Source organism: Serratia sp. MF1(2023), assembly GCF_030954545.1.
Taxonomy (GTDB): domain Bacteria; phylum Pseudomonadota; class Gammaproteobacteria; order Enterobacterales; family Enterobacteriaceae; genus Serratia; species Serratia sarumanii.
In genome coordinates this window covers 1-57671 of sequence record NZ_JAVHUX010000004.1, presented here as the reverse complement: position 1 = coordinate 57671, position 57671 = coordinate 1, and the positions used below count along the sequence as shown (strand labels likewise).

The window sequence follows — 57671 nt, the reverse complement described above, 5'->3', positions numbered from 1 at the left end:
CAATTAAAAGTGTTGCTGCTTGCGCCCTGATGACGGCGCCCTATTACACAGCCATTAAACAAGAAGAGGACATTGTGAAAACACGGATTACCCTGACGCTGCTGACCGCCCTGACGCTTGCCGGTTGTTCCACGCCGCCGCCACCGCCGCCGGCGCTCAATAACGACGCCATCGTCAGCAGTGAGGTCAACGGCGTCACGCTAAAGCACCGCGCCGCGGTGAGCGCGCCGCAACAGTTCAAGCCGATCGGTGAGGAGTACCGCAGCCTGTACGCCGCCAGCATCATGAGCAGCCCGAATTATACCGGCACCGCCGTCGGCAGCCTGGACAACGCCGCCGCGTTCTACGCGCTGGGCGAAGTGGAAAACAACTGGCTGGCGATCTCCGCCATCCGGGGCGGCGACCTGATGGGTTACATCCAGGCCAACGCCGGCGTACCGGAAGCGCGCTACAAATCGACGCTGCGCAAAGATCTGCCGCGCCGCGCGCGCTCCGCCAAACAGGACTGCGTCAAAGTCGGCGGCGACAGCAAGGCGTGTAAAAACGCCGGCTCAGCCACCTGGATCCTCCAGTAGTCAGCACGCCTGCGGGCGACGAGATTCCCATGATGACGACCCCTATCGCTTCCCGCTGGTGCGGGATGCTTTTTCTACTGCTGGGCGCACTGGCGCTCGGCGGCTGCATGTCTTCCGCCAAAAGCGTGCCGTCGCGTTACAGCCTGGTGTTCGATGCCGATCGCCAGGTCAACGCCGCCGCCGGCGCGCAACCGGCGCCGATAAAAATTCGCGTGCTGCTGCTGCGTTCGGATGCGGAATTCATGGATGCCGACTTCTTCAGTCTGCAAAACGACGCCAAAAGCGTGCTCGGCAACAGCCTGCTGGACAGCGATCAGTTCTTCCTGACGCCGGGCCAGAGCGGCAAAAAACTCGGTGGGCAAAGCGCGTTGGATGCGCGCTACATCGGCGTGATCGCCGAATATCAAAATCTGGACGGCAAAACCTGGCGCCTTTCACTGCCGCTGCCGGAACCCACCGAAACCAATTTCTACAAGGTATGGCAATTCTCGCCGGATGAGCTGGAAGCGCATATCGTCGCGGGCGTGAGTGGCCTGCGCCCCGTAAAAAAGGTCGACTGACCTACCGCTGCGCTGAAGCGAAGTAACTATAGGTGTGATGATGAAAGATGCTCATAAGGTTGTCTGGACGGAGGGGATGTTTTTGCGCCCCCACCATTTCCAGCAGGCGGAAAACTATCTCGAAGGCTATATGCGCAACTGGGGCCAGGCCCACAGCGGCTGTTTCTGGGGTTTCCTCACCCTGGATCTGGACCAAACGCTGCTGCGCCAGGGCAAGATTGCCCTCAACGCCGCCAGCGGCATCATGCCGGACGGCACGCCGTTTCGCTTCGCCGGCGCCCAGCAGGCGCCCGCGCCGCTGACCATCGCCGAAAACAAGACCGGCGAAAACGTGGTGCTGGCCCTGCCGACCTACCGCGCGGGGCGTGAAGACGTGATCTTTCAGGAAAGCCCGGAGGCGCTGGCGCGCTATCTGGCTTACGAGAATGAAGTCGACGATCTCAACGCCGTCTCGGTGGGCAGCGCGGCGCTGCAGTTTGGCCGCCTGCGCCTGCGGCTGATGCTGGAGAGCGAGCTCAACGCCGAATGGACGGCGCTCGGCGTGACCCGCGTGCTGGAAAAACGCGGCGACAACAGCCTGCGCCTCGATACCGCGCAGATCCCACCGATGCTGAACTGCCAGGGCAACCCGGTACTGAAAACCTTCATCAACGATCTGCAGGGCCTGCTGCAACAGCGCAGCCAGCAGATGAGCCAGCGCCTGCTGCAGCCGGGCCGCGGCGGCAGTTCCGAAATGGTTGATTTCATGCTGCTGCAGCTGATCAACCGCCACCTCGGCCAGGTGAGCCACGCCTACCACCTCGACCATCTGCACCCGGAGCGCCTGTTCGCCGATTGGCTGCAGTTCGCCACCGAGCTCGCCAGCTTCTCGGCGCAGCGCACCCCGGAAGGCCGTCTGCCGGTGTATGACCACGACAACCTGGCGCTGTGCTTCGGCAAGCTGATGCTGTTGCTGCGCCAGGGGCTGTCGGTGGTGCTGGAAGACAACGCTATTCAGCTGACGCTGGTCGAACGCTCCCACGGGCTGAACGTCGCCACCGTGCAGGACGCCAAAATGATGCGCGACTTCGGCTTCGTGCTGGCGGTGCGCGCCGACGTGGCCGCCGAGGTGTTGCTGACCCATTTCCCGGCGCAGATGAAGATCGCCCCGGTCACGCGCATCCGCGATTTGGTGCAGCTGCAGCTGCCGGGCATCGGTTTGCGCACCATGCCCGCCGCGCCGCGCCAGATCCCCTATCACGCCGGCTACACCTACTTCGAGCTGGAAAAAGGCGGCGACCTGTGGAAACAGATGGAAAAATCCAGCGCCTTCGCCCTGCACCTGGCGGGCGAATTCCCGGGGCTGGACATGGAATTTTGGGCGATTCGCAGCCATACGGACCGGTAACCTATGACTCAGGAAAATAGCATGGCGCCGGCGGCCAACCCGCTGGTGGACGCCGCCAACCCGCTGCTGAACGCCATTTCGCAGATCCGCCAGTCGGCCACGCACGCCAACCCGGCGCAGCTGCGCCAACAGCTGATCGACGAAATGCGCCGCTTCGAGATCCGCGGCCAACGCGCCAACCTGCCGTACGAGGTGATCATCGGCGCGCGTTATTGCCTGTGCACCGCGCTGGATGAAGCGGCGGCGCTGACCCCGTGGGGCAGCAACAGCGTGTGGTCCGGCAGCGGGCTGCTGGTGACCTTCCATAACGAAACCTGGGGCGGCGAGAAATTCTTCCAGCTGCTGGCCAAGCTGTCGCAAAGCCCGCGCGAGCACATCAACCTGCTGGAGCTGATCAATTATTGCCTGCTGCTGGGCTTTGAAGGCCGCTATCGGGTGATGGAAAACGGCCGCTCGCAGCTGGAAACCATGAAACAGCGCCTGCTGCAGCTGATCCGGTCGGTGCGCGGCGGCTATGCCCCGCCGCTGTCGCCCCATGCGCTGGATCTGCCGGTACAGCAGAAACTGTGGCGCCCGCTGGTGCCGCTGTGGGCCTGCGTGGCGCTGACCGGCTTCCTGGCTTCGCTGCTGTTCATCGCCCTCAACTGGCGGCTGGGCGACAACACCAGCCCGGTGCTGGCGGCGATTTACCAAACCAATCTGCCGCAGGTGGCGATCGGTAACCCGGCGCCGGCCGCGCCGCCGACGCTGAGCCTGAAAAGCTTCCTGCGCAAAGAGATCGCCGAAGGGCTGGTGGTGGTGCGCGACGAAGCGCAGCAAAGCGTGGTGATCCTCAAAGGCGACGGGCTGTTCGACTCCGCCGCCACCACGGTGCGCGCCAACTATATTCCGGTTATCGACCGCATCGCCGCCGCCATGAACGGCGTCAGCGGCAAAATCCTGGTCACCGGCTACAGCGACAACGTGCCGATCCGCAGCGCCCGTTTCGCCTCCAACTGGGAGCTGTCGCTGGCGCGCGCCGAAGCGGTCAGCGCCCGGTTGCAAAAGCACCTCGCCAACCCGCAGCGGGTCAAGGCCGAGGGCCGCGGCGAAAGCAACCCCGTCGCGCCGAACGATAACAAAGTGAACCGCGCGTTGAACCGCCGGGTAGAAATTACGCTGTTGGTCGCCCCGGAAAATACCCAGGCGGAAATCAACGGCTTGCCGCAAGGAACCGGAAAGTAATGCTCAGTACGTTATTCTCCATCATCACCAGCCGCCTGCTGTGGGGCTTTGTCGGCATCACCGCGCTGGCGTTCATCATCTGGATGATCGGCCCGCTGGTGGCCATCGGCGACTATCGCCCGCTGGAGCCGGAACTCAACCGCCAGATCGCCATCGGCGTTATCTACCTGATCTGGTTCCTGTGCCGCCTGATCCCGCGCCTCTACAGCGCCTGGTTCAACAGCCGCCTGCTGAGCAACCTGCGCGCCGCCGAAGCGGTGCCGGCGGAAGACGGCAAGCCCGAGGTCAAACAAGACGATCAGTTGGCGCAGCGCTTCGACGAAGCGGCGCAGCTGCTGAAAAAGGCGCGCTTCACACCGGGCCAGGGCGACGGCAAACACCGCTGGATGACCCGTTTCAGCCGCCAATACCTGTACCAGCTGCCGTGGTATGTGATCATCGGCGCGCCCGGCGCCGGCAAGACCACCGCGCTGGTCAACTCCGGCCTGCACTTCCCGCTGGCGGATCGCTTCGGCAAATCCGCGCTGCGCGGCGTGGGCGGCACCCGCAACTGCGACTGGTGGTTTACCAACGACGCCGTGCTGCTCGACACCGCCGGCCGCTACACCACGCAGGAAAGCCAGCGCGAAGAAGACGCCGGCGAGTGGCAAAGCTTCGTCGCGCTGCTGAAAAAATACCGCACCCGCCAGCCGATCAACGGCGTGATGGTGACCATCAGCGTCGCCGATCTGCTGAGCGACAGCGCCGAAGCGCGCGCCGCCCAGGCCAGCGCGCTGCGCAAACGCCTGATCGAACTGCACGAACAGCTGGGCATTCACTTCCCGGTCTATGTGCTGGTCACCAAAACCGACCTGCTCAACGGCTTTATGGCCTACTTCGGCAGCTTCGACAAAGCACAGCGCGACCAGATCTGGGGGTTCACCTTCCCTTACGAGCGCTCGCGGCAGCCGGACTTCAACCTGAACGCCGCTTTCGAACAGCAATACGCCCTGCTGCAACAGCGGCTGGACGCGGCGCTGCCTGATACGCTGCTGATGGAGCACGACGCGCGCCAGCGCGCCGAAAGCTACCTGTTCCCGCAGGAGTTCGCCGCGCTGCGCCCGCTGCTCGGCCAATACCTGGAGCAGGTGTTCGCCACCTCCAGTTTTGAAACCCGCTTTACCCCGCGCGGCATCTATTTCACCAGCGGCACGCAGGAAGGCCTGCCGTTCGACCGGGTGATGGGCGAGCTGAACCGCTATCTGCAGCTGCCGACGGCAAACTCAGGGGCGCAGGCCAACGCGGCCTGGGACAGCGTGGGTCAGGAAGCGCCAATCCCGGCGGCCAAGGGCCAAAGCTTCTTCCTGAAAGAGACGCTGGAATCGGTGGTCTTCCAGGAATCCGGGCTGGCGGGCAGCAACCGCTGGTGGGAATACCGCAACCGCGCCCTGCACTGGGCGGGTTACATCGCGCTGGCGGTGATCCTGGCGGTGCTGGCGATGCTCTGGTTCACCAGCTACGGCAACAACAAGGCCTATCTGGCGGAAGTGGCCGCCAAAGTGCCCGGCGTCGAGCGCCAGGGGCAAAACCTGACGCAGTTGGGCAACGGCGACATGTTCTCGCTGCTGCCGTTCCTCAACAGCCTGCTGCACCTGCCGGACAGCCAAAACTTTTCGCTGGACGATCCGCCGTTCACCTACCGCATGGGGCTGTTCCGCGGCGATCAGGTGAGCGACGCCGGCAATGCGCTGTACCAAAAAGCGCTGAAAGAGCTGCTGCTGCCGCAGGTGGCGCAACAGATCGCCACCACGCTGCGCAACGACAACCACGGCGATGCGGACTTCAGCTACGAAGCACTGAAAGCCTACCAGATGCTGTATTTGCCGAAGCAGTACGACGGCAAATTCCTGCGCGCCTGGGTGATGCTCAACCTGCAGCGCAACCTGCCGCAGGGCAGCACCCAGAAACAGCTGCAGCAGATCGAATGGCATCTGGGCCAGCTGCTGGATGCGCAGATCCAGGCCTCGCCTTACGCCAAAGACGACCCGCTGGTGGCGCAGGCGCAGGCCGCCATCAACCGGGCGCCGCTGTCGCAGCGCGTCTACGGCCGCCTCAAGCGCCTGCTGCTGAAGCAGACCGACATCAAGCCGGTCAGCCTGGTCGATTTGGCCGGCCCGCAGACCGAGCTGGCGTTCAGCCGCAAAAGCGGCAAACCGGTGACCGACGGCGTGCCGGGCCTGTTTACCTCGCAGGGGTATTGGAAAGCGTTCAACGACAACATCGATCCGGTGACCGACACCCTGCGCAAGGAAGACGTCTGGGTGTTGAACAGCCAGACGCCGGAGCAGAAGAGCGCTGATTTGACCAAAACCATTCGCCAGCTGTACATGCAGGACTTCATCAGCGCCTGGGATGAGCTGCTGGGGGATATCCAGCTGGCCAACATCGGCAACCTGACCCAGCGCATCAGCAGCGCACGCCTGCTGTCCGGCACCCCGTCGCCGATGCGTAACCTGCTGGTCAACGTCAGCAAAAACGTCACCCTGCGCGACGAGAAAAGCGACGCCGACTCCCGCTCGCTGCTGGCCAAAACCGAAGACAGACTGAATCAAAACGCCAACCGCACGCTGGAAGCGCTGTTCACCAACCGGCCGGCCAACGCCGACGGCGACGTATCCGCCCAGCCGGAACAGCTGGTGATGGCGCACTTCGCGCCGCTGCTGGAGCTGGCGCAAAGCCAGGGCGAAGGCAATAAGGCGATCCCTTTCGACAGCGTGCTCAAGCAGGTCGATGAGCTGTACAGCTATCTGACGGCGGTTCAGGGCGCGGCCAACAGCGGCATGTCGGCGCCACCGAGCGACATCATCCCGCGTCTGCAGGCCGAATCCGGCCGCTTGCCGGTGCCGTTCAAACAGATGCTGCTGTCGCTGGCGATCGGCGCCAGCAGCGACACCCAGCGCAAAGAGATGGAGAACGTGAAAAAGCGCATCAGCTTCGAGGTCGGCAGTTTCTGCCGCCAGGCGATCGCCGGCCGTTATCCGCTGGTGGCCCGGGCGCGCCAGGAAGTGACGCCGGACGATCTGGCGCGCATGTTCGCGCCGAACAGCGGGCTGATGGACAGCTTCTTCCGCGACAACCTGCAGGGCAAGGTCGACACCACCCGCGCCAACTGGCGCTTTACCCCCGGCGTGGACGGCAAGACGCTGCCCGGCGGCGAGGGCATCCTGCGGTCGTTCCAGCAGGCGCAGCGCATCCGCGACGCCTTTTTCGCCAACGGCACCGCGACGCCCTCTTATCGCGTGACCGTGCGGCCGGTGCGGATGGATAACGACATTCTCAACCTGACGCTGGATATCGACGGGCAGCTGTTCAAATACAGCCACGGCCCGCAGGTGCCGCTGGTGGTCAGCTGGCCGGGCACCCGCAATACCAACCAGGTGCATCTGCAGCTGGCGCTGGCCAACGGCACCACCGCCAGCCTGGTGACCAGCGGGCCGTGGGCGCTGAACCGCCTGGTGGATATGGCGCAGTCTTCGGGCACCGGCGGCCTCGGCCGCCAGGCGACCTTCAATCTTGACGGCCACCGCGTCACGCTGGAGTTCACGCCCAACAGCATTCGCAATCCGTTCCAACTGCCGGCCTTCTCGTGCCCGTAGCCCCGAAAGGACATGACCATGAGCACTGATTCAAGCGCCCCGACGAGCATCGGCTGGTACGGCAAACTCCCTTCCGCCGGCGACTTCCTGCAACGCCGCCTGCCCGATCCGGTGGTCAACAACTGGGCCCACTGGTTCCATAACGGGCTGGTGAATTTGCAGCGCGATGCGCAGGGGCCGAACGGCCACCCGTTCAGCAACGCACCGGTGTGGAACTTCGTGATCCCCGCCACGCTCGGCAGCCCGTACGTGCAGATGGGCTGCCTGTTGCCGGCGCGCGATCGCGTCGGGCGACGCTACCCGATCTGCGCGCTGCGCCTGTTCAGCCAACAGGATTGGCGGCCGCAACAGCTGAACATGGCGGCGAGCTGGTACCAACAGCTCGGTTATACCCTGCTGAACGGCGTGCGCAACGGTTTCTCCGCCGAGCAGATCGACCGTACGTTGCAGGCGATCCCGGCGCTGCCCAGCCCGCCGGCGGAAGCGGATTCCGAGATATTGTCGATTATCGGTTTCCAGCATCCGGACGTACCGGGCCTCGGCTGGCAACAGGCCGCCGACTGTTTCGACCCGGCGCAGTACACCAGTTTCTGGTGGACCAATCAGGCCGACGGACACCCGCTCTACACCCACGTGCACAGCGGCAACCTCACCGTGCAGCTGTTTTCACTGCTGTTCGAGCCCAACGGCTGGGCGCGCCCCGGCCGCGGCGGCCAGTACCCGCAAATGTTTGATTAACATCGCTCGTTGAAGGAAATTTTATGGCTATCGACACCGATACCCTGCTGGCACCGGTCGACGCGGACAACCCCTGCGGCGACAACCTGGAATACGACGCCGACTTTCTGGCAATGGAACAAGCCGCCACCGGCAAGGCCGAACAACAGTTCGGCAGCACCATCATCCCGGAAGAAGCGCCGGATTGGGTGCAGGTCGAACGCCTCGCGACCTCGCTGCTGGCGCGCACTAAAGACCTGCGCGTCATGTTGTATCTCACCCGCGCCTGGACCCAGCTGCGCGGGTTGCCGGGCTACGCCGACGGGCTGACGCTGATCCACCAGTCGATGGCCCGTTACTGGGACGCCCTGCAGCCGCCGCTGGAGTTCGACGGCGAGGCCGACCCACTGTTTCGCATCAACGCGCTGGCCGACCTTGGCGACAAAGCCGCGCTGGCCGCCAGCGTGCGCGCCGCGCCGCTGCTGAAAAGCGCCGCCGGTGAAATCTCGCTGCGCGATGCCGGCGCCCTGCTCGACGGCAGCAAGCAGGAGTGCCCCAACTTTCCCGGCGGCCGCGCACGGCTGCAGGATGAGCTGGCGCAACAGGATCGCCCCGAAGGCGCCCTGGTGGCGCGCATCGCCAACACCCTGAGCGCCATTCGCGGCGAAGTGACCCGTCATCTGGGGGAAAGCGCGCTGCCGGAAATGAGCGCGCTCACCAAGGTCTTTTCGCTGGTGGCACTCGCCGGCCAGAGCGAGGCCCCGGCCGCCGCCGAACCCGACGCCCCGCCGGAAGCCGCCGCCGTGCAGCCACCCGCCGCCGTGCAGAGCGCCACCGCCCCGCTCAACTGGCGCAGCGCGCAGATCCAGTCGCGCGACGACGCCCAGCTGATGCTGGACAAGGTGAAAAACTATTTTCGTCTTCATGAGCCGAGCCACCCGGCGCCGCTGATGATCGATCGGGTTCAGCGGTTGATTACGCTGGACTTTATGCAAATCGTCCGCGATTTGGCGCCCGATGGGCTTAACCAACTGGAGACCATTCTCGGTCGCCCCGACAACGAGGAGAACAGCTAGCCGCCGACCTTTGTTCTCTTGACGCATCCGATACCGTCTGCCCCTGCGCAGACCCGAATCAGAACCTGACTCTCCCAGCCGGACGAGGCGCGTTCCCAATCGCCATTAGATGGAGTAAATCATGTCAAACTCGAAATCCCGCAGCGGGCAGAAATTCATCGCCCGCAACCGCGCGCCGCGCGTACAGATTGAATACGATGTCGAAATTTATGGCGCAGAGCGCAAAATCCAGCTGCCGTTCGTGATGGGCGTGATGGCGGATCTGGTGGGGAAAGCGGTCGATCCGCAAGCCAGCGTGGAAGAGCGCAAGTTCATGGAGATCGACGTCGACAACTTCGACGAGCGCATGAAATCGCTGAAGCCACGCGTCGCTTATCAGGTCGACAACACCCTGACCGGCGAAGGCAAGCTGAACATCGATCTGACCTTCGAAAGCATGGAAGACTTCTCCCCCGCCGCCATCGCCCGCAAGGTCGACGCGCTGGACAATCTGCTGGACGCCCGCACCCAGCTTTCCAACCTGCTGTCCTACATGGACGGCAAGAATGGCGCCGAAGAGCTGATCTCCAAGATCCTGCAAAATCCGGCGCTGCTGCAATCCCTGACCGACGCGCCGAAGCCGGCGGTTAACGACGAAAACAACGAGCGTGAGGATTAATCGATGAGCAACTCGCCTCAGCAACAAAATGCGTTGCAGACCACCGAGACTTTTTCCAGCGATGAATTCAGCGCGCTGCTGAACAAAGAGTTCCGGCCGAAGACCGATCAGGCCAAAGAAGCGGTCGAGAACGCGGTGAAAACCCTGGCGCAGCAGGCGCTGGAAAACACCGTCACCGTTTCTTCCGACGCCTACCGCACCATCCAGGCGCTGATCGCGGAAATCGACGAAAAGCTGTCGCAGCAGATCAACCAGATCATTCACCACGACGACTTCCAGAAGCTGGAAGGCGCCTGGCACGGCCTGCATTATCTGGTCAACAACTCCGAAACCGACGAGATGCTGAAGATCCGCTTCATGAGCATTTCCAAGCAGGAGCTGGGCCGCACGCTGAAGCGTTATAAAGGCGTGGGCTGGGACCAGAGCCCGATCTTCAAGAAAGTCTACGAAGAAGAGTATGGCCAGTTCGGCGGCGAACCGTTCGGCTGCCTGGTGGGCGACTACTACTTCGATCACAGCCCGCAGGACGTGGAGCTGCTGGGCGAAATGGCCAAGATCGGCGCCGCCTCGCACTGCCCGTTCATCGCCGGCACCGCGCCAAGCGTGATGCAGATGGAGTCCTGGCAGGAGCTCTCCAACCCGCGCGATCTGACCAAGATTTTCCAGAACACCGAGTACGCCGCCTGGCGCAGCCTGCGCGAGTCGGAAGACGCGCGCTACCTGGGCCTGGTGATGCCGCGCTTCCTGGCGCGCCTGCCGTACGGCATCCGCACCAACCCGGTGGACGAGTTTGACTTCGAAGAAGACACCGACGGCGCGACCCACGGCAACTACACCTGGACCAACGCCGCCTACGCCATGGCCGCCAACATCAACCGTTCGTTCAAAGAGTTCGGCTGGTGCACCGCCATTCGCGGGGTGGAATCCGGCGGCGCGGTGGAAAACCTGCCGTGCCACACCTTCCCGAGCGACGACGGCGGCGTGGACATGAAGTGCCCGACCGAGATCGCCATCAGCGATCGCCGCGAAGCCGAGCTGGCCAAAAACGGCTTTATGCCGCTGGTGCACCGCAAAAACTCCGACTTCGCCGCCTTTATCGGCGCGCAGTCGCTGCAGAAGCCGGCGGAATACTACGATGCCGACGCCTCCGCCAACGCCCAGCTTTCCGCGCGCCTGCCGTACCTGTTCGCCTGCTGCCGCTTCGCGCATTACCTGAAGTGCATCGTGCGCGACAAAATTGGCTCCTTCCGCGAGCGCGACGACATGGAACGCTGGCTGAACGACTGGATCATGAACTACGTGGACGGCGATCCGGCCAACTCCTCGCAGGAAACCAAGTCGCGCAAACCGCTGGCCGCGGCGGAAGTGCAGGTGGAAGAGATCGAAGACAACCCGGGCTATTACAGCGCCAAGTTCTTCCTGCGCCCGCACTACCAGCTGGAAGGCCTGACCGTCTCCCTGCGCCTGGTGTCGAAGCTGCCTTCGCTGAAGCAAAACGACGCGTCCTGATGGGCTGAAGTCAGGCCGCGATAGTGCGGCCTGGCTGATACATCAACCTCATCACAGGGAAAGAAAGATGAAGACAAAACGGTTTTATCTGGCATCGCTGTTGGCGGTCGTCTGCTCGCTCTCCGCCGCGCCGCCAGCTTTCGCAGAGCAGACATCGATAGCACATTTGACGTCCGATGATGTCAATCTGCCGGGCAGTGACTTTTTCCGTTTCTATCGCAGTGCAGATAAACAGGAAAAAGAGAAAGCGCGGATTTATTTGCTGGGCGTGTTGGACGCGACGGAAGGCAAAAGCTGGTGCCAATACAGCCAGCTACAAACCGTCACTCTGCAGGAGTTTGTGTTCGAATTCTTTAATAAACTTCCCGCTGCGCGCCTGCACGAAAGGGCTGCCCCCCTGATTGAAGAGGCTCTTGCAACTCGCTTCCCGTGCAAAGGAGGCAAAGCATGAAACCTTTATATCGTCAGCTAAAAAGCAGCCATTACTCCTCTGATTACTCTAGCTCGGGATATTTGGCCGCAGAAGCCGTTTACGCTGAGATTGGTTATGAGCTTGATGCGCTTCTAAAGCAAAACCCTGGTTATGCCAATACCTGTGCCGTCCGCATGAGCCTGGCGCTGTTGAAAGCCGGCATAAGCTTCAAAGGCCGCCTGCCAATCAAAAAAGGCGCCTATAAGGGTAAAACGATTGAACCCGGAGCCAAACTGCTGGCCGATCAGTTGCATCGCTCCAGTAGTTTTGGCAAAGCCAAAATTTTCTTTAATGCTCCAGATGCAGAGAAGGGTATCGGCAATAAAAAAGGCGTCGTGTTCTTCAATAAAATAACCAACTATGATGGCGGACACATTGATCTGATCGAACCAGAAAACTCGCTATTGACCTGCCATTCCCATTGCTATTTTAACTGCAAAGAAGTCTGGTTTTGGGAATTAAGCTAGTGTTCCATCGGCTTGTCAGTAAATGCATGAGGTTTGGTTTAACTGCATGCTTGCAGATCGAAAAAAAACCAGAACATACATTGAACCCAGACAACGCGAAATAATTAAGCATTGAGCCATTAGCACTTAATAGTGGCTCGGTAACCCGTACCGATAGTTTTCGGTATTTAATAAGGTGCATGGCACAAGGATATAAATTGGTAATGCATTACCACACTTGCAATTCCTGCTGCTATTACCTGAGTTTTTCAACGTAACGTTAATACTACTGTTAACCCTTAATAAAGAGTGAAGAAACTATGGCTATTGATATGTTCCTGAAAGTTGAAGGTGCCAGCGGCGAATCTAAAGATTCGAATCACAAAGGCTGGACCGACATTACTTCTTTCTCCTGGGGCGCTTCTCAACCGGGCAATATGGGCGTTGGCGGCGGCGGTGGCGCCGGTAAAGTGTGCTTCAACGATCTACACGTTAACGCGCTGGTCGACAAGTCAACCCCGGCGCTGCTGAAGCACTGCTCCAGCGGTAAGCACCTGACCAAGGTTGAGTTGTCTGTCTGCAAGGCGGGCGGTACTCAGGTTGAGTACGTTAAAATCACCCTGGACGACGTGCTGGTCACCGCCGTGCAGTACACCGGCGCAGGCGGCGAAGACACCGTGGGCGTCACCTACTCGTTCCAGGCGGCCAAAGTGAAACAGCAATACTGGGAGCAGAGCGACAAAGGCGGCAAAGGCGCCGAAAGCAGCGCAGGTTGGAACATCAAGGAAAACCGCGAAGCTTAATTTGTATGCCCCCCGGTTACGGCCGGGGGTCTAATATAGGGAAATAACAATGAATAATAACCGCCCCATTTTTTCAGCCGCATGGGCTGCAAGCACTAAAATATATAACGCGCAATATTCAGCTCAGAATGTTGCCGAGATTATCGGTGGGCGTGTAGCCATGAATATTGCGCCTAATGGAAAGTGGGAAAACACCTGCGCTGTACGCATGAGCTACATCTTGAATAAATCTGGCTTTCCCATTCCTTATGTAAAAGATCAGACCGTATCAGGTGCCGATCGTCAATGGTATTTTTTTAGAGTTAAAGATCTTATCGCTTATTTGACAAAGATCTGGGGCAAACCCGACCTTCGAGTCAAGTTCCCTCCTCCAGGTGGTGGTGAATTAGCAGGAAAGAAGGGGATCATATTGTTTGAAATTGCAGGTTGGAGCGATGCCGAAGGACATGCTACGCTCTGGAATGGGAACGGCGATTGTTATGATCATTGTTATTTCAATGAACCAGAAGCTCGCTATACAACAAATTACGCTAACTTTTGGGTATTGAGATGAAAAAAATCCTTATCTCCTTTTTTTGTCTATATGCCACTTGTGCTATAGCACAGAAAAATCAAGAAGAACCTATTGAAAAGTGGCCACCGCAGGCAGCATACAGAAACTATTTGCAAAACTATAAAGATATCGCTCTAACCTACTGCATTTCAGTCGCTTATAAGACATCACCAGAAGCCAGCAAAGATGCAATTGCCTCATCGAATGGAATCGATGCGTGGTCATACTATGCAATTCGTGATGAAGAATCCCCTATCATTGCGCTGACAAAGCAGTACTTGCAAAAGAATTACAATGCTAAGGATGGGAAAAGCCGCTTAGACTTAATGAAGTGCATGGATATGTACCATAGTAAAGATCTTGACAAACTTGCGAAAGACTATGTTCAGCGCCCTAATGATAATTGGGTGAAAGACAATCCGGATAGAATAAATGAAAATCCTCCTCGGAAATAATCAGTGAAAAGAATCTTACTGACTGTGGCCATCGCCGCAACGTTGAACGCTAATGCAGCGACAAAAATTGACTACTCCCCTGCCGAGTACCTCAAAAACTACGCGCTTAGCGTTTGTATCGCCGAGGGGTACTCAGCGAAAGAAGTCAAAAACGATGCCGCCGCTGCCGCCAGGGGTTACATGGAGTTCGGCGATTATTCTCTGGAAGCGCATACAGCTGTCAGGGCGCTGGCAAAAGAATTTCTGGCAAAGCCCTATGACAGCATGTCTCGGGAGCCGATGACGATGGCAAAGTGCATCGATCTTGTACATAGCCAAGCGTTGCAAGCCATCATCAAGAAGTACCAAGGGAAAGACGACAACTGATATCAGAGTTGCTCAAACGACGGCTCATATCAAAGGTTATCTCGGATGAGAAGATACACGCACTTTTTAATGTCTCTGCTGCTCGGAAGCCATGTAGCCCTTGCTGAAAACTCGCTCAATGCTTTATCGCAAGAGGCACTATATAAAAATTGGTTAACCAGCCGCTGCATTGGGAAATCCACTGACTCAGAAAGAACCAAACAAGACGCCTTCCGTTCCGCTTCCGCCTATTTAGAATTGAGTAAACTGCCGATGGATGCATTTGAACAAGGTGAAAAACTGGCTGAACAGTACGCAAATAAAAATAGCCAAGGCTCAGTTCAAGGGACTTACCATACTTTAGATTGTCTTTCACTGCAGAGCGCCAGTGAAGCTAACGTCATCTTTTCTCGCTACTCTAATCAGTAAATTAGTTATAAGAGGGTAGTTACCTTGGGATAATCAAGAAATCTAATTTCAATTCTCTAATCAACAAGCCTTCAATTAATAACAAAAGCATTTCGTAAAATTAAGACCACAACAAGCCTTAGTGAACGAGTTAAGAAACAACTTAACGGCTTGCCAAAATACCCGCCAATTTTGGCAAGCCACAGATCGAATCATTAATTATTGCACTACCTCCTAATCAGCAGGAATGCCTTATGCGATTTTCCATTGTAAAAAATAAAAGCGGCCAGGTTCCGCCGCAGAGCAGTTGCGATTTTCTGCCGCCGGGCGGCACCATCGGCCGCAGCGTGGACAACAACCTGGTGCTGCCGGACGAAGAGCGCGCCATTTCTCGCCTGCAGGCGATCGTGCATATTTCCGCTGACGGCGAATGCCGCATCACCAACCGCGGCAACGTTACCCGCGTGCTGCTGAACGACATTCCGCTGGAACGTGGCCGCCAGGTTGAACTGCAGGACGGCGACGTGCTCGGCATCGACGATTACCAGATTGAAGTCAGCGCGCTGCAACAGCACGCCGCGCCACAGGCTCAACCGGTGGCCAAGGCCGCCGCCACTGCCGCTGCTGCGGCCCCTGCAGCCGCCGCCAAAGAAAAATCCGCCGCGCCAATCCCCAACGAAATCTGGGACAGCCTGGTGGAAGAATTCACGCCGAATGCGCCGGCCGCCGCCACAGTCACACCGCCGCCGGTCGCCAATCCAGGCAACCACCCGCTGCTGGATACCCCCGCTCGCGAGCTGAACCCGGCCGATCCGCTGGCGCAGCTGGCGGGCGATGTCGATCTGCGCCAGCTGCAGCAGCAGCAAACCGATCCGGCAGCGCTGTTCAACACCGACACCACCTTTGAGCGCGAACACATCCTGGCCGATACCACCCCCAGCGCGCTGCTGGCGGAGCAGGCTGCGCCGCCGCGCCCGGCGGCTCCCACCCAAAAAACGCAGCAACCGGAGCAAGAGCTGGATCCGCTGGCGCTGTTCGGCGGTTCATCCGCGCCCGCTTCGCCAGAAGCGTTGAACAGCAACGATCCGCTGGGGCTGCTAATGGGCGGCGCCGTGCCGCTGGCCCAGCCGGAGGAGCCGGTACAGCCGCCCGCGCCGCCGTCTCCGCCGCCGATCGCCGCACAACCGCAAGCGCCGCGCCCACAGCCGACGCCAGCGCCCGTGCAAATCCCCGAGCCGCAGCCCCAACCCGCGCCGCAGTTCAGCCAGCAGGAACCACCCGTGCAGCCGCCGCGCCCGCGCCAGGGCAACCGCCTGGGCATCGATCCGGTCGCCTACCAGTCCGCCCAGCGGCAACATGCCGCCGCGCCGAATGGCGACACATTGGAAGGGCCGTTGCTGGCGGCGCTGTTGCAAGGCATCGGCCTCGACGATCTGCAGCCGCAGCCGCACTTCGACGAACAACAGATCCGCCAGGCCGGCCGCCTGCTGAGCCTGTTCTCGCAAGGCACCGTCGCCCTGCTGTCATCCCGCTCGATCCTCAAGCGCGGCGTGAAGGCCGAAATGACCATGATCCTCGACGAGGCCAACAACCCGTTCAAGCTGCTGCCTTCGGGCAAAACGGTGCTGATGCAGATGTTCGGCAGCCAGATGCCGGGCTTTATGCCGCCGGAACAGGCGGTGCGCGACGCGCTGATCGACCTGCAGGCGCACCAGCTGGGGATGATCGCCGGTATTCGCGCCATCATCGCCGCCATGCTGCAGTCGTTCAACCCGGAGCGTCTCGAAGAGGAAGCGCGCAAGGAAGGCGTGGCGCCGCGCCTGTCGCTGCCCGCCAACCGCAAGGCTGCGCTGTGGGACTACTTCGTGAAGAACTATCAGCAAACCTCCGGCGAGATCGAGGACGATTTCCACACCCTGTTCGGCGAAGCCTTCCTGCACGCCTATGACGTTGAAGTGAATCAATACAAAGACTCACAGACCAAACCGGACGCGTAATGAATATCACCATAGCCTCTACCTCCAACCAGGGCGGCCGCGCCTCCAACCAGGATCAGACCGGCGAGGTGCTCGGCAACCGCGCCGCCTGCTTCGTGGTGTGCGACGGCATCGCCGGCTTTCCGGGCGGCGATATCGCCGCCAAACTGGCGCGCGACACCATTTTGCAAAACTTCGACGGCGAAAAGCACCTGAACGCCCAGAGCATTCGCCAGCACATTACGCGCGCCAACGCCGCCATCCACCAGCAGCAGCGGCAGTCGGACGAATACAGCAAGATGGGCACCACGCTGGTCAGCCTGTTTATCGATCGCGATTATCAGCTGGCCTACTGGGCGCACGCCGGCGACAGCCGCCTGTATCTCTTCCGCCGCGGCTACCTGCATGCCGTCACCACCGACCACAGCCTGATCCAACAGATGCAGGACGCCGGCTATCAGACCAACGGCATCAACAGCAACCTGCTGTATTTCGCGCTGGGGCTCAATGAAGAGCGCGACGCCACCTACAGCGACGTGCTGCAGCTGGAAGACGGCGACGTTTTCCTGCTGTGCACCGACGGCTTCTGGCACAGCTTCAGCCAGGCCGAACTGGAACAGTCGCTGCACATGGTCAACTCCCCCAGCGAGTGGATCGCTCTGATGCAGCAGGCATGGAAGAAAAACAATAACAGCGATAACTACAGCGCTATCGCCGTCTGGATTGGCTCACCGCAGGAAACCACCCTGCTGCATTCGCTGGCGGATGCGGAGCGGTTTCTGAGCCGCGACTGAGCAGCGCACATTCACAGCAAGGTTCACTATGAAATATTGGATGCCGGGGCTCGTCGCCCTGATGGCGGTGCCGACCGCGCAGGCGATGAACTATCGCCTGGTTTACTCCCCCAGCCAGAAGCTGGAAGTGTTTATCGATGACGTCAAAAACAGCAATCCGGCAAGCTGGTGCGGCAAAAGCATCCCGCTGCGCATCGTCTCGGCGCAAAGCCAGGATCCGGCGGTGCTGAACGACTTCCTGCCGCGCGTCGGCAATCTGCTGGAAAAGCAGTGCCCGAAAACCGGCCACCTGCCCTGGACGCTGACCGACAAGCGCGGTGAGAAGCTGGCCAGCGGCGAGGCCGCCAAAGCGCGCGGCTGGAAACCGGTGGTCAAACAGGAGGCCGTCGAGCAGCCGCAGATCCCGCCGCAGCCGGCGATCCCTGCGGCGGTAGCCGTGACCTCTCCGCAAGCGGACACCGCGCCGGCTCAGCGTTTCAGCCTGCCGCAGGGCTGCCACTTCCGCACCTTCTGGCGTGACGAAGCCAACGGCGGCGCGCTGTTCATTCCCGCCGGCGACGCGCTGCGCTGCGGCGAGGACGGCTGGCTGCAGGGCAGCGGCGCGGTCACGCTGCAACAGGGCGGCCAAATCCTCTCGCCGACGCTGTGGTTCCTGCAAGGCTATCCGCTGGCGCAGATCAACGGCGGCGATCGCGCGCTGACCGTCGTCAGCGCCAACGCCCAGCGGCTGGTTCTGGGCGGCAACCCGCAGGCGCCGGGCAGCTTCCTGCTGCTGAGCTTCGAACCGAAGCTGCACGCGTGGGCGTTCAACGGCGAAGCGATCGTTGAAATGCCGCGCGTCGACGCCGCAGACGAGAACAAGATCAAACAGCGCCTGCAGCAGGCGCAAACCGCCTGGCAACCGCTGCTGAGCGCCCCCGCTCCGCTGACCTTCAAGCTGGTGGAAAAGCTGGCCGCAGACCGGGTCGATCCCGCCAGCGGCAGCTACCTGTCGGTTAACGGCGCCACTCACTGATTATAAGGAAAGCCTGTGAAATCATTAGCAAGCATGCTGCAAGGCCAGTCGATCGGCGCGGCCATCACCGCCGTCGAAAACGATATCAAGGCGAAACCGGCGGATGCCGACCTGCGCGCCGCGCTGGTGCAACTGCTGTGCCTGAGCGGCAACTGGACGCGCGCCAACGCGCAGCTGAAATCCTGGCAGGCGCTGAAACCGATAGCTCAACCGACCACGCTGCTGCTGATGCAGTCGGTCAACGCCGAGCTGCAACGCCAGGCGGTGTTTGCCGGCACGGCCGCGCCGGCGCTGCTGCGGCAGGATCAGCCCTGGCTGAAACTGATGGTGCAGGCGCTGCATCAGGATGCGCAAGGGGCGGCCGAACAGGCCCAGGCGTTGCGCGATGAAGCGCTGGAGGCCGCCCCGGCCGGCGCCGGGCGGTTAACGCTGGCCGAAGGCGACCAAGAACGGCAACTGCGTTTCGACTGGCTGACCGACGGTGACGGCCGCCTCGGCCCGGTGTGCGAGCTGGCGCTGAACGGCGTTTACTACTGGCTGCCGTTCGCCGACATCGCCGCGATCCAGTTCCAGGCGCCGCAGAGCGCCATCGATCTGGTGTGGAGCCATGCGCTGGTGCGCCTGACCGACGGCCGCGAACAGGTGTGCCAACTGCCCGCCCGCTACCCGCTGGCCGAAGACAGCGACGACGCGCTGCTGCTGGGCAAACGCACCGAATGGCAACCGCTGGGCGACGGCACCCACTATGCGGGGCTGGGCTTGAAGACCTGGCTCAGCGAAAGCGACGAATTCCCGCTGCACAGCCTGCGGCAGCTGAGCTTCGACGCGAGCGCCTGACCATGAACGACAAGCGCCCACCCCACTACGACGGCGGCGATCTGCACCGCCAGGGCTATCGCTATCGTCAGGACAGCGAGCGCCTGACGTCGCGCGACAAAATGCAGCCGGTGCTGCTCGACATGCTGACCGACGACGAACCGCAGAAAAAACAGGAGACGCAGGTGCGCAACCTGGTGTCGCACAGCGAACTGCGCCGCCGGGTGCAGCGCGATCTGCAGTGGCTGTTCAACTGCGTCAACAGCGAATCCAATCTGGATCTCGGCGATTTTCCGCAGGTGCGGCGCTCCACCCTGAATTACGGCATCGCCTCGCTGGCGGGCAAGCGCATGTCAGACATCGAATGGCTCGACATTCAGCGCGCGCTGACCGAGTCCATTCTCCATTTCGAGCCGCGCATTTTGCCCGAGGGGCTGCAGGTGCGCTGCATCTCGGACACCGGCTCGTTGGAGCTGCACAACGTGTTGTCGATCGAAATCAAGGGCCGCCTGTGGTGCGTGCCCTATCCGCTGGAGTTTCTGTTCCGTACCGACGTGGATCTGGAAAACGGCCACTTCGATCTGAAAGACATAGGGTAAGGCGATGGACAGTAAACTTTTAGACTATTACAACCGCGAGCTGGCCTATCTGCGCGAGATGGGCGCCGAGTTCGCCGAACAGTACCCGAAGGTCGCGGGCCGTCTCGGCATGCGCGGCATCGACGTGGCGGATCCTTATATCGAGCGCCTGATGGAGGGCTTCGCCTTCCTCACCTCGCGCGTGCAGCTGAAAATGGACGCCGAGTTCCCGCGCTTTTCTCAGCGCTTGCTAGAGATCATCTACCCCAACTACCTGTCGCCGACGCCGTCGATGGCGATCGCCGAACTGCAGCCGGACAGCAGCAAAGGTGACATCAGCAACGGTTTCGTGGTGCCGCGCGGCACCATGATGGACAGCCAGACGCTGAAGAAAAGTGGCATCACCTGCAGCTACGCCACCGCCCATGACGTCACGCTGCAGCCGGTGCGCATCGCCGCCGTCGAGCTGGGCGGCATTCCGGCCGATATCCCGTTGGCCTCGCTGGGGCTGCAGCACAGCGGCTGCGTCAGCGCGCTGCGCATTCGTCTCGAGTGCTACGAAAGCGTGACGCTCAACAACCTGCAGCTGGATCAGCTGATGTTTTACCTGGCCGGGCCGGACATGCAGGCGCAGCAGCTGCTGGAACTGCTGATGCAGCACAGCGTCGGGCTTGTCTGCCAAACGGTGGAGGCGCAGCCACAGCGGCGGGCGCTGGCGCTGGACGGGCTGCGGCAGGAGGGCTTCGCCGCCGATCAGGCGCTGCTGCCCAACGACCTGCGCAACTTCGAAGGCTACCGGCTGCTGCAGGAGTACTTCGCCTTCCCGGCGCGCTTCCAGTTCTTCAGCGTCAACGGCCTGCGCCCGCTGCTGCAGAGCGTGCGCGAAGGGAAAAAGGCGCTGCGCCAGTTCGAGATCGTGGTGCTGCTGGATCGGCACGACGCCGCGCTGGAACGGGTGGTCGACGCCGCCCATTTGGCGCTGCACTGCACGCCGGTGATCAACCTGTTTCCGAAGGTCGCCGAACGCATCGCGATCAACGAAAAAAACCACGAATACCATCTGGTGGTCGACAATATCCGGCCGCTGGATTACGAAGTGTTCTCGGTGCAGCGGCTCGGCGGCAGCGCCAGCGAAAAACGCTACGAGCAAGAGTTTCGGCCGTTTTACAGCACCCTGAGCGCGGACGACGGCAACTATGGCGCCTACTTCTCGCTGCGGCGCGAACAGCGCACGCTGTCGGAGCACGCCCGCCGCTACGGCACCCGCACCGGCTATGCCGGTTCGGAAGTGTTCGTGTCGCTGGTGGACGAGCGGCAATCGCCGTGGCACAGCGATCTGAAATACCTCACCGCCGACGTGCTGTGCACCAGCCGCGACCTGCCGTTGATGTTGCTGCAGCAGGATCAGGGCAACTTCGTGATGCCCGATTCGATCCCGATCAAGCAGGTCTCGCTGCGCAAAGGCCCCACCCCGCCGCGCCCGGCGCTGGCCGAAGGCATGATCACCTGGCGGCTGATCAGCCAACTGCAGCTGAACTACCTCAGCATGATGGACGGCGATCCGGAACAGGGCGCCGCCAGCCTGCGCCAGCTGCTGGGGCTGTACGGCAACCTGAGCGAGCCGGCGATCGCCAAACAGATCCAGGGCGTGCGCCACTGCAACCTGCGGCCGGTCTATCGGCGAGTGCCGGAGCCGGGCCCCATCGTGTTCGCGCGCGGCATCGCCATCGATCTGACGGTCGATGAGCAGGCGTTCTCCGGCAACAGCCCTTATCTGCTCGGCAGCGTGCTGGAGCGCCTGTTCTCGCGCCTGGTGGCGATGAACACCTTCACCGAGATGACGCTCTCCAGCCAGCAGCGCGGCGAAATCGCCCACTGGCAGGCGCGCATGGGCAAAAGGACGCTGATATGAGTGCGGAGATGATTGCCACCGAACTGGCGCCGCCGCAGATCAACGCGCTGTATCGCCTGCCGGACGACTTCTGGCCGCGGCTGCGCAGCGCGCCTTACAAGCACGATCTGTTTCAGCTGCTGCGCCGCATCGACGCCCAGGGCGGCCAGCCTTACCTGCTGGGGCGCGCGCCGCTGCCGCGCCACGAGATGCTGCGCCTGGGCCAGGAGCCGTCGCTGTCGTTCGCGCCCTCCACGCTGGCGCAGGTGGCGCCGCGCGCCAACAGCCCGCTGCACGACGTCTCGATCTTCAGCTTCGGCCTGTTCGGCCCCAACGGGCCGCTGCCGCTGCACCTGACCGAATACGTGCGCGAACGGGTGTACCACCACCAGGACACCACCCTGCTGGCGTTCACCAACCTGTTCCATCACCGGCTGACGCTGCTGTTTTACCGCGCCTGGGCCGACGCGCAGCCGACGGTGTCGCTGGATCGCCCGGACAACCGGCGCTTCGACGAATACCTGTCGAGCCTGATCGGCATCGGCCAGCCGGCGCAGCAGGAACGCGACAGCATCAACGCCCACGCCAAACATTTTATGGCCGGTCATCTGATTCGCCACAGCCGCGATCCGGAAGGCCTGAGCAAGATTTTGCAGCAGTATTTCAAGGTGCCGGTGCGCATCGTCGAAAACGTGCCGCACTGGCTGCGGGTGGAACCGCGCGAGCAAGCTCGGCTCAAGGCCGGGCGCGGCGCGCCGCGGCTCGGCGAGTCGGCCTTTCTCGGCATCGCGGTGCGCGATATTCAGCACAAATTCCGCATCGAGCTGGGGCCGATGCCGCAGCAAGACTATGACCGCTTCCTGCCCGGCGCCGACCTGTGCCGGCAACTGCGCGACTGGGTGCGCCAATATCTGGGCATCGAGTTCGTCTGGGAAGTGCGCCTGATCCTGGCGAAAGAACAGGCGCACGGCATCCAGCTCGGCGGCGCGCAGCGACTGGGCCTGAGCAGCTGGCTGGCCGACGATCGGCGGCAACGCGATCTCGACGATCTGATCTTCAGCCCTGAACCGCTGGAAAATCCGTTCTGACCCTATTTCGGCCGGCGCCCTGCGGCGCCAGGCCACTCTGAGACCTGAGGAAAACCATGTCTGAAATCAGCCGCTCGGTATTATTTGGCAAACTGGATAGCCTGTTATTCACCTCTCTGGAAAGTGCGACGGCGTTTTGCAAGCTGCGCGGTAACCCCTACGTCGAACTGGCGCACTGGCTGCATCAGCTGATGCAATCGCCGGACGGCGATCTGCAGCAGATCGTCCGCCACTTCGCGCTGGACGAGGCGCAGCTGGCGCGCGATATCGTCGAGGCGCTCGATCGCCTGCCCCGCGGCGCCAGCGCCATCTCCGATCTGTCCGAGCACATCGACAGCGCGGTGGAACGCGCCTGGGTCTATGGCTCATTGAAATTCGGCGCGGCGCGCATCCGCGGCGGCCACCTGCTGCTCGGCATCCTGAAAACCTACAGCCTGCGCCATCTGCTGAAGGCCATTTCCCCGCAGTTCGAGCGCATCAACGCCGATCTGTTGATGGAGCAGTTCGCCGCCATCACCGCTCACTCGGCGGAAAACGCCCAGGATGCGCCGGCTGAAAGCGGCGCCGAGAACGTATCCGGCGCGGCGCGCAGCGGTGAAAGCGTGCTGGCGCAGTATGCCCAGGATCTGACCGCCAGAGCGCGCAACGGCGAGATCGACCCGGTGGCCGGCCGCGATGAGGAGATCCGGCAAATCATCGATATCCTGATGCGCCGCCGCCAGAACAACCCGCTGCTCACCGGCGAGGCTGGCGTCGGGAAAACCGCGGTGGTGGAAGGCCTGGCGCTGCGCATCGTGGCCGGCGACGTGCCGCCGCAGCTGCGCGACGTGAAACTGTGCCTGCTGGACATCGGCATGCTGCAGGCCGGCGCCGGTGTCAAAGGCGAGTTTGAAAAACGGCTGCAGGCGGTGATCGACGAAGTGCAGTCCAGCCCGACGCCGATCATCCTGTTTATCGACGAAATTCACACCCTGATCGGCGCCGGCGGCGCCCAGGGCACCGGCGACGCCGCAAACCTGCTGAAACCGGCGCTGGCGCGCGGCCAGCTGCGCACCCTCGGCGCCACCACCTGGTCGGAATACAAGAAATACATCGAGAAGGATCCGGCGCTCACCCGCCGTTTCCAGGTGGTGCAGGTACATGAGCCGAGCGAAGACAAAGCGCTGCTGATGCTGCGCAGCACCGTCAGCCCGCTGGAGCAACACCACCGCGTGCTGCTGCTGGATGAAGCGGTGGACGCCGCGGTGCGGCTGTCGCATCGCTATATTCCTGCCCGCCAGTTGCCGGACAAGGCGGTGGCGCTGCTGGATACCGCCTGCGCGCGCGTGGCGGTCAGCCAACATGCCGAGCCTGCTCAGGTCGAAGACTGCCGCCACCGCATCGATGCGCTGCAGATAGAGTTGGATATCGCCCGCCGCGAGGCCAAGGTCGGCATCGGCGATCCCCTGCGCCCGCAGGAGATTGAAGCCCAGCTGACCGCGCTGCGCCAGGAATTGGAACAGCTGACCGAGCGCTGGCAGCAGGAGCTGGCGCTGATCCAAGAGATCATCACACTGCGCGCTCAGCTGCACCAACAGGAAGCGGAGCCTGCCGACGAAGAGACGCAGGCTGGCCCTGACGCCGACGCGCTGCGTGCCCAGTTGGGCGAACTGCAGCAGCAGTTGAGCGCGCTGCAGGGCGAAGCGCCGCTGATCTTCGCCGCCGTCGACGCCAACATCGTGGCGGCGGTAGTGGCCGACTGGACCGGCATCCCGCTGGGCCGCATGGTGAAAAACGAGATTGAGGCGGTGCTGCAACTCTCCGACACCCTGAACCAGCGCGTGATCGGCCAACGCCATGCGCTGGATCTGATCGCCCGCCGGGTGCGCACTTCGCGGGCGCGGCTGGACGATCCGAACAAGCCGGTCGGGGTGTTCCTGCTGGCCGGGCCGTCCGGCGTCGGCAAGACCGAAACCGCGCTGGCGCTGGCGGAAACCCTGTACGGCGGCGAGCAGAACGTCATCACCATCAACATGAGCGAATTCCAGGAGTCGCACACCGTTTCGACGCTGAAAGGCGCGCCCCCGGGCTATGTCGGCTACGGCGAAGGCGGCGTGCTGACCGAGGCGGTGCGCCGCCGTCCTTACAGCGTGGTGCTGCTGGACGAAATCGAGAAGGCGCACCCGGACGTGCATGAAATCTTCTTCCAGGTGTTCGACAAGGGCTGGATGGAGGACGGCGAAGGCCGCCATATCGATTTCCGCAACACCATCATCATCCTGACCTCCAACGTCGGCACCGATCTGATCGCCGGACTGTGCAGCGATCCGGAGCTGCTGCCGGAGCCAGAGGCGCTGAGCGGCGCGCTGCGCCAGCCGCTGCTGTCGGTGTTCCCGGCCGCCTTGCTCGGCCGCCTGCTGGTGGTGCCGTATTACCCGCTGACCGACGCTACGCTGGGCAACATCGTGCGCCTGCAGCTGGGCCGCATCCAGCGTCGCCTGGCGGAGAATCACGACATCGTCTGCACCTTCGACGACGCGGTCATCGAGCAGATCGTCAGCCGCTGCACCGAGGTGGAGTCCGGCGGCCGCATGGTCGACGCCATCCTGACCAACACCCTGCTGCCGCAGATCAGCCACACCCTGCTGACCGGCAGCGCCAACGACCAGCGCTATCGCCAGCTGCATATCGCGCTGCAGAACAACGAATTCATTTGTCAATTTCAGGCATAACGCCACGGCCGCCGAGGCGGCGGCCCTTTGAACACAGAGAGTCATCACTATGTCGGGAACCGGGATAACCAAACCGAATTCGAACAGCCTGCCGAGCGGCTATCGATTCAACGAATTCGAGATCCAGGAAGCGATCGGCGAAGGCGGCTTCGGCATCGTCTACCGCGCCTACGATCACCAGCTGGAACGCACCATCGCCATCAAGGAGTACATGCCGACCTCGCTGGCGAAACGCAACGACGATCTCAGCATCGGGCTGCGCGGCGAGCGCTTCGGCAAAACCTTCCAGGCCGGGCTGAACAGCTTTATTCAGGAGGCGCGCCTGCTGGCGCGCTTCTCGCACCCCGGCCTGCTGCACGTGCTGCGCTTCTGGGAAGAGAACGGCACCGCCTACATGGGCACCCAGTTTTACAGCGGCACCACGCTGAAGAACCTGCAGGCGCAGCAGCCGGAGAAGATCGACGAGGCGTGGATCCGGCGGCTGCTACCGCCGCTGTTCAGCGCCATCAACACCATCCATCAGGAAGGCTACCTGCACCGCGACATCTCACTGGATAACATCCAAATCCAGGAGAGCCAGCTGCCGGTGCTGCTGGACTTCGGGTCGGCGCGCAAAGAGATCGGCAACCTGTCGGACGAAACGGAGATCATGCTGAAACCGGGTTTCGCGCCGATCGAGCAGTACACCGAGAACAGCGACGGCGAACAGGGGCCCTGGACCGATATTTATGCACTGGGCGCCGTGCTGCACACGCTGATCGTCGGTTCGCCGCCGCCGGTCAGCGTGGTGCGCAGCATCGAAGACAGCTATCAGCCACTGGCCGAGCGCCGTCCCGCCGGCTACTCGCTGGAGCTGCTGCGCACCGTCGACCGCGCGCTGGCGCTGAAACCGGAAGACCGCCCGCAGACCATCGATGAAATGGCCGAGCTGTTGCATCTGCCGATCGCCGATGAAAACGAAATCGTCAGCACCCCGGCCGCCGCGCCAGAGAACCTGCTGGTGGCCGCCAACCCGGCTGCCGCCGCCGCAGCCGCCGGCGCCGTTACCGCGCGCAGCACCCAATTCTCGCGGCCGATGATGGCCGGCGCCGGCGTCGCGGCGCTGCTGGCGATCGGCGCCGTCGCCTGGCTGAGCGGCGGCGAGGATGATACCCCGGCCGTAGCGCAAAACACCGAGACGTCACCGGCGCAGAAAACCCTGACGGAGCAGCCGAGCGCGCCGCAAATCGCGCCATCTGCGCCGGTGGAACCGCAAAAGGCGGCGCCGCCACCGCAGCCGGTGGCGCTGGTGTACTTCAAACTGCAGCCGGGCGAACAGGTCAGCCTCGACGGCAAGCCGCAGCAGGTGACGCCGGGCGAAAACGGCTTCGCCAGTCTGAATCTGGCGCCGGGTCGTTATCAGCTGGAGATCCGCCACAACGATCGGCTCCGCCAGCAGCAACTCAGCATCGACAACGCCGGCACCTGGCTGGTCAATCCGGCCACCGCCGGTTAATCCCGTTCTGCCCCCCGCCGCCGCGGGGGTTCCCTTTTTCATGAGACTGACGCACCACTGCCCACCATCATTGGCCGCGCGGCAAGGCCGCTGCAACATCGGGGTATGCAGGGCACGACGTCAATCACAGAGGATGTTCTCATGTTGGATCGCATTATTGCGCACACGCCGCTGGGCCAGGAGCAGCTGCTGTTCCGCTCGCTGGACGGTATCGAGGCGCTTTCCACCCCTTTCGACTTCTCTATTGAATTGCTGAGCACCGACGCGCGGCTCGATCGCAAAGCGCTGCTCGGCCAACCGCTGACGCTGGAGATCCCGACTCAGGGCTTTCTCAGCGCCCCGCGCTACCTGAATGGCAAGATCACCGCCATCGCCGTCAGCAGCGAAGAGATCGGCGGCACGCGCTACGCGGTGTATAACCTGCACGTGCAGCCGGATCTGTGGCCGATGACCAAGGATCGCAACTTCCGCATCTTCCAGGAACAAACGGTGCCGCAGATCGTCAAGACTCTGCTGGCGGAGCACAACGTGCAGTTGGAAGATCAGCTGACCGGCGACTATCGCCTGTGGGGCTACTGCGTGCAGTACAACGAAAGCAGCTTCAACTTCATCAGCCGCCTGATGGAGTTGGAGGGCATCTATTACTATTTCAAACACGAGATGGGCAAACACACGCTGGTGCTCGGGGATGCGCCCCACCACCACCAGCCCTATCCCGGCTACGAGATGATCCCCTACCACCTGACGCCGTCCGGCGGCAGCACCAGCGAGGAAGGCATCAGCCAGTGGACGTTGTCCGATCGCGTCACGCCGGGCATCTACAGCCTGGACGACTACGATTTCCGCAAGCCGAACGCCTGGCTGTTCCAGGCGCGGCAAAACCCGGTCTCGCCGACGCCGGGGCAGATCGACGTCTACGACTGGCCGGGCCGCTACACCGAGCATCAGCAGGGGGAGTTCTACGCCCGCGTGCGCCAGGAGGCCTGGCAGGCCGAACATCAGCAGATCCGGGGCACCGCCACCGCGATGGGCATCGCTCCCGGCAGCACCTTTACGCTGTATAACGCCCCGCACGCCGACGACAACCGCGAGTACCTGACGCTGCAGGCCAACTACCATCTGAAAGAGAACCGCTACGCCAGCGGCGACGATCAGAGCAGCGAACACCGTATCGACTTCACCGTGCTGCCGGCGGACGTGCCCTGGCACCCGCCGCAGCAGGCCACCTGGCCGAAAACCCACGGGCCGCAGACCGCCCGGGTGGTCGGCCCGGCCGGCGAATCAATCTGGACCGACAAATACGGCCGCATCAAGGTGAAATTCCACTGGGACCGCTTCGGGCCGAAGGACGACGGCAGCTCCTGCTGGGTGCGCGTCTCCAGCGCCTGGGCCGGCCAGGGCTACGGCGGCGTGCAGATCCCGCGCGTCAACGACGAAGTGGTGGTGGACTTTATCAACGGCGATCCGGATCGGCCGATCGTCACCGGGCGCGTTTATAACGAAGCCAGCATGCCGCCGTGGGCGCTGCCGGCCGCCGCCACCCAAATGGGCTTTATGAGCCGTTCCAAGGACGGCACCGCCGACAACGCCAACGCCCTGCGTTTCGAAGACAAGGCCGGCGCCGAACAGGTGTGGATCCAGGCGGAACGCAACATGGACACCCAGGTCAAAAACGATGAGAGCCACAGCATCGCTAACGACCACACCCACCTGGTGGGCGGCAACCAGATCAAACGGGTGGTGCTCAATCAGGCCAGCGGCGTCAAAGGCGAGGCCTCGGCGCTGACCGGCAAAACGCGCAGCGACGCCGTGGTCAACGCCTTTACCCTCGGCTCCGGCGAATCGCTGCGGCTGGAGTGCGGCGAAAGCGTGATCGAGCTGCTGGCGAACGGCCAAATCAACATCACCGGCACCAGCTTCAATATCACGGTGAAAGAGGACGGGGAGATCAATACCGGCGGCCAGCTGGATCTCAACCAGCCCGGCGGCGCCGCGCGCACCGCCGCGCCGGGCGGCGGCCATCAGGCGGCGATCCAGAGCGCCGTCGATCAGCTGTTCCCTAAAGAGTAGCCAAGTGGCACGCAGGGAAAGCCGGTTAACGCCGGCTTTCGGGCGGCGGCGCCGGCAAAACCGGCTGCCGCTGTAACCCCTTTTGGCAAGGAGATGAATGCGCTGGCGGCAAGGTCACCGACGTTTAGCCAAAACAACGGGCTGAAGCTGTCCCGTTCATCGCTTCAGCCTTCCTTATCATCAACGCCCCCTCACCACTTCTTCACCGTCTGGTAAATATCGAGGTCGAAATAGCCGTCGGCTTCGCAGTCGTTGCGATAGTGCTCATAGCTTACCCCCTCAACCGGCTGATAGCCGCTGGCCGGCAACAGCTTCTGGTAGAACTCGCCCCACACCCGCTCGAAGTCGCCATCGCTGATGCGCACGCGATAAACCGCGTACTGCCCGGCGGGCAGCGTCTGCACGGTAACGCCCTCACTCTCCGCCGGCAGCGCGAAATCGTCCGCCACGCTCATCACCACGTCGGCGCGCAGATTTTCCGGCGCCACTTCCGCCGGATCGTCCCAATACAGCACCAGCCATTTGCCGAACGGCACGCCGTGGCGCTGCCGCCATGCCAGCAGTTGCTGCGAGCCCTGTGGGATCGTCTGCGGATACGGCCCCACGACTCTCACCCCCACCACCTTCTCCGCCGCCTTATCGATAATCCTCACGCTCATCGCCCTTCCCCCTCACATTGTCTCAGGCGCCGATTTCGGTGCGCACGTCCAGCAGCTCGGGGAAAAAGGTCAGATCCAACGCCTTTTTCAGGAAGCTGACGCCGCTGGAACCGCCGGTGCCCGACTTAAAGCCGATAATCCGCTCCACCGTTTTCATATGGCGGAAGCGCCACAGGTGGAAGCTCTCTTCGATATCCACCAGCTTCTCCGCCATTTCATAAGCTTCCCAGTAGGTTTGCGGGTTGTCGTAGATCACTTTGAACGCCGGCAGCAGATCCGGGTTGCGCTGGTAGGGCTGCGTCCAGTCGCGCTCGAGGCACTCCTGCGGGATCGGCAGGCCGTGGCGCGCCAGGTACAGCAAGTATTCGTCGTACAGGCTTGGCGCTTCGAGGATCGCCTTCAACGCGGCGTGTTTTTCCGCGTCGCTGCTGAACACCGCCAGCATCGCCGCATTCTTGTTGCCGAGCAGGAACTCGATCGAGCGATATTGGTGCGACTGGAAGCCCGACGAGCTGCCCAGCACGTCGCGAAACTCGACGTACTCCGACGGCGTCAGCGTTTCCAGCACCGCCCACTGTTCGAACAACAGCCGCTGGATCTGTTTGACGCGCGCGAGGATTTTGAAGCAGTGGCTGAGTTTGTCCTGCTGCACCAGCCGCAGCGCCGCCTGCAGCTCATGCAGCATCAACTTCATCCACAGCTCGGAGGTTTGGTGCTGTATCACGAACAGCATTTCATCATGATGCGGCGGGTTGGAGAGCGGGTGCTGGCAGTCCAGCAGTTGGTCCAGGCACAGGTAGTCGCCGTAGCTCATGCGTTTGGAAAAATCGGTGACAATCGCGCTTTCTAATTCCCGTTTGTTCATCTGTGATCTCCGTTGCGCCCAGCGCCCCATCGGCCTGGAACGTGCCGCAAAGAGAAAACAATAGTACAGAACCCGCCGCCCCGAAGGGCGATAAACGAGAGGTGCTTCGCAGATCTCACTCATCTGCGCCGCCCCTCTCGCCCCGCTTTACCCTATCAGCCCAAACAGGTCGTTGAGCGACTCGCTCATGGTCGGATGGGTGAACAGCTGATCGCGCAGCCGGGTATAGGGCAGCCCGGCGTCCATCGCCGTTTTGACGATGTTGATCATCTCGTGGGCATCGCGGCACAGCAGCGCCACGCCGAGGATCTGGCCGGTCTGCGCATCGACCACCGCCTTCAGCAGGCCGCGCGTGTCGCCCAGCACGCGGGCGCGCGGGATCGCCGCCGCCGGCAGCGTGGCGACCTTAATGTCGCGCCCCTGCTGCCGGGCCTGATCTTCGCTGAGGCCGATGCGCGAGAAGCTGGGGGTGATGAACACCGAGTAAGGCACTGCGCCGCGATCGGCCGTGCTGCGTTTACCCGCGCCGAACAGGCTGTCGCGCACAATGCGGAAATCGTCCAGCGAGATATAGGTAAACTGCGGCCCGCCGTTGACGTCCCCCAGCGCCCAAATATGCGGCACGCTACTGCGCAGCTGCGTGTCCACCCGCACGGCGCCGCGCTCATCCGTCTCAACGCCAGCGCGCACCAACTGCAAACCTGCGGTGTTTGGCGCGCGCCCGGCCGCCACCAGCAGCGCATCGAACGACTGCACGCCGCCCTGATGCACCACCTCAACGCCCCCTTCCACATCGCGCACCTGCTTCACGCCGGCGTTAAACGTGAAGCTGACCCCGGCGTCGCTCAGGATTTGCTGTATCGCCTGCGCCATATCGCGGTCTTCCCGGCCGAGCAACGCATCCGCCTCTTCGAATACCGTCACGGCGCTGCCGAACTGCGCGAACATCGAAGCGAACTCCAGCCCGATATAACCGCCGCCAATAATGCCCAACCGCGCGGGCCGCTGCGTCAACTGCAGCAGGCCGGTGCTGTCGTAACTCCGCTGCGAGCGATCCAACCCGTCGATCGCCGGCCAGCGGCTGACGGCCCCGGTGTTGATGAAGATGCGCTCGCCGCTCAGCACCTGCGTTCCCGCCGCGCCCTGCACGCTGATGCGATGCGGATCGATAAACTCCGCCCGTCCGTCGATCACCGTAACCTGTTCAAGCCCCGCCAGGTTTTGATAGTTTTTCTCCCGCAGCAGGCCGGTCACCTGCCGCTTGCGCGCCATCGCCTGGCTGAACGCCTGTTCGCCCGGCCCGTGAAGCTCGGCATCGTGCACCAGCGTTTTGGTCGGGATGCAGCCGATGTTGATGCAGGTGCCGCCATACATCTGCGCCGACGCCTCCACCATCGCCACGCGCCATCCCTGCCCGGCCAGAAAGGCCGCCAGCGTTTTGCCGGCCTTGCCAAAACCGATGATAATCGCCTGATAATCGTACATTGTGTCGCCTCGTCTCATGATGTTCATCGCCGGTCAATCAGCGTATTGCGGCCTCAACTAACCGCTCCAGCGGCCTCAGCGCCTCGATCTGTCGTTCGTCGGCCCCAGCGCTCCGCTTCAGACTTTCCGCCGGGTGGTAGCTGACCTGCGTTTTGCCCCGTTCGTCTTGCGCAATCAGCACCCTGAACGGCAGATCCAGCGCCAACGCCGGCCGCGCCAGCATCAGCGGCGTGCCCGCCAGCGGGTTGCCCAGCACCAGCACCGTGGTGGGCGGCATCGTCAGATGATGCTCACGCGCCGCTTTCGCGTGATCGAACTCGGCGAACAGCGTCACGCCCTTCTGCTCGGCCGTGCTGATAATGCGCTGACGCGTTTGCTGATAAGCGTAGGCGCTCTCTACCGTTCGGGTTTCTTGCCCCATCGTCCCCTCCGCCACGGCAGAACAGGCCAGCATCATCAGGCTGCCGGCCACGGCCCGGTTCATGACGCTCATGCGACCTTCCCCCGCCACTGTTTCTCGAGCAAACTGCGCGCCGAATCCGCCATGATCATCACCGCGCCCGCCAACATCAGGGTGTCCTTCAGCACCAGGCGCCCGGCGCCGGAGAGATAAGGGAAACCGTGATGCGCATCGCCCAGCGCGGGCACCCAGGCCTCCGGGGTGGTGATCAAAAAGGTCAGCGTCACCAGCGGCGTGCAAAAGGAGAGTATGCCGCCCAATAGCCCCAGCCATTTGGAGAACGGGTTGGCCAGCACCAGCAGCGCGATCGCCACCTCCACCACGCCCAGGCCGTTGGAGAAGCCATAGGTATTGTTGGCCTGCTGCCAGGCGCGGGCGGAGAGGTTCAGTTCGCCTTCGTGCGTCAGGTGAGCCTGATAGTCCTGCGGCATGTCATAGAAAAACGACATCAGCGGGCTGTTGGCGACGAACGGCGTGATGCTGTCCGCTTCGTAAGGGATGAATTTGAGCAGGCCAATCCATAAGAAAACGATGGCGATACTGAGGCGAATCAGCGTTAATCCCAGCTTGTCGCCCTTGCTCAGAAAGAATAGTATTTTCATTACCGGCTCCATGTCATTGATAACTCATGCATCGCAGCGGCGCCCTCCGCATCGCTGCACTATCGAACCGATCTTAGTGCTTCGCATTACGCCGGCCCATTGCCGAAACAATCAGCTTCTTAGCCAGGAGTCTCAAAATGGATCCGCTCAGCCAACTGTTGATGCTTAACGACATGCGCGGTTATGTGGCGCGCGATTGCCATTTCAGCGGCGAGTGGCGCTCGCCGCATGCCGCCGGAGAGTGGAGTCAGATCCGCTGGCACATGGTGCTGGCGGGCAGCTGTCGGCTGGAGATCCCCGGTGGCCGGCCGGTACCGCTCGAGCAAGGCAGCCTGCTGTTCTTGCCGCACAACTCCGCCCACCGCCTGCTGCCGGAGAGGGCCGACAGCGCCACGCACCTGCTGTGCGGCGTACAAATCTTGCCGCACAGCGCGTCGCCGCTGCTGGCGAGCCTGCCGGAATGTTTGCTGTTCAACAGCCGCCAACAGGGGCGGCTGGCGCTGCTGCAGGCGACCGGCCAGCTGCTGAGCGATGAGTTCAGCCAACAGAGCCAGGGGCACAACGCCATTGTCAGCCAGACCATGGCGCTGCTGTTCGCGCTGGCGATCCGCGCCTGGCTGGCCCAGCCAAATCAGAGCGGCAATCTGGTCGCCGCGTTGCTGCATCCGCAGTTGGGCAACGTGGTTGAACAGATGCTGCGCCGCCCGCAACATCCCTGGACGCTGGTTGAACTGAGCAAACAGGCCCATATGTCGCGCGCCAACTTCGCCCGCGTCTTTCGTCAGGTCACGCAGCAAACGCCGCTGCAGGCCCTTACCGCCATCCGCATGCAGCTGGCGGCCCGGCTGCTGGCGCGCCAGGCGTTGCCGCTGAGCCGTATCGCCGAACAGGCCGGCTATTCGTCGGAGGTGGCGCTGCACAAAGCCTTCACCCGCCACTTCGGCCTGACGCCGGGAAAATTCCGCCAGCAGGCCGCCGATGCGCCGCCGGACGCTTGCCCGATCCCGGCGTAACCTCCCACCCCGCCTTACTGTTTAGTAAACAACTCGGCCGCCGCCTGACAACTCTCACAAATGCGCGATCCCATGCGGGTTTCGCCCCGGTTGCGGCTTGCCTGCGCCTGTCTTCCCTTATAGATTGCAGGCTAACGGCAGGCAGCAAGGTATCGGCAAATGGCAAATATTCGAGATGTCGCGCGGTTGGCCGGCGTGTCCATCAGCAGCGTGTCGAACCTGCTGAATAACCGCAGCCACCAGATGAGCACGCAGACCCGTGAGCGCATCGAACAAGCGATGGCAACCCTGGGGTATCGGCCGGCCCGAACGGCGGCGTTGCCCGCACCGCAGGCGAAGATCATCGGCCTGCTGCTGCCGTCGATCGTCAACCCGAGCTTTTCGGCGCTGGCGCATGCGGTCGACGGTGCGGCGCGGGCTCATCGCTACCGCGTCTTGCTCGGCAACGCCTACCGCCAGGAACAGGAAGAGGCCGCGTTTATCGACGATATGTTCCTGCATGGCGTGCGCGGCATCATCGTGGCGGCGAGCGACATTCGCCAGACCCATTTTGTCCGGGCGGCCGAGAGAGGCATGAAGATCGTCAGCTACGACAGCCCGTTCGCCGAGCAGATGGCCACCGATGCCCGGCTGTTCGACAGCGTATCGATGGACAATATCGCCGCCGGGCGCCTGGCCGCGCAGCACCTGCTCGAACGCGGCTGCCGACACATTGTGTTCGCCACCGAAGCGACGCTGACCGTCGGGCGCAGCCACAAGATCGACGGTTTTCTAAGTGCGCTGGGGCACAGCCTGAGCGAACGCCAACGGGTGATCGAAGGCAAAGCCAACAGCGCCTACGGCGACACGGAAATGTTCGAGTTGGGGCTGACGCTGGCGCCGCGCGTGCTCGCGCTGACGCCGCGCCCGGACGGCATCGTGGCGATTAACGATGCGCTGGGCATCGGGCTGATGGTGGGGCTGCGCGCCACCGGCGTCCAGGTGCCCGCAGACATCTCGGTGATCGGCATCGACAATATCGCGCTGGCCGGCCTGGCCGAACCGGGGCTGACGTCCGTCAGGCCGCCGCTGGCGGAGATGGCGCAGCTGATGGTCGAGCGCCTGATCGGCCGTATCAACGATGATGCGCAACCGCCCGGCGAGTTTCTCTTCCCGCCGACGGTCATCAGCCGGCGCTCGGTCAAAGCCGCCGGCTAACTGAAATAACAGCGTCTTCCCCAGGCGATGCGCCGCGGCATCGTCCGGATCGGTGTCAGCCAAAACAAAGGAACAGGCCGTCGGGCTTAAGGGATGCCCGCGCCTCAATGAATCAGCGTCGTGCCGTTATTTAACGTTCAGCTCAGGGTTATGGGCCGGGCCTCTATTATTCCGATTAACCACATTGGAAATATCAAAATGAAAATAAGCAAGCCGCAGGATATTGAACGCAGCGCTATCAGGAAATTGACGCTGCATATTGTCCCCCTCATGATTTTATTGTATTTCCTGGCGTTTCTCGATCGCAATAACATGGCCTACGCCGCCAAAGCGCTGGAAGATAACCTGGGCCTGACCGCCTCGGCCTTCGGCTTCGCCTCCGGGATTTTCTTTATCGGCTATTTCCTGTTTGAAATACCCAGCAACGCCGGCACCATTAAATTCGGCCCGCGCATCTGGTTCGCCAGAATATTAATTTCCTGGGGCATCTTCGCGACCCTGCTCGGCTTTGTACGCACGCCGCTGGAGCTGTATATCTGCCGTTTTATGCTGGGCGTGTGCGAAGCCGGATTCTTTCCCTCGGTGGTGTATTACTTCACGGTGTTCTTCCCGGAAAAATACCGCACCAAAATTCTCGGCATGTTCATCATCGTCCAGCCGCTGTCCAACGCCGTCGGCTCGCCGATTTCCGGCTTTATTCTCAATATTCAGCATGATTGGTTCGGGTTCGCTCCCTGGCAGCTGCTGTTTATCCTCGAAGGGCTGCCGCCGATCGTCATCGGCCTGCTGATCCCGTTCCTGATCAAGAACTCGCCCAAGGACGTCGGCTATCTGAACGTGGAGGAAAAGGCCTGGCTGATGAGCAACGCCAGCCGCTCCAAATCCGGTTCTAAAATCACGCTGGGCGACTTCCTGAAAGGGATTAAAAACAAGAAATACCTGCTCTACGCACTGCTCAACTTCGGCATGGTGTGCGGCATTTATGGCTTCGGCACCTGGCTGCCGTCGATCATTACCGCCCTTTCCGGCAGCGATATCTTCCGCGTTAGCCTGCTGGCGCTCATTCCCTACGGGCTGGCCGCGCTGCTGGTGTACCCGTGGAGCCTGTGGGCCAGCAAAACCAAAAAGCTTGGCGTGTTCGCCGGCCTCAGCATGGTGGTCGCCGCTATCGGCCTGATGGGGGCGGTGACATTTTTTAAATACGATCCGCTCGTCGCGCTGTCGTTCCTGTGCATCGCCGCCATCGGCATCTACACCGCCGTACCGCCGTTTTTATCCATGCCCGCCAACATTTCCACCGGCGCGGCCGCGGCCGCCGGGCTCGCGGTGGTCAGCTGCATCGGCAATATCGGCGGCTTCGTCGCGCCTTATGCGGTGGGCGTATTGAACGATCTGACCGGCAGCAGCGCGCCGGGGCTGTTTTTCCTGGCCTCGTGCCTGCTGGCCACCGGGTTGATCTGCATTTTCTACTGCGCGAAACAGCGTGAAGGCGTCATCAATGCTTAACGAACAATAAGGAGTCAATCATGGGCGATCTTGCAGGCAAAAAGGTCTTTATCACCGGGGCGGAACAGGGCATCGGCCGCGCCACCGCAGAGCGGCTGATCAAGGCCGGTTGCGACATCTATTTTCACTATCACAGCGACGAAAGCGGCCCCAAAGCGCTGGTGGCGCTGGCCCATTCATTGGGGCAAAAGGCCGCTTACGGCTACGCCGATCTCATCGATACCGACGAAACGCTGCGCTGCGTCTCGGCCGGCGCCGAGTTTCTCGGCGGCATCGACATTCTGGTCAATAACGTCGGCGGCATCGTCGGGCGCAAATGGCTGGGCGAGATCGACCGCGCCTTCTGGCAAACCGTGATCGACGTGAACATGACCACCATGCTGAACGTGACCCAGAGCGCACTGCCGTTCCTGAAGGCGGCAAACGGCGCCAGCATCGTCAACCTGGCGTCGCAGGCGGGCCGCGCCGGCGGGCACTCCGGCTCGCTGGTCTATTCCGCCACCAAGGGCGCGGTGCTCACCTGGACGCGCTCGCTGGCGGCAGAGCTGGGCGAATATGGCATCCGAGTGAACGCGGTGGCGCCCGGCCTGATCCTCGGCACCCGCTTCCATAATCGCCACACCACCCAGGCATCGGCGGAGGAAACCGTTCGCGCCATCCCGCTGGGCCGTGCAGGCACGCCGGACGACGTGGCGCGCGCCATCACCTTCCTGGCGGCGGAATACGACGGCTTCATCTCCGGCGCCACCCTCGACATCAACGGCGGCATCTACCGCATGTAATTCAACCGCGGGCGGCATGGCTGCCGCCCCCTCATTCAGGAATCGCTTTATGATCAAATCCGCCATCACCCACCCGCCGCTGCTCGCCGCGCTGGCGCAATGCGGGCATAAAACCCAGGTACTGATCGCCGACGGCAACTACGCCTGCGTGACGCACGCGCCGAAAGACGCCACCGTGGTCTATCTGAACCTGGCGCCCGGCACGCTCGCCGCCCCGCCGATCCTGGAAAAACTGCTGGCCTGCATCAACGTGGAAAGCGCGGCGCTGATGGCCTGCCCGCCGGACTTCACCAACACCATCGAAGCCGAATACCGACAGCTACTGCCGGCGCAGTGCCCGGTCGAACATCTGCCGCGCGAGGCGTTTTACGCCGCGGTCAAATCGGATCGGACGCTGCTGGTGATCGCCTCCGGCGAACAGCGCCGCTTCGCCAACCTGCTGCTGACGGTGGCGCCGGGGGGGTGAGAAAGGGACATGTCGATAGGATAAAAAGAGGGGGCTCCCCCCCTCTTGCGGTTACAGATCCACAATCAGTTTTTCCAGTTCTCCTGCAAGAGCCGCATCGATATAGCTGGTAGCCCAGCCAAACAGATAAGCGAATGCAAAAATGCCCACCGTCGACGACACCAGCGTCGGCGCGAAAAACGCGGCGATAGCGGAGAGCGTGTAGCCTGCCCCGATGGACAACCCGAGCGCCTCAAGCTGATTACGGAACGCTTTCCAACTGCCGGTAGAGAAACCCTCGATCGCGGCGTTTGTCAGGTCCGCCCCTTTAATCGCCCAATCCACGCCGGTAAACGCCTTGCCCAATACCCGCGCATTGCGGGCATACTGTTCCGCATCGATCTTTTTCAACCAGGCGACAATCGCCGCTTTATCCTGCGCCTTGAGCTTTTTGTTCAAGCCCTTCGTTAATTGCTCGTAGGTTTTTTCCGCATCCTGCACATTGCGGATATATCTGCCTTGAATTCCTGCCTCCAAATCCTTGGCGAGCTTGGCGTATTTCGCGCCGAGCTTTTCCGCGATATCTTTATTGATGCCGGCGGCCAGGCTGACGCCATCCTTGATCGCTTTTAATTCCGCATTTTGATATTCGACGAACTCCTTAACGATATTTTTTACCGAGCCTGGAGATTTCACCGGCTTACCGTTGGCATATTTCACCTCCATGCCATTCAGATTATCCCCTCTCACCACGGCGATAAACGCGGGCCGGTTCTTATTGGCCTTATAGTAGAGACTGTAGGTCGCCATTCCGGCTTGCTTTTCCACCTTCAAATGATGAAAGCCGAAATAACTCCCGGTCGTGCGGGTCGTCGAGAACTCACCGCTTTTGCCGTTACCATGCCAGCCGTTGACGGGCCGATCGCGGTGTGAGTCTGTCACGAAACTGCCTAACGAGGAGGCGCCGATCTGCCCGGCGTTCAGGCCATTATTACCACCTTTACCGGGGGTTGAGGTCTTGCGCGCATGGCCGGTTTCGATATCCCCGATCGCCACCATTCCTCCCTTGGCGTTGACTCCCATCACCAGTCCACCCAGGCCAATGTGCTTAGCCTGATCGGCCGTCAGACCGGTGGCAGAAAGGCTCAGCGTGCCAGACGGGCTGACGCTTTCAATACGCAATTGTGCATCCGGGTTGATTCTGCGCGCCGCCTTGATCACCGCCGCCAGCTTCATGCGCAACGCCGGATCGTTTTGGATCGCCGCTATCTGTTGCTGTTCCGGGCTGTTGCCAACACTGGCGCCGCCGCGATCGCCGGAATGGCCCTTATCACCGCCCCCAGGTTCTGGGCCCGTACCACGTTCAGAACTCCAGTTAGTTCCATCCCCTTTACCGCCATAATTAAATCCAGGCATATGCTTAATCCTTATTTCTTTATTATCAACATGCCGAGAAATACGCACGACGTAATTCTCGGCAAACCAATTTTTAACTGCCCGTCCGTTATAGAAATTCACAGCAACAAGAACAATGCATGGTGGCTGTGTGGCAGATTAAACAAAGAGAAACGGCGTTAACGGCAGAAATATGACGACCGAAAAACTTGATAGTCATAAATAGAAGGCGCTTACAGGAGGGGGGGATATGCTGCGGCTTCCGATCCCGATTCAGATAACAGCCGCACACGAAGTTGGCCCAAAAGTACCGAATGTGGTCACCTGCCCTACTCTTGCACGATGAGCAGATGGCAAATAATGGCTCCCGAACTTATCGTTAACAGGAGAATACAAATGAAAGCTTTGGTTCATGCCACCTTGCTGGCCGCCATGATGGGCGCCGCTTCCTTCAATGCATTGGCTCAGGAGACCGTAAACGTGAATAGTAAAACCATCAGGGCCATGTCTGGCGCCCCCGCCACCACTGCCCTGGCCGCCGCTAAAACGGCGCTGATCGTGGTGGATATCCAGAATGAATATTACGCAGGCAGCGGCTTTCGCGGCAAAATGGTGATCCCGGATGGCCAGAAGGTGTTGGATAACAGTAACAAGCTGGTTGAGTTCGCCCGCAAAAACGGCATGCCGGTCTATTTCGTGCGGCATCTGGGGCCGGCCAACGGCCCGCTGTTTGCCGAAGGCTCGGTCTACGCCGAATTCCATCAGGCGCTGCAACCCGCTAAAGGGGATGCGGTGATCACCAAAGCAACGCCGAGCGCGTTCGTCGGCACCGATCTGGATGCGCAGTTGAAGAAGCAGGGCATCAAAACGCTGATTGTGGCCGGTTTGATGACGCACATGTGCATCTCTTCTACCGCACGCGACGCGGTGCCGCTCGGCTATGATGTGTTGATCCCGCAAGACGCGACGGCGACGCGCGATCTGGACGACGGCGCGGGTGGCGTGGTCGATCACCGCGTGTTGCAGCGGGCGGCGCTGGCCGCGGTGGCGGACGTGTTCGCGGAAATCAAAACTACCGGGGGCATCCTGGCGCTGCCGGTGACCAAATAAGGTTCAGCGCGCCGCTCCCCGGCGGCGCGCACTGCAAGAGGCGTTATCGCGGATGAAAATAGGCATTGTGGTTTTCGACGGCATCATTCCCTTTCACCTTTCGGTGCCTTTTGCGGTGTTTGAAAAAGTGCTGGCGCCTTCAGGCGCACCACTGTGCGAACTGACCCTGTGCGCCGCCGAGCCTGGCGAGCTGAAAACCAATGCCGGTTTTTCCATTGTGGTCAACCTTGGGCTCGGCGCGCTGAGCGGCATGAACATGGTGATCGTGCCCAGTTGGGACGATCCGGCCCGCCAGCCGGAACCCGCGCTGCTGGATGCGCTGTGCCATGCCCATGCTGCCGGCGCCACCGTCGTCGGCCTTTGCATGGGCGCATTCGTGCTGGCGGCGGCGGGCCTGCTGAATCATCGCCGGGCCACTACCCACTGGCGCTGGCTGCCGGACTTTCAGCAACGTTATCCGGCGGTGCTCGTCGAAAATGACGTGCTGTATCTCGATGAAGGGGATGTCGTGACGTCGGCCGGCACCGCCGCCGGCATCGATTGCTGCCTGCATCTGGTGAGAAAACGCTGGGGCGCGGACATGGCGGCGCAGGCGGCGCGCCAGTTGGTGGTGCCCCCTCACCGGCAAGGCGGACAATCGCAGTATGTCGCGCTGCCGGTGCAAAATACCCGCCAGGGGGATAACTTTTCCTTGGCGCTGGCCTGGGCGATGGAAAACCTGCATCAGACGCTGTCGTTGGATAGTCTCGCGCAGAAAGCCTGCATGAGCCGCCGCAGCTTTACCCGCCGGTTTCAGCAAACCACCGGCACCCGCTTTTCGCTTTGGCTGCTGAATCAGCGCCTCATCGCCGCACAGCGTTTGCTGGAAAAAAGCGACTGCTCGGTGGAAACCATCGCGGAAAAGGTCGGCTTTCCCTCTACCACCTCATTGCGGCGCCACTTTCTTAAGCAACTGAACACCTCGCCCTCGCGCTACCGGCGCGAGTTTCGCGGCGACAGCCGCACCACCGGAATGTCCGCCAAGCGAGTGGTGTAGGCCGGCGACAGCATGTCGCGCTTCATTTGCCACGGCTTGACGATCCCCTGCCCGGCGAACCACACGCGCCCGCGCCCTTCCTGATTCAGGCGATCGAGGGTCGCCATCAGCCGCTCGCTGTTGCGGCGCGGCGGGCAGTCGTCGAACAGATCGATCTGCGCCATGGCGGCGGCGCTGAAGTCCCCCAGCACCACGCCGCCCTTCAGATAACGCCGCCCTTCCTGCCAGATGCTTTCCAGCGCGCGCACCGCCATGGCGATGATGTCGCGGCTGTCGTTGCTCGGCGTTTGCAGCCGGGCGGTGCCCATATTGCTGTAATACCCCTCGCCCGCCGAATGCGGGCTGGTTTTGATAAACACCGACACGTTGCGGCAATAGCGCTTTTCCTGCCGCAGCTTTTCGGCGGCGCGTTCGGCGTAGCTGCAGATCGCCTCGCGCATGTGCGGGTAATGCGTCAGCCGCTGGCCGAACGAGCGGGAGCAGATGATCTGCTCTTTGGCGGCCGCCTCATCTTCCCACCGCAGGCACGATTCGCCGCGCAGCTCGCGTATCGTGCGCTCCAGCACCACGCTGAAGGTTTTACGCGCCAGCCGGGTATCGCAGTCCGCCAGCTGCAGCGCGGTGTGAATGCCCATCGCCTGCAGCTGGCGAGTCAGGCGGCGCCCCACGCCCCATACCTCTTCCACCGGGATCAGCGCCAGCAGCTTGCGCTGGCGCGCCGGATCGGATAAATCCACCACGCCGCCGGTACCGCGCCATTTCTTGGCGGCGAAGTTGGCCAGTTTGGCCAGCGTTTTGCTCGGCGCAATGCCGACCCCGACCGTTAAATGCAGCTCGCGCCGGATGCGATCGCGCACCCGCTGGCCGAACGGCTCCAGCGCTTCGCAGTGCGCCACGCCGTCCAGCCGCAGAAAGGCTTCGTCCAGCGAGTAGATCTCCACCGCCGGCGCCATCTCTTCCAGCGTATCCATCACCCGGCGGGACATATCGGCGTTTATGTGGAATACAAAAGCAAGAAAAAAAACGGCTCCGAAAAGCCGTTTTTTAGGTTAGTCTAAATCCTCAGGAAAATCTTGCCGAATGGATCCCTCAGCCTTCAAGATAGCTACAAACTTCTTGTAACTTTCTTCATCTACTTCGATCAAACCTTCAAGTAATCCATCTTCTATTAAGGAGTGGTGATAAATACCGTTGGAGAAAAACACAGCTCTCCACGTGATTTCAGGGTCGACTATGGTAACTTCCTCTTTCCTATATGCAAGCAGTCCACCATAGCCGGGTGGTAAACCATAAAAGATCTTTTCTTCTCCTATGGCATAGAATGCAAAAACTTCAGCTATAGTGCCATCGCGCTCTTGAATTTTCATGGCGTTTTATTTTCCTTGATGGATGGACCTGGCTGCAAATCATTACGTTTTGGTGTAGCAATTTTCATATCGTATGCCTTCCCAGTATACGTATTATACTGATAGGGGTTCTACGCCGGAACCCTCGAAAATTTTGTCACGTACGTCACTTTTAAAATAAAATCTGTGGCGGCGCTTTTTACTTAATCATCAGCCTCATATCGTAATACCCAGGTGCTACCACCGAACCGCGTGTTTCCCACCACTTGCTCCCAGGCTTCTGTCTCGACCAGTTTCGTTTTGACTGACAAGAAATCGGCGTGGCCCAGAATGATTTCTCCACGTTCACCGGGCAAATCCAGCACATAGCCGTCAGCGAGCTGGTTTTTTGCCGATTGAGGCTCCTGTACCGCGCGCCGGTAAAAGCTTTTGATACACCCACCGTTATCCAGCGCCGATAAAATGGTGTTTTCTGGTATACGCATCACTCATCCTGTTTATGGCGAGAAAGGGTTCGGTAAACAGTTGGTCTAGATACCGCGAATAACTCCGCCAGATCGCTGATCGAGTACTGGCCGGTTACTCGCATGCGGCACAGCTCTTTTTGTTGTTTTTCAGACAGCTTAGGCTGTTTTCCCCGCAATTTTCCTTTCGCCCGCGCAAGGGCCATCCCTTCGCGGGTGCGCAGGCGTATCAGGTCTCCTTCAAACTCAGCAAAGGTCGCCAGCACGTTGAAAAACATTTTCCCCATCGGGTCTGCCGGATCATAGAGGCTGGTGCCCAGTGCCAATTTCACTGGCACTGTTGCAAAAATCTGCAGGTGATAAACTCATCGTCACCTTTTGCTGACGGAGCAGCACATGAACCCATTCAAAGGCCGGCATTTTCAGCGTGACATTATCCTGTGGGCGGTACGCTGGTACTGTAAATACGGCATCAGCTATCGTGAACTGCAGGAGATGCTGGCCGAACGCGGCGTGAATGTTGATCACACCACCATTTATCGCTGGGTCCAGCGCTACGCACCTGAAATGGAAAAACGGCTGCGCTGGTACTGGCGTAATCCTTCCGATCTGAACCCATGGCACATTGACGAAACGTACGTGAAGGTGAATGGCCGGTGGGCTTATCTGTATCGTGCCGTCGACAACAGGGGGCGCACCGTCGATTTTTATCTCTCGCCACGTCGTAACAGCAAAGCGGCATATCGTTTCCTGGGGAAAATCCTCAACAACGTGAAGATGTGGCAGATCCCTCGGTTTATCAACACGGATAAAGCGCCCACCTATGGCCGTGCGCTTGCACTGCTCAAACGCGAAGGTCGATGCCCGCCTGACGTTGAACACCGACAGATTAAGTATTTGAATAACGTCATTGAATGTGATCACGGCAAGCTGAAAAGGATAATCAGCGCCACGCTGGGATTTAAATCCATGAAGACGGCTTACGCCACAATCAAAGGGATTGAAGTGATGCGTGCGCTACGGAAAGGTCAGGCCAAATCATTTTATTTTGGGCATCCTCTGGGCGAAATGCGTCTTGTGAGCAGAGTCTTTGAAATGTAAGGCCTTTGAATAAGACAAAAGGCTATCTCACCGCGAACTTTGCAACAGTGCCATATTTTCCCCCCTTAGCGCCAACGAAGTCATTTGCCTTGAAGACTATACAGCGCATGAATTATCAGTTAGAACCAGCGAGAAAATTACTGTTATTAAGTCTCTTAATGGCTGGTACTGGGCGCTCAGACACTCAGGAGAATCTGGCTGGGTGCCAGAAGAATGTGTAAGTATTCTGGATGTTTAATTTTTAATCCGGTGTGCTCTTATGGACGAAAAATCGCTCTATGCCCACATTCTGAATCTATCCGGACCGTGGCAGGTTGAATCCCTTTCCCTTGATGAAAATGCGGGTTCCGTTACTGTCACCGTCGGAATCGCTGAAAACACTCAGCTGACCTGTCCTGCCTGCGGCCAATCCTGTCCCGTTCACGATCACCGACATCGCAAATGGCGCCATCTTGATACCTGCCAGTTCATGACATTAGTCGAAGCCGATGTTCCCCGCGTTATGTGCCTGGAGCATGGCTGCCAGACTCTGCCTGTACCGTGGGCAGGCCCCGGCAGTCGGTACACGCTACTGTTCGAATCGTTCGTGCTCTCATGGCTAAAAATCAGCACCGTTGATGCGGTCAGGAAACAACTTAAGCTCAGCTGGAATGCTGTTGACGGCATTATGACCCGGGCGGTTAAGCGCGGCCTGTCCCGGATAAAAAAGCCTTTATCAGCGCGTCATATGAATGTAGACGAAGTCGCCTTTAAAAAAGGGCATCGGTATATAACCGTGGTATCTGATCGCGACGGACGGGCACTGGCATTAACCGATGATCGCGGAACAGAGAGTCTTGCCAGTTATCTGCGCACGCTCACTGACAGTCAGTTGCTGGCCGTCAAAACACTTTCGATGGACATGAATGCAGGCTATATAAGAGCAGCGCGCATCCACTTACCCAATGCAGTTGAGAAAATCTCCTTCGATCGCTTCCATGTGGCGAAGCAACTGGGCGAAGTTGTGGATAAAACCCGCCAGAATGAACATCCCCGACTTCCTGTTGAAAGCCGCCGTCAGGCAAAAGGTACCCGCTTCCTGTGGCATTACAGCAAAAAATGGATGACAGAATCCCGGCAGGAAAAACTGACGTGGCTGCGGGAACAGATGCAACAGACAAGCCAGTGCTGGACGCTGAAGGAACTGGCAAAAGATATCTGGGATCGCCCCTGGAGCGAAGAACGCAGAACTGACTGGCTGCAATGGATATCACTGGCGACAAACTGTGATGTCCCGATGATGAAGAATGCGGCCAGAACTATTAAAAAACGGCTGTATGGAATACTGAATGCGATGCGTCATCGGGTCTCTAATGGTAATGCAGAGGCGCTGAACAGCAAGATCAGACTGCTGAGGATAAAGGCCAGGGGATATCGAAATCGGGAGCGCTTCAAACTGGGAGTGATGTTTCACTACGGAAAACTGAATATGGCGTTCTGAGTCTTCCCACCATTATCGGGGAAGACCCATATATATACAGATAAATTATGACTATTATGAATGCCAGAGAATTGTACTTTTTTTCACCAGGTCAACCGGTCAAACTCCCGCTCTACGGGACACCATGTCCTGCAGGTTTTCCCAGCCCTGCCGATGACTATATAGAACAATCCATTGATCTGAATGATTTTATTCGACATCCGGCCGCCACGTATTTCATCCGGGCAACGGGCGAGTCAATGAGCGATGGCGGCATACTGTCAGGGGATTTGCTGATCGTCGATCGGGCTGAAAAACCCGTACATGGCAGCATCGTGATCGCCGCGGTCGACGGCGAGTTTACCGTCAAGCGACTGCTGCTGACGCCCAGGGTTTGTCTGGCGCCGATGAATCCCGCCTACAGCCCTATTTGGGGTCAAATCCATCCTGTACGTGAACAAGCTTGATGACGGAAGTGCCCTGTCACTACCATATCGCCTCGCGAACTTTAATCGCACGGGGTAACAACCCCATAGCATAAAAACGGTCGGCTATCGCCTGCTGCTGTCGAATGATGTTTAAATCCATTCTGCGTGTCTCATGGTTGCGACGAGCCAAAGCGTGGGTGAGCGAAGGGATGCCTTGCCCCTGTTCGGCCGATAACAGCGTTGCCGCTTCGTCTCGATGGGCGTCAATATAGCGCCCGGTTTGTTCCAACTCCGCTATCAGGCCGTGCAGTAAATCGCAAGAGTGGCCGGCGAAATCACGATGAGCAAGGTAGAACTGATGGTTGTTGACCCTCCCTACGCCGTTGGCGATGACTCTGAACTGCCCGCTTTGTTCGGCATCGCTCAGCAAGGGATCCCACATCATCCAGGCATCCACCGCATGATGATCGCTGGGAGTCAGCGGGTATTTGGGCGGCGCATAAACCACCCGTACGTCTTCCAGCGTCAATCCGGCTTCATCAAGGATCTGCAACAACAGATAATGCACATTGGAACCTTTATTTACCGCAATCCGCTTTCCGCGCAGGTCGGCAAGAGTGCGGATCGGGCTGTCGTCGGTGACCAGCAGCGCCACGCTTTGCGGTGCTGCCGGTTCCCAGGCAACGTACAGCAATGGGCTGTTGCCGGCCTGAGCAAATAAAGGAGGCACCTCGCCGGTAGTGCCAAAATCGATCTCTCGGTTAGTCAAGGCATGCAGCAACTGCGGACCGGCAGGGAACTCGCTCCACAACACGCTCACCCCACTGTCGGCCAGGCGCGCCTCAAGCAACTGACGGGCCTTGAGTATTCCCAAGTTGCCAAACTTCTGGTAACCAATACGCAGTTCGCGTTCGCGGTTGCCGGTCTCCCGCTCAGATTTTAACGCCGGGCCGCCGGCGCTTCTCCTGGCCTTGATTAAGCCAATATGCCCCAGATGGGTACGCAGCGTATTGCGGCTGATCCCCAACAGCGCCGCGGCCTGCAACTGGTTACCCTGGCTCAGTTCAAAAGCATTGCGCACCAGCGAATCGATCACCCGCTGGTAGAGGGGACCATCGTTACCCGCCAACTGCTGGCGAAGGAAACTGTCCAGTGAATCATCCCCCTGAGGCGGCAAGCTGGCCATTCCAGCGCTTAGCCTAAACTGCTGCGGCGTAATCAGCGGCGCTTTGCTGAGCAGCACTGCATTATGCAGGGTGTTTTCCAGCTCGCGGATATTCCCCGGCCACGGGTGATCCATCAGCGTGACCAGCGCCTCTGCACTGAGACGCATCTGAGGGCGCCCCAACCGCCGCGTGTACAACGTTAGGAAATGTTCAGCCAACAGTGGAATATCCTGCCGCCGCTGGCGCAAGGGAGGCAGGGCCACGGCGGCCACGTTAAGCCGGTAGTAAAGATCTTCACGAAAGCGACGTTCGCGGATGGCATTGGCCAGATCAACATGGGTGGCGGCCACGACGCGGACGTTCACTTTTATCGGCCGGTGGGAACCCACCCGGGTCACTTCCCGTTCTTGCAATACGCGCAGTAGTTTTACCTGTAGCGGCAGGCTTAACTCACCGATTTCATCTAGCAGCAAGGTGCCCCCTTCTGCCGCCTCGAACCACCCCTGGTGGTGCTCCTCAGCCCCGGTGAAGGCACCTTTCTCGTGTCCAAACAGTTCCGACTCGGCAAGGCTCTCCGTCAGCGCCCCACAGTTCACCGCCAGAAAGGGGAGATCGCGCCTTAGGCTGTGATGGTGCAGATAGCGAGCCACCACCTCCTTACCAGTGCCGGTTTCGCCCACGATAAGCACGGTGGCATCCGTCGGTGCCAGCCGATCCAGAACGTTCTGGAAGGCAAGAGAAGCGGGATCAATTAACCGGGGGCCGAAGCTTTGCATCGTCGATACCTTTAAAGGAACAGTACAGAAACAATACCGACGGGAGGCGGACAAGACGAGAGGCTCAACCGCCGCCTTGCTGCAAATGCAACAGCCCGCCATCAGTCACTGCTGCATTTGCAGCAAAACCGCCCACGGAAAAAATCACTAACTCATTAATTAATAAAAATAAAAATTACCCCATCATTTTGGCATGCTTTCTGCTTGGCTGTTTATAACCAAGCATGGAAATTCTATTGAATAAATTGAGATATCGTTATATAGGAAATGGATAATGAGCGAACAACAGGCGCACAACATCAACGTATTCTGGTTCTTACCGACCCACGGCGACGGCCGTTATCTGGGCACGACCGAGGGCGGGAGAGCGGTAGATCTGCCTTATTTGCAACAGGTTGCGCTGGCGGCAGACAACCTTGGCTATTACGGCGTGCTGATCCCAACCGGCAAAAGCTGCGAGGACTCCTGGCTGGTTGCTGCCGCACTCGCCCCTCTCACCAAGCGTCTTCGCTATCTGGTCGCCTTGCGCCCTGGGTTGCAGCCCCCGAGCCTTGCCGCGCGGATGGCCGCCACGCTGGATCGCCTTTCGGAGGGCCGCCTTTTAATCAACGTGGTTACCGGTGGCGATCCCGTCGAGAACAAAGGCGATGGGATCTTCCTCAGTCACGCCGAGCGCTATCGGGTCACGCGCGAATTTCTGGAGGTCTATTCCCGCCTGCTGAAAGGCGAAAAGGTCGATTTTCAGGGCGAATACTTGCGGGTGGAAGGCGCTGAAGTGCTGTTTCCGCCGGTGCAGGAAAACGGGCCGCCGCTATTTTTTGGCGGCTCATCAGAGGAAGCGCTGGAGGTGGCGGCGAGCCAGATCGACACCTATCTCACGTGGGGCGAACCGGTTGAGCAGGTGGCGGAGAAAATTGCCGTGGTGCGTCAGCGCGCACAGGAGCGCGGACGCACGCTGGACTACGGCATTCGCCTGCACGTCATTGTTCGGGAAACGGAAGAGGAAGCCTGGGCTGCCGCCGACAAACTGATTGCCCATTTGGATGATGCCACCATCGCCGCCGCACAGAAAATTTTCTCGCGTATGGACTCGACCGGACAGGCCCGCATGAGCGCACTACACGGCGGCTCGAAGGACAGCTTGCGCATCGCCCCCAACTTATGGGCAGGCGTGGGGCTGGTGCGCGGCGGCGCAGGTACCGCGCTGGTCGGCAATCCACAACAGGTTGCCGACCGCATCCGTGAATATCAGGCATTGGGGATCACTAATTTTATTTTCTCGGGTTATCCGCATCTGGAAGAGGCTCACCGGTTTGCCGAACTGGTGATGCCGCTGTTGCCGCTGGCGGGCAACGTCGAAAAACGTCAGCGCACGGTCAACACCGGGCCATTTGGAGAAACCATCGGTGGCGATCGTCGTCCGGTGAAAAAGTGAAACTGAGGAGAAAACCATGAGCAATGAACCGATCAAGTTCGCCTACTGGGTCCCTAACGTATCGGGTGGTCTGGTGATCAGCCAAATCCCTCAGCGTACCAGCTGGGATGCAAACTATAACCGCAAGCTGGCGCAAATTGCCGAGCGCGCCGGGTTTGACTACGCTCTGACGCAGATCCGCTTTACCGCCGGCTATGGCGCGGATAATCAACATGAGTCGGTGACATTTTCACAGGACCTACTGGGAGCGACGGATAAGCTCAAGGTCATCGCCGCCTTGTTGCCGGGCCCATGGAATCCAACGCTCGCCGCCAAACAGATTGCCACCATCAGCCATCTGTCCAACGCGCGTATTGCGGTCAATATCGTCAGCGGCTGGTTCCGGGGCGAATTTAAGGCCATCGGCGAGCCCTGGCTGGATCACGAGGAGCGCTACCTGCGTTCGGAAGAGTTCATTCGCTGCCTGCAGGGCATCTGGCAGCAGGACCGCTTCACTTTTGCCGGTGATTTTTATCGCTTCCGCGACTATTCATTGAAACCGAAACCGCTGGATCCGCAACCGGAGATTTTCCAGGGCGGCAGTTCAAGAGCCGCGCGGGATATGGCCGCGCGCGTGTCCGACTGGTACTTCACCAACGGCAATACCCCGGAAGGCATCCGTCAGCAGGTTGAAGATATCCTGCTAAAAGCAGCCGAAAACCGGCACAGGGTCAAGATCGGCGTCAATGGCTTCGTCATTGCCCGCCAAACGGAGCAGGAAGCGCAAAGCGTACTGCGTGATATTCTGGAGCATGCGAATCCGGATGCGGTGAAAGGGTTCCAGTCTGAGGTGAAAAATGCCGGTAGCGCCTCACCTGAAGGGGAAGGTAACTGGGCGAAATCGACGCTGGAGGATTTGGTGCAATATAACGATGGCTTCAAAACAAACCTAATTGGCACCCCGCAGCAGATAGCGGAGCGGATTATCGAACTCAAACAAGCCGGCGTGGACCTGATGCTGCTGGGCTTCCTGCATTTTCAGGAAGAGGTGGAGTTCTTTGGCCGCGAAGTGATCCCGCGGGTTCGTGAGCTGGAACGCCAACAGCAATCGGTGTTAAGTCATGGCTGATCGGCAGATTGTCATCATTGGCGGCGGCTTTAGCGGTACCGCGCTGGCTATTCATCTGGCGCGGTTGGGCAGCGCCGGCCTGAAGGTGATCGTTATCGAGCCTCGCGCCCAGTTGGCTCAGGGCGTGGCTTACGGCACGGTCGACCCGGCGCATCGCATTAACGTCCCTGCCGCCCGTATGCAGCTTTCCGTCGCAGAAGAAGGCGATTTCGACCGCTGGCTGAGGGCGGAGGGAGGCCTCAAACAGGATGACAAAGCGCTCTGGACGGATGGCAGCCTTTATCCGCAACGGGGGCGGTTCGCCGCCTATATCCTCGACAAGCTGGCCGCAGCGCTGGAAACATCGCCGGTACAGGTCACCCATGTTCAGGATTATGCCGTGGCGCTGCAAAATGCAGAGGTGCTGACGGCCTCCGGGGATAAATATCACGCGGATGAAGTGGTGCTGGCCATCAGCCACCCTCCCCCTGCCGTACCGAGACAACTACAGCAGGTGCTGCAAGACCATCCTGGCCTGATCGCCAACCCGTGGCGGACAGAGGCGTTAATCGGGGTGGAGAAGAGTGCGCGGGTGGCTATCATCGGTTCCGGGTTAACCATGTCCGACGTGGTGGCCTCGCTTTACCGTCAGGGGCATCATGGGCCGATCCTGGCGTTCTCGCGCCGCGGCCAGCTTCCCCGGCCAAATCTGACCGGTGAGTCTCAGCCCCGCCCGCTTGACTATCGACGTCCACAGGCGGACAGCGCCCGTGCTTGGCTGCGGCGAGTTCGACAGGAGGTGGCGCAGGCTGCCCTGGAAGGCCAGCCCTGGCAAGGGGTGCTGGATGATATCCGGCTGAACGGACAGCAGATTTGGCAACGGCTTTCGCTGAAAGAACAGCGGCGCTTTCTGCGTCATCTACGCCCATGGTGGGACGTGCACCGTTACCGCATCGCACCGCAGGTCAGTGAAGTGTTGTCCCTATTACAGCAGAATGGGCGTCTTAAGGTCCTGGCCGCCAGCCTTAAGCAGGTTGCGACGGACAAAGAAACGATTATTCTGACGCTGAAAGCCCGCGGTAAAGCCGCCATGGAAACCTCGCGGGTGGATAAACTGATTGTCACTACCGGCCCGGCGCATGGTGAGTTACTCAAGAGCAATGCGTTGTTGAAGCAGCTTGCAACGGCAGGTGCTATCCAGCCCGACCCACTGGCGCTGGGAATATTGGTCGATGCTCACTCACGAACTATTAATCGCCACGGGAAAAGTAACGAGCATATGTACGTAGTAGGGCCAGCCGCCCGCGGCCGCTTTGGTGAACTCATGGGTTTACCACAGGTGGCGCAACACGCAGAATCGCTGGCGCAACAATTACTCTGCGGGTCGCCAATAGACCCCACAGGCCGTGAATAGTCCTGCTATAAAATGTCCGAGCCTTTTCTTTATATCCAAAGGAAGGCGATTGAGTCCTGTTTTAGTTTGGCTACACCGCCATTAAAATAGGAATATAATTAATAATCATTATAAAAACAAATCATTTACATTACAATTAATTCTGGCTCTGTTGCAAATAGTAGGTGATGATAAACTCATTGCCCCTTTTGCTGACGGAGCAGCACATGAACCCTTTCCGTGGTCGTCATTTTCAGCGCGACATTATCCTGTGGGCCGAATGTTGGTACTGCAAATACGGCATCCGCTACCGCGAACGGCAGGAGATGCTGGCCGAACTTTGCCAGGCATCGTCATCCGAGGGGGTGTCTGCGTCGGCTGCCGCCGCGGCCGGCAGCGCCACCTGCAGGTAGTACGTGCGCAGCTGCAGGTAGTACGTGCGCAGCTGCGCGATCAATGTGGTCACCACGTCGGGACGGTCGCGCGAGCCTGTACAGGGTCTTTGAGGCGCTTACCCTAAAGCCTCCGGCTCTGCCGGAGGATACTTACCTTGTTTCGTCCTTTTGCTTTTGATTTGTAAAGCGCTTTGTCCGCCATTTCCTTTATTTTAATTTGCATCTCACCTTCATTTTTATCTATTTGGGTACTGGAATAAACGCCACCGCTTATGGTGACCCTTTTGAAGGGCGAGTTTTTATTTAAAATGTTAGATGAAAATACTGCCTGCCTTATTTTTTCAGCTAACAATCCAGCATCATTTAAACTGCTAATAAGGATTATTGCAAACTCTTCCCCACCAACTCTAAATGCCATTCCTTTTAGGGTTGAAGCATGGTATTTCAGCGTGAGTGCAATATTAATAATGCACTCATCTCCAGCCACATGACCATATGTGTCATTATATGATTTAAAATTATCTATATCAATGAATATTAATGAGAAATCTATTATACCATCGTAACTTAAAAGTGTGTGCTTTTCTAACATATCATCGAAATAACGCCTGTTATTCAATTGTGTAAGATGATCTCTATTATTTAACTCTTTCAATTTTATGTTCTTTGATTTTATTTCCCTCTCCAGATTCTTTTGCTCAGTTATATCTATGTGCGCAATTAAAACACATATTAACACTCCTCTTTTATTTTTAACGCCATTAACGTGTACTAAATATGTTTTTCCATTAAAAATAAATTCATGAGGATCTATTTTCCTTCCACCGCCAATGGATTCAAAATCCATTTTGATATAAACCCATGATTTATCATCAATACTTGACACATGGATTTGTTTTTTATTGCTTTTGTAAACACTCAGGTTGCACATTCTCTCATACAGTGAGTTGAAGGATGTCAAATAACCGTTTTTATCTATTATAACCACTGGAATAGGCAGTTCTTTAAGGATGTCCACTTTATTCATCTCACATTTGTTTTTACTATAAAAAATAGAGTGCTTTATATTTTTTATTGAAAATTTATCAAGGATATTTCGGCTGTTATTTGTAAAGACGTTTTTTATTCTGTCAAAAATGTTAATCATAGCAATGTGATACCTAATTGAGTCCGGTAAACCCCCGGCTTTGCCGGGGGACTCCGAAAGGTTTGACCTTTAAGTCAGTCGCGCGAATCTGAAATCTCCGCCAAGAGATTAGGATTCGTGATGAGAGACTATCAGAGCTTAAGCCATACGAAATGGGACTGTAAATATCACGTGGTGTATAGCAGGCGCTTCAGGCGGAAAGACCAGGGAAAATCGCCAAATTCATGGTAACCGTAATATTCCTTAATCAGCGCAGTATGCTCTCTGAGGGTGGTTGATCTCTTCCCTTTGTTCAGTACCGGCGTAAAGTAGAGTTTTCGGCCTTTCTTCTCCTGAAAAAAGAGGTCATCTGATATGAAAAAGACCCGTTATACCGAAGAACAGATCGCGTTTGCCCTGAAACAGGCTGAAACCGGCACCCGCGTGGAGGAAGTGTGCAGAAAGATGGGGATTTCCGAAGCCACTTTTTACAATTGGAAGAAGAAATTCGGTGGCATGGGCGTAACGGAACTTCGTCGCCTGAGGCAGTTGGAGGAAGAAAATCAGCGCCTTAAGCGTCTGGTGGCAGATCTGAGTCTGGACAAAGAGATGCTGCAGGAGGTCATCAAAAAAAAGTTCTGAGGCCGGCCCAGAAACGGGAAGCGGTATCCTGGTTGCTGGAGGCCTACCGCATCGGGCTGCGGCGTGGCTGTCGTCTGATGATGCAGAGCCGCACGGTCTATCACTATCAAAGCCGGCGCGACGACCGCGCCATCACGCAGCGGATAAGGGAGATAGCCGAAACCCGCATTCGCTACGGCATGCAGCGCATTCATATCCTGCTGCGCCGGGAAGGCTGGCTGATTAACCATAAGAAAACCCACCGTATTTATTGTCAGGAAGGGCTGAATCTACGGACAAAACGCCCCCGGCGACATGTCACAGCCAGGCACAGACGGGCGCGTCCGGCAGTGACGACGGCCGATCAGTGCTGGAGCATGGATTTCGTTGCTGATAATCTGTTCAACGGGCGTCGGATCCGTGCGCTGACTGTAGTCGATAATTTTAGTCGGGAATGCCTGGCGATAGAAGTGGGACAGGGCCTGCGGGGTGACGATGTCGTTGCGGTAATGGCGCGGCTGAAGCAATTACAGCAGCGAGTCCCCGAACGGCTTCAGACCGACAATGGCAGCGAATTTATCTCAAAGGCGTTGGATATAAATGGGCGTATGAAAATGGCATCACGATGGACTTCTCCCGGCCGGGAAAGCCGACGGACAATGCGTTAATCGAATCATTTAACGGTAGCTTCCGTGACGAGTGTCTGAACGTTCACTGGTTTCTGTCACTGGAAGATGCGCAGGAAAAGGTCGAGTGCTGGCGACAGGAATATAACCGGCAAAGACCCCATTCTTCGTTAAATAACCAGACTCCGGAGGAATTTGTCCGAAGTCTGCAAAAAAGCCCGGATCTCTGATTTAGTCTGGCGCTGATTTGGGGAAGAGACCAGGTTGATTTTCAGGCAACGCTGCCACTGGCACAGGTCTGGGGTGGTGGCGAAGTGGCCTCTGCAGACGGAATGCGCTTTGTTACGCCAGTCAGAACAATCAATGCCGGACCGAACCGCAAATACTTTGGTCATAACAGGGGGATCACCTGGTACAACTTTATGTCCGATCAGTATTCCGGCTTTCATGGCATTGTTATACCGGGGACGCTGAGGGACTCTATCTTTGTGCTGGAAGGCCTTCTGGAACAGGAAACCGGGCTGAATCCTACCGAAATTATGACCGATACAGCTGGGGCCAGCGATCTTGTCTTTGGTCTTTTCTGGCTGTTGGGATACCAGTTTTCTCCCCGGCTTGCCGATGCCGGTGCTTCGGTTTTCTGGCGCATGGATAATGACGCTGATTATGGGGTGCTGAATGATATTGCCAGAGGGCAGTCAGATCCCAAAAAAATAGTCCTTCAGTGGGACGAAATGATCCGGGCCGCAGGCTCCCTGAAGTTGGGAAAAGTACAGGCTTCGGTGCTGGTTCGCACGTTACTGAAGAGTGAACGCCCTTCCGGACTGACTCAGGCAATCATTGAAGTGGGACGCATCAACAAAACGCTGTATCTGCTTAATTATATTGATGATGAAGATTATCGTCGGCGCATTCTTACCCAACTAAACCGGGGAGAAAGCCGCCATGCTGTAGCCAGAGCGATTTGTCACGGTCAGAAAGGTGAGATAAGAAAGCGATATACCGACGGTCAGGAAGATCAACTTGGTGCACTGGGATTGGTCACTAACGCCGTCGTGTTATGGAACACTATTTATATGCAGGCAGCCCTGGATCATCTCCGGGCACAGGGGGAGGCCCTGAATGATGAAGATATTGCACGACTCTCACCGCTTTGCCACGGACATATCAATATGCTTGGCCATTATTCTTTCACGCTGGCAGAACTGGTGACCAAAGGACATCTGAGGCCATTAAAAGAGGCGTCAGAGGAAGAAAACATTGCTTAACGTGAGTTTTCGTTCCACTGAGCGTCAGCCCCCATGTACAGCAAGGATGAGCTGGAGGCCATGGGCCATCTTGAGCTAAAACGCCAGGTAGACCAGCGTTACCATGCCTTGCGTAAGCTGGCCTCGTCAGCCCCGCCAGACACACCAGACACACCATAACCCTTCTCTTTTGCCCGGCTTTCCGCCTTCCTTCCATTGATGCGCTTGATTGCGTAGGACTCGGCACGTCTGCTGTTCCTGAATGGCCCCTTCAGCCCCATTTTTCTGCGAGACAGCCCACCAATGCGGTGGCGTATAAAAGGATCTGGCCAGCCGCTGCGCGTTTTCCACATTTATGTGGAATACAAAATCAAGAAAAAACGGCTCCCACGATGGGAGCCTGTTTAGGATACAGCTTGCGCCTAAAATGGCAGGGGCCAAAATTTCCGAGGCTTCCTGCGTAAGACCCTAGTCTTACTCGAAAAATACGGCGGATCTGTCCTCTACTCTCTCCACCATGAGCTGCTTCAGAAACGCTGAAATTCCTTGGCGTCTAGTAAAAATCTTCTCTTTTAAAACGTTTACCGGTTGGCTCTAATTCTCCATCATCAAAACAAACTGAATATTCATAACCATCAACTCTTACAGAGTATCCGAAATGTACGTTTCCTGCTTCGTCGATATCTTCACTTATACCCATTACAATCGCCTTTCTCCCGATAAACTCAGGGCACTTAGCTGATTTAATGATTGTAACCTCATGATAGAAATCAATTTTCCCACTCATTTGTGTGTAATCTTCCCATCAAGTGACACATTCAGATGCTTTCCATCGCGGCTTGCCCATCCTAATTGAGCCTTTCCTTTATCGGATAGTTGAACGTCCCATTCAAATGGCTGCCCTTTTGTTCGCGACGGACCTTTGGTCCATTCATTATCAAAACGATCCATATAACCTTTGTTTGGCCCCCGCCTCAATGGGCTGCTAGGAGAGTAGTTTTCTGGTGGTACAAACCTAATTTTACCTTCGTTAGGGAGCTGAACATGTTTCATTCGGCCCTTAATCGACCAGACCTGTCCGGAACTCAATGTCCCATAAGGGTTGAAAAAAGGCTCATCTACATAAGCTAATGGGCCTTTTAACGCAGCTTTTTCCGATGCTTTAATGGCGTTGGTGGTGATCTTAACA

At 59.3% G+C, this 57671-nt stretch carries 53 protein-coding genes and 5 pseudogenes (1 of these 58 running past the window's edge); 44 read left to right on the top strand and 14 right to left on the bottom strand.

Annotated features, from left to right (window positions below):
* From REA38_RS01075 to REA38_RS00945, 27 genes are all read left to right on the top strand, one after another.
* Positions 1–30: the final stretch of a DUF4150 domain-containing protein gene (locus REA38_RS01075; RefSeq protein ID WP_004934933.1), read on the top strand. It extends 363 nt beyond the left edge of the window; only the last 30 of its 393 coding nucleotides appear in the window; its start codon lies off the left edge, out of view; its stop codon occupies positions 28–30.
* Between the two features lie 44 nt (positions 31–74).
* Positions 75–575 (top strand): type VI secretion system accessory protein TagV, encoded by a 501-nt coding sequence (tagV, locus tag REA38_RS01070; RefSeq protein WP_308884633.1) that lies wholly within the window; start codon positions 75–77, stop codon positions 573–575.
* Positions 576–604: 29 nt separating this feature from the next.
* The gene (tssJ, locus tag REA38_RS01065; protein WP_050595943.1) at positions 605–1135 is read left to right on the top strand and encodes a type VI secretion system lipoprotein TssJ; all 531 of its coding nucleotides are present in this window, start codon (positions 605–607) and stop codon (positions 1133–1135) included.
* Between the two features lie 40 nt (positions 1136–1175).
* The gene (tssK, locus tag REA38_RS01060; protein WP_033638522.1) at positions 1176–2522 is read left to right on the top strand and encodes a type VI secretion system baseplate subunit TssK; all 1347 of its coding nucleotides are present in this window, start codon (positions 1176–1178) and stop codon (positions 2520–2522) included.
* Between the two features lie 21 nt (positions 2523–2543).
* Entirely contained in the window at positions 2544–3746 is a 1203-nt protein-coding gene (locus REA38_RS01055) for a DotU family type VI secretion system protein (protein WP_049272050.1), read from the top strand.
* Complete coding sequence (gene tssM / locus REA38_RS01050; protein ID WP_308884630.1) at positions 3746–7381, top strand: type VI secretion system membrane subunit TssM; 3636 nt, start codon at positions 3746–3748, stop codon at positions 7379–7381. Before REA38_RS01055 ends, tssM begins: the two co-directional genes overlap by 1 nt.
* An 18-nt stretch (positions 7382–7399) precedes the next feature.
* Positions 7400–8119 (top strand): type VI secretion system-associated protein TagF, encoded by a 720-nt coding sequence (gene tagF / locus REA38_RS01045; protein ID WP_033647808.1) that lies wholly within the window; start codon positions 7400–7402, stop codon positions 8117–8119.
* 23 nt (positions 8120–8142) lie between these two features.
* A complete protein-coding gene (gene tssA / locus REA38_RS01040; protein WP_060423725.1) occupies positions 8143–9174 on the top strand; it encodes a type VI secretion system protein TssA in 1032 nt (343 codons plus the stop codon).
* A gap of 121 nt (positions 9175–9295) precedes the next feature.
* Positions 9296–9832 carry a type VI secretion system contractile sheath small subunit gene (gene tssB, locus REA38_RS01035; RefSeq protein WP_033635026.1) on the top strand — a complete coding sequence of 179 codons (537 nt, stop codon included), beginning with the start codon at positions 9296–9298 and terminating at the stop codon, positions 9830–9832.
* Between the two features lie 3 nt (positions 9833–9835).
* Positions 9836–11341: a type VI secretion system contractile sheath large subunit gene (gene tssC / locus REA38_RS01030; protein ID WP_016927259.1), complete on the top strand. Its 1506-nt coding sequence runs from the start codon at positions 9836–9838 to the stop codon at positions 11339–11341.
* Positions 11342–11408: 67 nt separating this feature from the next.
* Positions 11409–11792 carry a Rap1a/Tai family immunity protein gene (locus REA38_RS01025; RefSeq protein ID WP_025303292.1) on the top strand — a complete coding sequence of 128 codons (384 nt, stop codon included), beginning with the start codon at positions 11409–11411 and terminating at the stop codon, positions 11790–11792.
* Positions 11789–12280 (top strand): T6SS effector amidase Tae4 family protein, encoded by a 492-nt coding sequence (locus tag REA38_RS01020; protein ID WP_041035661.1) that lies wholly within the window; start codon positions 11789–11791, stop codon positions 12278–12280. The genes REA38_RS01025 and REA38_RS01020 overlap by 4 nt, the downstream gene beginning before the upstream one ends.
* 299 nt (positions 12281–12579) lie before the next feature.
* Positions 12580–13062, top strand: coding sequence for a type VI secretion system tube protein Hcp (locus REA38_RS01015; RefSeq protein ID WP_004961372.1), 483 nt, complete (start codon positions 12580–12582; stop codon positions 13060–13062).
* A gap of 49 nt (positions 13063–13111) precedes the next feature.
* Complete coding sequence (locus REA38_RS01010) at positions 13112–13615, top strand: type VI secretion system amidase effector protein Tae4 (RefSeq protein ID WP_308884615.1); 504 nt, start codon at positions 13112–13114, stop codon at positions 13613–13615.
* Positions 13612–14070 carry a T6SS amidase immunity protein Tai4 family protein gene (locus REA38_RS01005; protein WP_033653617.1) on the top strand — a complete coding sequence of 153 codons (459 nt, stop codon included), beginning with the start codon at positions 13612–13614 and terminating at the stop codon, positions 14068–14070. The genes REA38_RS01010 and REA38_RS01005 overlap by 4 nt, the downstream gene beginning before the upstream one ends.
* Before the next feature lie 12 nt (positions 14071–14082).
* Positions 14083–14436 carry a T6SS amidase immunity protein Tai4 family protein gene (locus REA38_RS01000; protein WP_308884705.1) on the top strand — a complete coding sequence of 118 codons (354 nt, stop codon included), beginning with the start codon at positions 14083–14085 and terminating at the stop codon, positions 14434–14436.
* A 69-nt stretch (positions 14437–14505) separates the two neighbouring features.
* The gene (locus tag REA38_RS00995) at positions 14506–14844 is read left to right on the top strand and encodes a T6SS amidase immunity protein Tai4 family protein (RefSeq protein WP_234553140.1); all 339 of its coding nucleotides are present in this window, start codon (positions 14506–14508) and stop codon (positions 14842–14844) included.
* Between the two features lie 233 nt (positions 14845–15077).
* Positions 15078–16820: a type VI secretion system-associated FHA domain protein TagH gene (gene tagH / locus REA38_RS00990; RefSeq protein WP_308884613.1), complete on the top strand. Its 1743-nt coding sequence runs from the start codon at positions 15078–15080 to the stop codon at positions 16818–16820.
* Entirely contained in the window at positions 16820–17593 is a 774-nt protein-coding gene (locus REA38_RS00985; protein ID WP_015378289.1) for a PP2C family serine/threonine-protein phosphatase, read from the top strand. The genes tagH and REA38_RS00985 overlap by 1 nt, the downstream gene beginning before the upstream one ends.
* Positions 17594–17621: 28 nt before the next feature.
* A complete protein-coding gene (locus REA38_RS00980; protein ID WP_308884612.1) occupies positions 17622–18608 on the top strand; it encodes a type VI secretion system-associated protein in 987 nt (328 codons plus the stop codon).
* A 15-nt stretch (positions 18609–18623) separates the two neighbouring features.
* Complete coding sequence (locus REA38_RS00975; RefSeq protein WP_265093611.1) at positions 18624–19445, top strand: type VI secretion system accessory protein TagJ; 822 nt, start codon at positions 18624–18626, stop codon at positions 19443–19445.
* 2 nt (positions 19446–19447) lie between these two features.
* The gene (locus REA38_RS00970) at positions 19448–20023 is read left to right on the top strand and encodes a GPW/gp25 family protein (RefSeq protein ID WP_308884610.1); all 576 of its coding nucleotides are present in this window, start codon (positions 19448–19450) and stop codon (positions 20021–20023) included.
* Between the two features lie 4 nt (positions 20024–20027).
* Positions 20028–21914 (top strand): type VI secretion system baseplate subunit TssF, encoded by a 1887-nt coding sequence (gene tssF, locus REA38_RS00965; RefSeq protein WP_039565447.1) that lies wholly within the window; start codon positions 20028–20030, stop codon positions 21912–21914.
* Positions 21911–22981, top strand: coding sequence for a type VI secretion system baseplate subunit TssG (gene tssG / locus REA38_RS00960; RefSeq protein ID WP_033647813.1), 1071 nt, complete (start codon positions 21911–21913; stop codon positions 22979–22981). Before tssF ends, tssG begins: the two co-directional genes overlap by 4 nt.
* 56 nt (positions 22982–23037) lie before the next feature.
* Positions 23038–25692, top strand: coding sequence for a type VI secretion system ATPase TssH (tssH, locus tag REA38_RS00955; protein WP_094859950.1), 2655 nt, complete (start codon positions 23038–23040; stop codon positions 25690–25692).
* A gap of 49 nt (positions 25693–25741) precedes the next feature.
* The gene (locus tag REA38_RS00950; RefSeq protein WP_308884605.1) at positions 25742–27187 is read left to right on the top strand and encodes a serine/threonine-protein kinase; all 1446 of its coding nucleotides are present in this window, start codon (positions 25742–25744) and stop codon (positions 27185–27187) included.
* Between the two features lie 141 nt (positions 27188–27328).
* Positions 27329–29257 (top strand): type VI secretion system Vgr family protein, encoded by a 1929-nt coding sequence (locus REA38_RS00945; RefSeq protein ID WP_033653607.1) that lies wholly within the window; start codon positions 27329–27331, stop codon positions 29255–29257.
* A gap of 191 nt (positions 29258–29448) precedes the next feature.
* Here REA38_RS00945 and sbmC read toward each other — a convergent pair whose 3' ends face one another.
* The 5 genes from sbmC to rclC all read right to left on the bottom strand — a co-directional run bounded on the left by sbmC (position 29449) and on the right by rclC (position 33328).
* Positions 29449–29916, bottom strand: coding sequence for a DNA gyrase inhibitor SbmC (sbmC, locus tag REA38_RS00940; RefSeq protein ID WP_308884603.1), 468 nt, complete (start codon positions 29914–29916; stop codon positions 29449–29451).
* 22 nt (positions 29917–29938) lie between these two features.
* Positions 29939–30781: a tryptophan 2,3-dioxygenase gene (gene kynA, locus REA38_RS00935; protein WP_033635042.1), complete on the bottom strand. Its 843-nt coding sequence runs from the start codon at positions 30779–30781 to the stop codon at positions 29939–29941.
* 147 nt (positions 30782–30928) lie between these two features.
* On the bottom strand, positions 30929–32266 hold the full coding sequence (gene rclA, locus REA38_RS00930) for a reactive chlorine resistance oxidoreductase RclA (protein WP_308884601.1): 1338 nt from the start codon (positions 32264–32266) through the stop codon (positions 30929–30931).
* 37 nt (positions 32267–32303) lie between these two features.
* Complete coding sequence (locus REA38_RS00925; protein WP_374213765.1) at positions 32304–32720, bottom strand: DUF302 domain-containing protein; 417 nt, start codon at positions 32718–32720, stop codon at positions 32304–32306.
* A 35-nt stretch (positions 32721–32755) separates the two neighbouring features.
* Positions 32756–33328, bottom strand: coding sequence for a reactive chlorine resistance membrane protein RclC (gene rclC, locus REA38_RS00920; RefSeq protein ID WP_308884598.1), 573 nt, complete (start codon positions 33326–33328; stop codon positions 32756–32758).
* A gap of 137 nt (positions 33329–33465) precedes the next feature.
* On the opposite strand from rclC, the gene REA38_RS00915 reads away from it, so the two are divergent.
* The 5 genes from REA38_RS00915 to REA38_RS00895 all read left to right on the top strand — a co-directional run bounded on the left by REA38_RS00915 (position 33466) and on the right by REA38_RS00895 (position 38292).
* Positions 33466–34341 (top strand): AraC family transcriptional regulator, encoded by an 876-nt coding sequence (locus REA38_RS00915; RefSeq protein ID WP_308884596.1) that lies wholly within the window; start codon positions 33466–33468, stop codon positions 34339–34341.
* A gap of 159 nt (positions 34342–34500) precedes the next feature.
* Complete coding sequence (locus REA38_RS00910; RefSeq protein WP_308884594.1) at positions 34501–35538, top strand: LacI family DNA-binding transcriptional regulator; 1038 nt, start codon at positions 34501–34503, stop codon at positions 35536–35538.
* A gap of 270 nt (positions 35539–35808) precedes the next feature.
* Positions 35809–37044, top strand: coding sequence for an MFS transporter (locus REA38_RS00905; RefSeq protein ID WP_197657864.1), 1236 nt, complete (start codon positions 35809–35811; stop codon positions 37042–37044).
* 20 nt (positions 37045–37064) lie between these two features.
* The gene (locus REA38_RS00900) at positions 37065–37826 is read left to right on the top strand and encodes an SDR family NAD(P)-dependent oxidoreductase (protein ID WP_060423754.1); all 762 of its coding nucleotides are present in this window, start codon (positions 37065–37067) and stop codon (positions 37824–37826) included.
* Between the two features lie 49 nt (positions 37827–37875).
* Positions 37876–38292, top strand: a complete 417-nt coding sequence (locus REA38_RS00895) for an RbsD/FucU domain-containing protein (protein WP_041035686.1) — start codon at positions 37876–37878, stop codon at positions 38290–38292.
* Between the two features lie 51 nt (positions 38293–38343).
* Here REA38_RS00895 and REA38_RS00890 read toward each other — a convergent pair whose 3' ends face one another.
* Positions 38344–39687 carry a colicin-like pore-forming protein gene (locus tag REA38_RS00890; protein ID WP_033653600.1) on the bottom strand — a complete coding sequence of 448 codons (1344 nt, stop codon included), beginning with the start codon at positions 39685–39687 and terminating at the stop codon, positions 38344–38346.
* A gap of 375 nt (positions 39688–40062) precedes the next feature.
* Between REA38_RS00890 and REA38_RS00885 the strand changes: the two genes are divergently transcribed.
* Together REA38_RS00885 and REA38_RS00880 are read left to right on the top strand one after the other, a co-directional pair.
* A complete protein-coding gene (locus tag REA38_RS00885; protein WP_060425993.1) occupies positions 40063–40776 on the top strand; it encodes a cysteine hydrolase family protein in 714 nt (237 codons plus the stop codon).
* Between the two features lie 52 nt (positions 40777–40828).
* Entirely contained in the window at positions 40829–41812 is a 984-nt protein-coding gene (locus REA38_RS00880; protein WP_308884591.1) for a helix-turn-helix domain-containing protein, read from the top strand.
* Here REA38_RS00880 and umuC read toward each other — a convergent pair.
* From umuC to REA38_RS00860, 4 genes and pseudogenes are all read right to left on the bottom strand, one after another.
* A pseudogene (gene umuC / locus REA38_RS00875) lies at positions 41749–42816 on the bottom strand (translesion error-prone DNA polymerase V subunit UmuC); the annotation flags it as partial. The gene REA38_RS00880 and the pseudogene umuC sit on opposite strands and share 64 nt — an antisense overlap.
* 45 nt (positions 42817–42861) lie before the next feature.
* Positions 42862–43179, bottom strand: a complete 318-nt coding sequence (locus REA38_RS00870; RefSeq protein ID WP_308884589.1) for a hypothetical protein — start codon at positions 43177–43179, stop codon at positions 42862–42864.
* Between the two features lie 182 nt (positions 43180–43361).
* Positions 43362–43643 carry a cytoplasmic protein gene (locus REA38_RS00865; RefSeq protein WP_308884587.1) on the bottom strand — a complete coding sequence of 94 codons (282 nt, stop codon included), beginning with the start codon at positions 43641–43643 and terminating at the stop codon, positions 43362–43364.
* A pseudogene (locus REA38_RS00860) lies at positions 43643–43954 on the bottom strand (recombinase family protein); the annotation flags it as partial. The pseudogene REA38_RS00860 and the gene REA38_RS00865, both read right to left, overlap by 1 nt.
* A 64-nt stretch (positions 43955–44018) precedes the next feature.
* Here REA38_RS00860 and REA38_RS00855 point away from each other — a divergent pair.
* From REA38_RS00855 to umuD, 4 genes are read left to right on the top strand one after another with little or no spacing between them, the layout of a single operon-like run.
* On the top strand, positions 44019–44723 hold the full coding sequence (locus tag REA38_RS00855) for an IS6 family transposase (RefSeq protein ID WP_308884585.1): 705 nt from the start codon (positions 44019–44021) through the stop codon (positions 44721–44723).
* Between the two features lie 52 nt (positions 44724–44775).
* On the top strand, positions 44776–44961 hold the full coding sequence (locus tag REA38_RS00850) for an SH3 domain-containing protein (RefSeq protein WP_308884700.1): 186 nt from the start codon (positions 44776–44778) through the stop codon (positions 44959–44961).
* A 21-nt stretch (positions 44962–44982) separates the two neighbouring features.
* Positions 44983–46203 carry an ISL3 family transposase gene (locus REA38_RS00845; protein ID WP_308884584.1) on the top strand — a complete coding sequence of 407 codons (1221 nt, stop codon included), beginning with the start codon at positions 44983–44985 and terminating at the stop codon, positions 46201–46203.
* A 56-nt stretch (positions 46204–46259) separates the two neighbouring features.
* Positions 46260–46649, top strand: coding sequence for a translesion error-prone DNA polymerase V autoproteolytic subunit (umuD, locus tag REA38_RS00840; RefSeq protein ID WP_308884697.1), 390 nt, complete (start codon positions 46260–46262; stop codon positions 46647–46649).
* Positions 46650–46668: 19 nt separating this feature from the next.
* On the opposite strand, the gene REA38_RS00835 is transcribed toward umuD, so the two are convergent.
* Positions 46669–48552 carry a sigma-54-dependent Fis family transcriptional regulator gene (locus tag REA38_RS00835; protein WP_308884582.1) on the bottom strand — a complete coding sequence of 628 codons (1884 nt, stop codon included), beginning with the start codon at positions 48550–48552 and terminating at the stop codon, positions 46669–46671.
* A 274-nt stretch (positions 48553–48826) separates the two neighbouring features.
* Here REA38_RS00835 and ssuD point away from each other — a divergent pair, with 274 nt between their 5' ends.
* The 4 genes and pseudogenes from ssuD to REA38_RS00815 all read left to right on the top strand — a co-directional run.
* Positions 48827–49987 carry an FMNH2-dependent alkanesulfonate monooxygenase gene (gene ssuD, locus REA38_RS00830; RefSeq protein WP_308884580.1) on the top strand — a complete coding sequence of 387 codons (1161 nt, stop codon included), beginning with the start codon at positions 48827–48829 and terminating at the stop codon, positions 49985–49987.
* A gap of 16 nt (positions 49988–50003) precedes the next feature.
* Positions 50004–51095, top strand: a complete 1092-nt coding sequence (sfnG, locus tag REA38_RS00825; RefSeq protein WP_308884579.1) for a dimethylsulfone monooxygenase SfnG — start codon at positions 50004–50006, stop codon at positions 51093–51095.
* On the top strand, positions 51088–52488 hold the full coding sequence (locus REA38_RS00820) for an FAD/NAD(P)-binding protein (RefSeq protein WP_308884577.1): 1401 nt from the start codon (positions 51088–51090) through the stop codon (positions 52486–52488). Before sfnG ends, REA38_RS00820 begins: the two co-directional genes overlap by 8 nt.
* 206 nt (positions 52489–52694) lie before the next feature.
* Positions 52695–52805, top strand: a pseudogene (locus REA38_RS00815) (IS6 family transposase); the annotation flags it as partial.
* Positions 52806–52983: 178 nt separating this feature from the next.
* Here the strand turns inward: REA38_RS00815 and REA38_RS00810 are convergent.
* Positions 52984–54009: a sensor domain-containing diguanylate cyclase gene (locus REA38_RS00810; protein WP_308884575.1), complete on the bottom strand. Its 1026-nt coding sequence runs from the start codon at positions 54007–54009 to the stop codon at positions 52984–52986.
* A gap of 354 nt (positions 54010–54363) precedes the next feature.
* Here REA38_RS00810 and REA38_RS00805 point away from each other — a divergent pair.
* Together REA38_RS00805 and REA38_RS00800 are read left to right on the top strand one after the other, a co-directional pair.
* A pseudogene (locus tag REA38_RS00805) lies at positions 54364–55465 on the top strand (IS3 family transposase).
* A 33-nt stretch (positions 55466–55498) separates the two neighbouring features.
* Positions 55499–56503, top strand: a pseudogene (locus tag REA38_RS00800) (Tn3 family transposase); the annotation flags it as partial.
* Positions 56504–57035: 532 nt separating this feature from the next.
* Here REA38_RS00800 and REA38_RS00795 read toward each other — a convergent pair.
* Positions 57036–57269 carry an Imm31 family immunity protein gene (locus REA38_RS00795; RefSeq protein WP_308884573.1) on the bottom strand — a complete coding sequence of 78 codons (234 nt, stop codon included), beginning with the start codon at positions 57267–57269 and terminating at the stop codon, positions 57036–57038.
* Positions 57266–57671, bottom strand: a 406-nt coding sequence (locus REA38_RS00790; protein ID WP_308884571.1) for a polymorphic toxin type 17 domain-containing protein, incomplete at its 5' end; no start/stop codon positions are given. The genes REA38_RS00795 and REA38_RS00790, both read right to left, overlap by 4 nt.

Excerpts from the sequence above, each read along its gene's own strand:
- tssJ (WP_050595943.1), top strand. The coding sequence starts at position 605 with ATGATGACGACCCCTATCGCTTCCCGCTGGTGCGGGATGCTTTTTCTA.
- tssK (WP_033638522.1), top strand. The coding sequence starts at position 1,176 with ATGAAAGATGCTCATAAGGTTGTCTGGACGGAGGGGATGTTTTTGCGC.
- REA38_RS01055 (WP_049272050.1), top strand. The coding sequence starts at position 2,544 with ATGGCGCCGGCGGCCAACCCGCTGGTGGACGCCGCCAACCCGCTGCTG.
- tssM (WP_308884630.1), top strand. The coding sequence starts at position 3,746 with ATGCTCAGTACGTTATTCTCCATCATCACCAGCCGCCTGCTGTGGGGC.
- tagF (WP_033647808.1), top strand. The coding sequence starts at position 7,400 with ATGAGCACTGATTCAAGCGCCCCGACGAGCATCGGCTGGTACGGCAAA.
- tssA (WP_060423725.1), top strand. The coding sequence starts at position 8,143 with ATGGCTATCGACACCGATACCCTGCTGGCACCGGTCGACGCGGACAAC.
- tssB (WP_033635026.1), top strand. The coding sequence starts at position 9,296 with ATGTCAAACTCGAAATCCCGCAGCGGGCAGAAATTCATCGCCCGCAAC.
- tssC (WP_016927259.1), top strand. The coding sequence starts at position 9,836 with ATGAGCAACTCGCCTCAGCAACAAAATGCGTTGCAGACCACCGAGACT.
- REA38_RS01025 (WP_025303292.1), top strand. The coding sequence starts at position 11,409 with ATGAAGACAAAACGGTTTTATCTGGCATCGCTGTTGGCGGTCGTCTGC.
- REA38_RS01020 (WP_041035661.1), top strand. The coding sequence starts at position 11,789 with ATGAAACCTTTATATCGTCAGCTAAAAAGCAGCCATTACTCCTCTGAT.
- REA38_RS01015 (WP_004961372.1), top strand. The coding sequence starts at position 12,580 with ATGGCTATTGATATGTTCCTGAAAGTTGAAGGTGCCAGCGGCGAATCT.
- REA38_RS01010 (WP_308884615.1), top strand. The coding sequence starts at position 13,112 with ATGAATAATAACCGCCCCATTTTTTCAGCCGCATGGGCTGCAAGCACT.
- REA38_RS01005 (WP_033653617.1), top strand. The coding sequence starts at position 13,612 with ATGAAAAAAATCCTTATCTCCTTTTTTTGTCTATATGCCACTTGTGCT.
- REA38_RS00995 (WP_234553140.1), top strand. The coding sequence starts at position 14,506 with ATGTCTCTGCTGCTCGGAAGCCATGTAGCCCTTGCTGAAAACTCGCTC.
- tagH (WP_308884613.1), top strand. The coding sequence starts at position 15,078 with ATGCGATTTTCCATTGTAAAAAATAAAAGCGGCCAGGTTCCGCCGCAG.
- REA38_RS00985 (WP_015378289.1), top strand. The coding sequence starts at position 16,820 with ATGAATATCACCATAGCCTCTACCTCCAACCAGGGCGGCCGCGCCTCC.
- REA38_RS00980 (WP_308884612.1), top strand. The coding sequence starts at position 17,622 with ATGAAATATTGGATGCCGGGGCTCGTCGCCCTGATGGCGGTGCCGACC.
- REA38_RS00970 (WP_308884610.1), top strand. The coding sequence starts at position 19,448 with ATGAACGACAAGCGCCCACCCCACTACGACGGCGGCGATCTGCACCGC.
- tssF (WP_039565447.1), top strand. The coding sequence starts at position 20,028 with ATGGACAGTAAACTTTTAGACTATTACAACCGCGAGCTGGCCTATCTG.
- tssG (WP_033647813.1), top strand. The coding sequence starts at position 21,911 with ATGAGTGCGGAGATGATTGCCACCGAACTGGCGCCGCCGCAGATCAAC.
- tssH (WP_094859950.1), top strand. The coding sequence starts at position 23,038 with ATGTCTGAAATCAGCCGCTCGGTATTATTTGGCAAACTGGATAGCCTG.
- REA38_RS00950 (WP_308884605.1), top strand. The coding sequence starts at position 25,742 with ATGTCGGGAACCGGGATAACCAAACCGAATTCGAACAGCCTGCCGAGC.
- REA38_RS00945 (WP_033653607.1), top strand. The coding sequence starts at position 27,329 with ATGTTGGATCGCATTATTGCGCACACGCCGCTGGGCCAGGAGCAGCTG.
- sbmC (WP_308884603.1), bottom strand. The coding sequence starts at position 29,916 with ATGAGCGTGAGGATTATCGATAAGGCGGCGGAGAAGGTGGTGGGGGTG.
- kynA (WP_033635042.1), bottom strand. The coding sequence starts at position 30,781 with ATGAACAAACGGGAATTAGAAAGCGCGATTGTCACCGATTTTTCCAAA.
- rclA (WP_308884601.1), bottom strand. The coding sequence starts at position 32,266 with ATGTACGATTATCAGGCGATTATCATCGGTTTTGGCAAGGCCGGCAAA.
- REA38_RS00925 (WP_374213765.1), bottom strand. The coding sequence starts at position 32,720 with ATGCTGGCCTGTTCTGCCGTGGCGGAGGGGACGATGGGGCAAGAAACC.
- rclC (WP_308884598.1), bottom strand. The coding sequence starts at position 33,328 with ATGAAAATACTATTCTTTCTGAGCAAGGGCGACAAGCTGGGATTAACG.
- REA38_RS00915 (WP_308884596.1), top strand. The coding sequence starts at position 33,466 with ATGGATCCGCTCAGCCAACTGTTGATGCTTAACGACATGCGCGGTTAT.
- REA38_RS00910 (WP_308884594.1), top strand. The coding sequence starts at position 34,501 with ATGGCAAATATTCGAGATGTCGCGCGGTTGGCCGGCGTGTCCATCAGC.
- REA38_RS00905 (WP_197657864.1), top strand. The coding sequence starts at position 35,809 with ATGATTTTATTGTATTTCCTGGCGTTTCTCGATCGCAATAACATGGCC.
- REA38_RS00900 (WP_060423754.1), top strand. The coding sequence starts at position 37,065 with ATGGGCGATCTTGCAGGCAAAAAGGTCTTTATCACCGGGGCGGAACAG.
- REA38_RS00895 (WP_041035686.1), top strand. The coding sequence starts at position 37,876 with ATGATCAAATCCGCCATCACCCACCCGCCGCTGCTCGCCGCGCTGGCG.
- REA38_RS00890 (WP_033653600.1), bottom strand. The coding sequence starts at position 39,687 with ATGCCTGGATTTAATTATGGCGGTAAAGGGGATGGAACTAACTGGAGT.
- REA38_RS00885 (WP_060425993.1), top strand. The coding sequence starts at position 40,063 with ATGAAAGCTTTGGTTCATGCCACCTTGCTGGCCGCCATGATGGGCGCC.
- REA38_RS00880 (WP_308884591.1), top strand. The coding sequence starts at position 40,829 with ATGAAAATAGGCATTGTGGTTTTCGACGGCATCATTCCCTTTCACCTT.
- REA38_RS00870 (WP_308884589.1), bottom strand. The coding sequence starts at position 43,179 with ATGAAAATTCAAGAGCGCGATGGCACTATAGCTGAAGTTTTTGCATTC.
- REA38_RS00865 (WP_308884587.1), bottom strand. The coding sequence starts at position 43,643 with ATGCGTATACCAGAAAACACCATTTTATCGGCGCTGGATAACGGTGGG.
- REA38_RS00855 (WP_308884585.1), top strand. The coding sequence starts at position 44,019 with ATGAACCCATTCAAAGGCCGGCATTTTCAGCGTGACATTATCCTGTGG.
- REA38_RS00845 (WP_308884584.1), top strand. The coding sequence starts at position 44,983 with ATGGACGAAAAATCGCTCTATGCCCACATTCTGAATCTATCCGGACCG.
- umuD (WP_308884697.1), top strand. The coding sequence starts at position 46,260 with ATGAATGCCAGAGAATTGTACTTTTTTTCACCAGGTCAACCGGTCAAA.
- REA38_RS00835 (WP_308884582.1), bottom strand. The coding sequence starts at position 48,552 with ATGCAAAGCTTCGGCCCCCGGTTAATTGATCCCGCTTCTCTTGCCTTC.
- ssuD (WP_308884580.1), top strand. The coding sequence starts at position 48,827 with ATGAGCGAACAACAGGCGCACAACATCAACGTATTCTGGTTCTTACCG.
- sfnG (WP_308884579.1), top strand. The coding sequence starts at position 50,004 with ATGAGCAATGAACCGATCAAGTTCGCCTACTGGGTCCCTAACGTATCG.
- REA38_RS00820 (WP_308884577.1), top strand. The coding sequence starts at position 51,088 with ATGGCTGATCGGCAGATTGTCATCATTGGCGGCGGCTTTAGCGGTACC.
- REA38_RS00810 (WP_308884575.1), bottom strand. The coding sequence starts at position 54,009 with ATGATTAACATTTTTGACAGAATAAAAAACGTCTTTACAAATAACAGC.
- REA38_RS00795 (WP_308884573.1), bottom strand. The coding sequence starts at position 57,269 with ATGAGTGGGAAAATTGATTTCTATCATGAGGTTACAATCATTAAATCA.